This is a genomic window from Pseudomonas sp. WS 5410 (assembly GCF_012985645.1).
In the GTDB taxonomy this organism is placed as follows: Bacteria; Pseudomonadota; Gammaproteobacteria; order Pseudomonadales; family Pseudomonadaceae; genus Aquipseudomonas; species Aquipseudomonas shahriarae.
This window is the reverse complement of sequence record NZ_JAAQWS010000013.1, coordinates 1-57671: the sequence shown is the minus strand read 5'-3', so window position 1 is coordinate 57671 and position 57671 is coordinate 1. Positions and strand designations below refer to the sequence as shown.

52 protein-coding genes (1 of these 52 running past the window's edge) are annotated in these 57671 nt (G+C 61.5%); 24 read left to right on the top strand and 28 right to left on the bottom strand.

What is annotated here, in order from left to right; translation table 11 throughout:
• Both gcvP and gcvH read right to left on the bottom strand, forming a co-directional pair.
• Positions 1–2194 carry the 5' portion of an aminomethyl-transferring glycine dehydrogenase gene (gcvP, locus tag HBO24_RS18920; protein WP_115128821.1) on the bottom strand. Its footprint begins 656 nt before the window's first position, so 2194 of the gene's 2850 nt are visible here — the first part of the coding sequence; the start codon lies at positions 2192–2194; its stop codon lies beyond the left edge, outside the window.
• A 10-nt stretch (positions 2195–2204) separates the two neighbouring features.
• Positions 2205–2588: a glycine cleavage system protein GcvH gene (gene gcvH / locus HBO24_RS18915; RefSeq protein WP_057440003.1), complete on the bottom strand. Its 384-nt coding sequence runs from the start codon at positions 2586–2588 to the stop codon at positions 2205–2207.
• 334 nt (positions 2589–2922) lie between these two features.
• Between gcvH and HBO24_RS18910 the strand changes: the two genes are divergently transcribed.
• Positions 2923–7602, top strand: a complete 4680-nt coding sequence (locus HBO24_RS18910; RefSeq protein ID WP_170060101.1) for a hypothetical protein — start codon at positions 2923–2925, stop codon at positions 7600–7602.
• Here the strand turns inward: HBO24_RS18910 and HBO24_RS18905 are convergent, their stop codons facing one another.
• From HBO24_RS18905 to arcD (HBO24_RS18880), 6 genes are all read right to left on the bottom strand, one after another.
• Positions 7603–9111 (bottom strand): sigma-54-dependent transcriptional regulator, encoded by a 1509-nt coding sequence (locus HBO24_RS18905; protein WP_057440001.1) that lies wholly within the window; start codon positions 9109–9111, stop codon positions 7603–7605.
• A 199-nt stretch (positions 9112–9310) separates the two neighbouring features.
• On the bottom strand, positions 9311–9673 hold the full coding sequence (locus tag HBO24_RS18900; protein ID WP_057440000.1) for a DUF5064 family protein: 363 nt from the start codon (positions 9671–9673) through the stop codon (positions 9311–9313).
• A gap of 61 nt (positions 9674–9734) precedes the next feature.
• Positions 9735–10664, bottom strand: coding sequence for a carbamate kinase (gene arcC, locus HBO24_RS18895; RefSeq protein ID WP_170060100.1), 930 nt, complete (start codon positions 10662–10664; stop codon positions 9735–9737).
• A 194-nt stretch (positions 10665–10858) separates the two neighbouring features.
• Positions 10859–11869: an ornithine carbamoyltransferase gene (locus HBO24_RS18890; protein ID WP_029296316.1), complete on the bottom strand. Its 1011-nt coding sequence runs from the start codon at positions 11867–11869 to the stop codon at positions 10859–10861.
• A 70-nt stretch (positions 11870–11939) separates the two neighbouring features.
• On the bottom strand, positions 11940–13196 hold the full coding sequence (gene arcA, locus HBO24_RS18885) for an arginine deiminase (RefSeq protein WP_115128819.1): 1257 nt from the start codon (positions 13194–13196) through the stop codon (positions 11940–11942).
• 34 nt (positions 13197–13230) lie between these two features.
• Positions 13231–14658, bottom strand: coding sequence for an arginine-ornithine antiporter (gene arcD, locus HBO24_RS18880; RefSeq protein WP_057439997.1), 1428 nt, complete (start codon positions 14656–14658; stop codon positions 13231–13233).
• A gap of 441 nt (positions 14659–15099) precedes the next feature.
• On the opposite strand from arcD (HBO24_RS18880), the gene arcD (HBO24_RS18875) reads away from it, so the two are divergent.
• Positions 15100–16527, top strand: a complete 1428-nt coding sequence (gene arcD / locus HBO24_RS18875) for an arginine-ornithine antiporter (RefSeq protein WP_057439996.1) — start codon at positions 15100–15102, stop codon at positions 16525–16527.
• A gap of 120 nt (positions 16528–16647) precedes the next feature.
• Here the strand turns inward: arcD (HBO24_RS18875) and HBO24_RS18870 are convergent, their stop codons facing one another.
• From HBO24_RS18870 to HBO24_RS18840, 7 genes are all read right to left on the bottom strand, one after another.
• Positions 16648–17997: a CoA transferase gene (locus tag HBO24_RS18870; protein WP_170060099.1), complete on the bottom strand. Its 1350-nt coding sequence runs from the start codon at positions 17995–17997 to the stop codon at positions 16648–16650.
• A 40-nt stretch (positions 17998–18037) separates the two neighbouring features.
• Positions 18038–19381: a HAMP domain-containing sensor histidine kinase gene (locus HBO24_RS18865; RefSeq protein ID WP_115128817.1), complete on the bottom strand. Its 1344-nt coding sequence runs from the start codon at positions 19379–19381 to the stop codon at positions 18038–18040.
• Between the two features lie 64 nt (positions 19382–19445).
• Positions 19446–19907 (bottom strand): LTXXQ domain protein, encoded by a 462-nt coding sequence (locus tag HBO24_RS18860; RefSeq protein ID WP_057439995.1) that lies wholly within the window; start codon positions 19905–19907, stop codon positions 19446–19448.
• A 159-nt stretch (positions 19908–20066) separates the two neighbouring features.
• On the bottom strand, positions 20067–20744 hold the full coding sequence (locus HBO24_RS18855; RefSeq protein WP_057960506.1) for a response regulator transcription factor: 678 nt from the start codon (positions 20742–20744) through the stop codon (positions 20067–20069).
• Between the two features lie 7 nt (positions 20745–20751).
• Positions 20752–21159, bottom strand: coding sequence for a translation initiation factor 2 (locus HBO24_RS18850; protein ID WP_170060098.1), 408 nt, complete (start codon positions 21157–21159; stop codon positions 20752–20754).
• 106 nt (positions 21160–21265) lie between these two features.
• On the bottom strand, positions 21266–21565 hold the full coding sequence (locus tag HBO24_RS18845) for a YciI family protein (RefSeq protein WP_057439992.1): 300 nt from the start codon (positions 21563–21565) through the stop codon (positions 21266–21268).
• A 1-nt stretch (position 21566) separates the two neighbouring features.
• The gene (locus tag HBO24_RS18840) at positions 21567–22163 is read right to left on the bottom strand and encodes a septation protein A (RefSeq protein WP_170060097.1); all 597 of its coding nucleotides are present in this window, start codon (positions 22161–22163) and stop codon (positions 21567–21569) included.
• A gap of 87 nt (positions 22164–22250) precedes the next feature.
• On the opposite strand from HBO24_RS18840, the gene HBO24_RS18835 reads away from it, so the two are divergent.
• The 8 genes from HBO24_RS18835 to arfB all read left to right on the top strand — a co-directional run bounded on the left by HBO24_RS18835 (position 22251) and on the right by arfB (position 29749).
• Positions 22251–23114: a PHP domain-containing protein gene (locus HBO24_RS18835; RefSeq protein ID WP_057960503.1), complete on the top strand. Its 864-nt coding sequence runs from the start codon at positions 22251–22253 to the stop codon at positions 23112–23114.
• Positions 23115–23127: 13 nt separating this feature from the next.
• Positions 23128–23757 (top strand): L-threonylcarbamoyladenylate synthase, encoded by a 630-nt coding sequence (locus HBO24_RS18830; protein WP_057439989.1) that lies wholly within the window; start codon positions 23128–23130, stop codon positions 23755–23757.
• Between the two features lie 120 nt (positions 23758–23877).
• A complete protein-coding gene (locus HBO24_RS18825) occupies positions 23878–24576 on the top strand; it encodes a ScpA family protein (RefSeq protein WP_169851199.1) in 699 nt (232 codons plus the stop codon).
• Between the two features lie 12 nt (positions 24577–24588).
• Complete coding sequence (gene scpB / locus HBO24_RS18820; protein ID WP_115128814.1) at positions 24589–25515, top strand: SMC-Scp complex subunit ScpB; 927 nt, start codon at positions 24589–24591, stop codon at positions 25513–25515.
• Positions 25516–25645: 130 nt separating this feature from the next.
• On the top strand, positions 25646–25837 hold the full coding sequence (locus tag HBO24_RS18815) for a DUF1289 domain-containing protein (RefSeq protein WP_057439987.1): 192 nt from the start codon (positions 25646–25648) through the stop codon (positions 25835–25837).
• A 143-nt stretch (positions 25838–25980) separates the two neighbouring features.
• On the top strand, positions 25981–27219 hold the full coding sequence (gene rluB / locus HBO24_RS18810; protein WP_057960500.1) for a 23S rRNA pseudouridine(2605) synthase RluB: 1239 nt from the start codon (positions 25981–25983) through the stop codon (positions 27217–27219).
• Positions 27220–27856: 637 nt separating this feature from the next.
• Complete coding sequence (locus HBO24_RS18805) at positions 27857–29278, top strand: amino acid permease (protein ID WP_057439985.1); 1422 nt, start codon at positions 27857–27859, stop codon at positions 29276–29278.
• Between the two features lie 57 nt (positions 29279–29335).
• The gene (gene arfB, locus HBO24_RS18800; RefSeq protein ID WP_057439984.1) at positions 29336–29749 is read left to right on the top strand and encodes an alternative ribosome rescue aminoacyl-tRNA hydrolase ArfB; all 414 of its coding nucleotides are present in this window, start codon (positions 29336–29338) and stop codon (positions 29747–29749) included.
• Here the strand turns inward: arfB and HBO24_RS18795 are convergent.
• The 5 genes from HBO24_RS18795 to HBO24_RS18780 form a co-directional block, all read right to left on the bottom strand.
• Positions 29746–30945, bottom strand: a complete 1200-nt coding sequence (locus HBO24_RS18795; RefSeq protein WP_057960499.1) for an MFS transporter — start codon at positions 30943–30945, stop codon at positions 29746–29748. The two genes, arfB and HBO24_RS18795, sit on opposite strands and share 4 nt — an antisense overlap.
• A gap of 267 nt (positions 30946–31212) precedes the next feature.
• A complete protein-coding gene (locus HBO24_RS18790) occupies positions 31213–31395 on the bottom strand; it encodes a hypothetical protein (protein WP_115128812.1) in 183 nt (60 codons plus the stop codon).
• A 74-nt stretch (positions 31396–31469) separates the two neighbouring features.
• Positions 31470–31598: a hypothetical protein gene (locus HBO24_RS29630; protein ID WP_258558642.1), complete on the bottom strand. Its 129-nt coding sequence runs from the start codon at positions 31596–31598 to the stop codon at positions 31470–31472.
• Positions 31599–31749: 151 nt separating this feature from the next.
• Positions 31750–32340 carry a hypothetical protein gene (locus tag HBO24_RS18785; RefSeq protein ID WP_057960497.1) on the bottom strand — a complete coding sequence of 197 codons (591 nt, stop codon included), beginning with the start codon at positions 32338–32340 and terminating at the stop codon, positions 31750–31752.
• A gap of 27 nt (positions 32341–32367) precedes the next feature.
• A complete protein-coding gene (locus tag HBO24_RS18780) occupies positions 32368–32679 on the bottom strand; it encodes a DUF962 domain-containing protein (RefSeq protein WP_057439981.1) in 312 nt (103 codons plus the stop codon).
• Positions 32680–32851: 172 nt separating this feature from the next.
• Between HBO24_RS18780 and HBO24_RS18775 the strand changes: the two genes are divergently transcribed.
• Positions 32852–33913, top strand: a complete 1062-nt coding sequence (locus HBO24_RS18775; protein WP_115128811.1) for an AraC family transcriptional regulator — start codon at positions 32852–32854, stop codon at positions 33911–33913.
• Here the strand turns inward: HBO24_RS18775 and HBO24_RS18770 are convergent.
• The 7 genes from HBO24_RS18770 to HBO24_RS18740 form a co-directional block, all read right to left on the bottom strand.
• Complete coding sequence (locus tag HBO24_RS18770) at positions 33870–35324, bottom strand: TrkH family potassium uptake protein (RefSeq protein ID WP_057439979.1); 1455 nt, start codon at positions 35322–35324, stop codon at positions 33870–33872. The genes HBO24_RS18775 and HBO24_RS18770 overlap by 44 nt on opposite strands.
• A gap of 283 nt (positions 35325–35607) precedes the next feature.
• Positions 35608–36951, bottom strand: coding sequence for an imelysin family protein (locus HBO24_RS18765; protein ID WP_170060096.1), 1344 nt, complete (start codon positions 36949–36951; stop codon positions 35608–35610).
• 160 nt (positions 36952–37111) lie between these two features.
• Positions 37112–39163, bottom strand: coding sequence for a GGDEF domain-containing phosphodiesterase (locus HBO24_RS18760; protein WP_170045578.1), 2052 nt, complete (start codon positions 39161–39163; stop codon positions 37112–37114).
• Between the two features lie 217 nt (positions 39164–39380).
• Positions 39381–39569 (bottom strand): hypothetical protein, encoded by a 189-nt coding sequence (locus tag HBO24_RS18755; protein WP_057439976.1) that lies wholly within the window; start codon positions 39567–39569, stop codon positions 39381–39383.
• A gap of 156 nt (positions 39570–39725) precedes the next feature.
• Entirely contained in the window at positions 39726–40322 is a 597-nt protein-coding gene (locus tag HBO24_RS18750; RefSeq protein WP_003212997.1) for a Fe-Mn family superoxide dismutase, read from the bottom strand.
• 178 nt (positions 40323–40500) lie between these two features.
• Positions 40501–41100 carry a LysE/ArgO family amino acid transporter gene (locus HBO24_RS18745; protein WP_170060095.1) on the bottom strand — a complete coding sequence of 200 codons (600 nt, stop codon included), beginning with the start codon at positions 41098–41100 and terminating at the stop codon, positions 40501–40503.
• Positions 41101–41105: 5 nt separating this feature from the next.
• On the bottom strand, positions 41106–41504 hold the full coding sequence (locus tag HBO24_RS18740) for an ACT domain-containing protein (RefSeq protein WP_120733992.1): 399 nt from the start codon (positions 41502–41504) through the stop codon (positions 41106–41108).
• A gap of 102 nt (positions 41505–41606) precedes the next feature.
• On the opposite strand from HBO24_RS18740, the gene HBO24_RS18735 reads away from it, so the two are divergent.
• The 10 genes from HBO24_RS18735 (at position 41607) to HBO24_RS18690 (ending at position 52907) form a co-directional block, all read left to right on the top strand.
• A complete protein-coding gene (locus HBO24_RS18735) occupies positions 41607–42500 on the top strand; it encodes a LysR family transcriptional regulator ArgP (RefSeq protein WP_057439973.1) in 894 nt (297 codons plus the stop codon).
• Positions 42501–42553: 53 nt separating this feature from the next.
• Complete coding sequence (locus tag HBO24_RS18730) at positions 42554–43552, top strand: NAD-dependent epimerase/dehydratase family protein (RefSeq protein ID WP_057439972.1); 999 nt, start codon at positions 42554–42556, stop codon at positions 43550–43552.
• Positions 43553–43663: 111 nt separating this feature from the next.
• Positions 43664–44506 carry an ATPase gene (locus tag HBO24_RS18725; protein WP_170060094.1) on the top strand — a complete coding sequence of 281 codons (843 nt, stop codon included), beginning with the start codon at positions 43664–43666 and terminating at the stop codon, positions 44504–44506.
• Positions 44507–44647: 141 nt separating this feature from the next.
• Positions 44648–45907, top strand: coding sequence for an AGE family epimerase/isomerase (locus HBO24_RS18720; RefSeq protein ID WP_170060093.1), 1260 nt, complete (start codon positions 44648–44650; stop codon positions 45905–45907).
• 106 nt (positions 45908–46013) lie between these two features.
• Complete coding sequence (locus HBO24_RS18715; protein ID WP_057439967.1) at positions 46014–47300, top strand: ABC transporter substrate-binding protein; 1287 nt, start codon at positions 46014–46016, stop codon at positions 47298–47300.
• 169 nt (positions 47301–47469) lie between these two features.
• Positions 47470–48378, top strand: a complete 909-nt coding sequence (locus HBO24_RS18710) for a sugar ABC transporter permease (protein WP_029296391.1) — start codon at positions 47470–47472, stop codon at positions 48376–48378.
• Positions 48371–49213 (top strand): carbohydrate ABC transporter permease, encoded by an 843-nt coding sequence (locus HBO24_RS18705; protein ID WP_057439965.1) that lies wholly within the window; start codon positions 48371–48373, stop codon positions 49211–49213. Before HBO24_RS18710 ends, HBO24_RS18705 begins: the two co-directional genes overlap by 8 nt.
• Positions 49214–49215: 2 nt before the next feature.
• Complete coding sequence (ugpC, locus tag HBO24_RS18700; RefSeq protein ID WP_170060092.1) at positions 49216–50376, top strand: sn-glycerol-3-phosphate ABC transporter ATP-binding protein UgpC; 1161 nt, start codon at positions 49216–49218, stop codon at positions 50374–50376.
• Between the two features lie 176 nt (positions 50377–50552).
• On the top strand, positions 50553–51899 hold the full coding sequence (locus tag HBO24_RS18695) for a carbohydrate porin (RefSeq protein WP_057439963.1): 1347 nt from the start codon (positions 50553–50555) through the stop codon (positions 51897–51899).
• 162 nt (positions 51900–52061) lie between these two features.
• On the top strand, positions 52062–52907 hold the full coding sequence (locus HBO24_RS18690) for a D-hexose-6-phosphate mutarotase (RefSeq protein ID WP_170060091.1): 846 nt from the start codon (positions 52062–52064) through the stop codon (positions 52905–52907).
• An 85-nt stretch (positions 52908–52992) separates the two neighbouring features.
• On the opposite strand, the gene HBO24_RS18685 is transcribed toward HBO24_RS18690, so the two are convergent.
• Positions 52993–53853 carry a MurR/RpiR family transcriptional regulator gene (locus HBO24_RS18685; protein ID WP_169866643.1) on the bottom strand — a complete coding sequence of 287 codons (861 nt, stop codon included), beginning with the start codon at positions 53851–53853 and terminating at the stop codon, positions 52993–52995.
• A 219-nt stretch (positions 53854–54072) separates the two neighbouring features.
• Between HBO24_RS18685 and zwf the strand changes: the two genes are divergently transcribed.
• The 3 genes from zwf to HBO24_RS18670 are packed head-to-tail and all read left to right on the top strand — an operon-like array spanning position 54073 to position 56922.
• Positions 54073–55539: a glucose-6-phosphate dehydrogenase gene (gene zwf, locus HBO24_RS18680; protein ID WP_057439956.1), complete on the top strand. Its 1467-nt coding sequence runs from the start codon at positions 54073–54075 to the stop codon at positions 55537–55539.
• Positions 55526–56239 carry a 6-phosphogluconolactonase gene (gene pgl, locus HBO24_RS18675; protein ID WP_057439954.1) on the top strand — a complete coding sequence of 238 codons (714 nt, stop codon included), beginning with the start codon at positions 55526–55528 and terminating at the stop codon, positions 56237–56239. Before zwf ends, pgl begins: the two co-directional genes overlap by 14 nt.
• Before the next feature lie 17 nt (positions 56240–56256).
• On the top strand, positions 56257–56922 hold the full coding sequence (locus HBO24_RS18670; RefSeq protein WP_057439953.1) for a bifunctional 4-hydroxy-2-oxoglutarate aldolase/2-dehydro-3-deoxy-phosphogluconate aldolase: 666 nt from the start codon (positions 56257–56259) through the stop codon (positions 56920–56922).
• Positions 56923–57671: the final 749 nt, after the last annotated feature.

Genomic DNA, 57671 nt, shown 5'->3' with positions numbered 1-57671 from the left:
GGCCGGGCAGGAATGGCGTGAGGTGCGACTTGACGCCAATCGGGCCAACGCCCGGGCCGCCACCGCCGTGGGGGATGCAGAAGGTCTTGTGCAGGTTCAGGTGCGACACGTCGCCGCCGAACTTGCCCGGGGCGCACAGGCCGACCATGGCGTTCATGTTGGCGCCATCGATATACACCTGGCCGCCGTTGTCATGGATGATCCCGCAGATTTCGCGGATGCCTTCCTCGAACACGCCGTGGGTCGACGGGTAGGTGATCATCAGCGCGGCGAGGTGCTCGCGGTGCTCGATGGCCTTGGCGCGTAGGTCTTCGATGTCCACGTTGCCACGGGCATCGCACGCGGTGACGACGACGCGCATGCCGGCCATGTTGGCGGTGGCCGGGTTGGTGCCGTGGGCCGACGAAGGAATCAGGCAGATATCGCGGCGTTCTTCACCACGGCTCTGGTGATAGGCACGGATCGCCAAGAGGCCCGCGTACTCGCCCTGGGAACCGGCGTTCGGCTGCAGGGAGATGGCGTCGTAGCCGGTGGCCGCGCAGAGCATGGCTTCCAGTTCAGTGGTCAGTTGCAGGTAGCCGGCGCTTTGCTCGGCCGGGGCGAACGGGTGCAGGGCCCCGAACTCGGCCCAGGTCACCGGGATCATTTCACTGGCAGCGTTGAGCTTCATGGTGCACGAGCCCAGCGGGATCATGGTGCGGTCCAGCGCCAGGTCCTTGTCGGCCAGCTTGCGCAGGTAGCGCATCAGCTCGGTTTCCGAGTGATAGCGGTTGAACACCGGGTGGCTGAGGATCGGCGATTGGCGCAGCAGCGCGGCTGGCAGAGTGCTGTCGACGCTGGCGGCGAGGGCGGCGAAGTCCGGCAGGGCTTTACCGCCTGCGAACACGCTCCACAGGGTTTCGATATCGGCCTGGGTGGTGGTTTCATCCACCGACAGGCCCAGGCGTGCCGCGTCCACGACGCGCAGGTTGATGCGCTGGGCACGGGCCTGGTCGTGCAGGGCCGCAGTGTTGGCGCCGGTGGCCAGGGTCAGGGTGTCGAAGAACGTCTCTTGTTCAACCTTGAAGCCTAGGGCACCCAGGCCTTTGGCGAGGATTGCGGCCAGGTGATGAATGCGCGTGGCGATCTGCACCAGGCCTTTGGGGCCGTGGTACACCGCGTACATGCTGGCAATGTTGGCCAGCAGTACCTGGGCGGTGCAGATGTTGCTGGTGGCCTTTTCGCGGCGGATATGTTGCTCGCGGGTCTGCATGGCCAGGCGCAGGGCCGGCTTGCCGAAACGGTCTACGGACACACCGACCAGACGCCCCGGCATGTCACGCTTGAACGCGTCCTTGGTGGAGAAGTAAGCGGCGTGCGGGCCACCAAAGCCCAGCGGCACGCCGAAGCGCTGCGCACTGCCGATGGCCACGTCGGCACCGAACTCACCCGGTGGGGTCAGCAGGGTCAGGGCCAGCAGGTCGGCGGCCACGGCCACCAGGGCGTTGGCGGCGTGGAAGCGCTCGGTCAATTCACGGTAGTCGAACACATCACCGTTGCTGGCCGGGTATTGCAGCAGGGCGCCGAAGAACGGGCTGACATCCGTCAGTTCACGCTCGTCGCCCACTACCACCTCGATGCCCAGGGGCTCGGCACGGGTGCGCAGCACGTCGAGGGTCTGCGGGTGGCTGTGCACGGAGGCAAAGAACTGGTTGCTGCCCTTGTTCTTGCTCAGACGCTTGCAGAAGGTCATGGCCTCGGCGGCGGCAGTGGCTTCGTCGAGCAGGGATGCGTTGGCGATCGGCAGGCCGGTAAGGTCACTGATCAGGGTCTGGAAGTTCAGCAGCGCTTCCAGGCGGCCTTGGGAGATCTCGGGCTGGTAAGGCGTGTAGGCGGTGTACCAGGCCGGGTTTTCCAGGAGGTTGCGCAGGATCGGCGACGGCGTGTGGCAGTTGTAATAGCCCTGGCCGATGTAGGTCTTGAACAGTTGGTTCTTGGCGGCGATGGCCTTGATCGAGGCCAGTGCATCGGCCTCGCTCAGGCCGTCGCTCAGGCCCAGCACGGCGGTGCCCTTGATGCTTTCCGGGATCACGCTGGCGCTCAAGGCTTCCAGGGAGTCAAAACCCAGGGTCGCGAGCATCTGTTGCTCGTCGTCCTGGCGTGGGCCGATGTGGCGGGCGATAAATTCGTTGGCGGTGCTCAGGTTGATACTCATGGCGCGCTCCTCAAGCTTCAGCGTTGGCTTTGATCAGGCGGTCGTACGCATCCTGATCCAACAGCTTAGCTACTGCATCGGCGTCAGCCGGTTTAAAGCGGAAGAACCAGCCTTCGCCCGTCGGGTCTTCGTTGACCAGTTCCGGGCTTTCGCTGAGCTGGTCGTTGACTTCCAGCACTTCGCCGGTCAGGGGCATGTACACGCCGCTGGCGGCCTTGACCGATTCCACAGTGGAGGCTTCGGCGCCCTGCTCGTAGGCCTGCAGCTCCGGCAGTTGCACGTAAACCACATCACCCAGGGCGTTTTGCGCGAACGCGGTAATACCTACGGTGACGCTGCCGTCAGCTTCGGCACGCAGCCATTCGTGATCTTCAGTAAAACGCAATTCGCTCATGGAAACTCCTCAGGGCCAGAATCGTCTGGTGGACGGGATTGGAATGGGAGAGTCCTTAGCAAAAATGCGGCCAATATAAATTTATTGTTATTAATCAACTGTTTATAGATATGTGGTGGTGAGTGAGGGACGCGCCCTGTAGCGAAATCGCTACGGATCGACAGTGGAAAAAAAGCCTATTTGGATCAAAGCCTTGCATGGCGAAGGCGGACCAGGCGTGTATTGAAAACGTTCCGCTGTAGCGTTTTCGATACGGCTGCGCGAGATGTATGTAGCGCACGGGCCGGCAGGGGGCGGCTTATTTTGCCGTTATCCAATGATTAGGACGCGCGGCATGAGCCATTCAATAGCGGCATTTCAGGGCACTTCCCAGCTAAACGCATCCCGCGATTTTCTCCGGCGCCTGTTTGCCCAGCGCCCGACGTTGACGCAAGTGGCCGAGTCCATGGTCCAGGACTGGATCGCCGACGGGTTCGCGGCCTCCCGTTTACGGGCCAACATCACCTGGATCGGCGTGAGGCAGCCCGCTCAAGCTGGCGCTGATAGCTACACCCAGCTCACAACCCTGGGTGATGCCTTGATCAGGCGCTGCATGAGCAGCGAAGTGCTGAACTACGTGGCCGGTCATCACTACCTGTTGGTCAGTTCCATAAGCCATGGCCTCGTGCTGATAACCGATGTGGTGTCGGTCGATGATATTGAGTTCATGCTCAACGCCCTTGCCCCCCAGTTGCTCGCCGGTTTTAACGCAAGGCTGGTGGCCTACTGGAACGCGCCTGCCCCCGGCGATGCAGGGCTTAGTCGCTGGGGCGCAGTCGGCACGCAGTTGCGTGAGTGTCTGCTCAGCGCCCGGCAGACTCCGCCCCTGACACCGCAGCAAGCAAGCGCGCTGCTGGGGCTGGGGGACGGGCCGCAGGAACTGTGGGGCCATCAGGTGGACCGGCAAGCGCTGGGCGGGGCCGATGTGCTGCGGATCTATCAAGTCTATGCCGGCCAGGAGGGGCGGCCCGGCGAGTGGCTGCCTTTGTTGGTCTTGCAGCGTCAGGTCGCGCAGCAACAGGTCAACCTGGTTTATGTTCCCGCGATAAGCCTGCTCAAACTGACTGCGTTGGACGAGTTGGGCAGCCTGCTGCCGCGCTACATGAGCCACTACACTCCCGGACTGCTCGTCAATTGGGTGCTCAAGGAGCCGCAAGGCGATGTGTTCGATGCACAGGCCCAGACCTTGCTGGAGCGCCAGTTAAGGGCGTTGCAGCAGCTCAATTGGTCGGCCCTGCCCGGCGTCGACAGCTACAAGCGCCTGTTCAGCCAACTCACCGCACCCGAGGTGTGGTTCGAGGGCGACTATCTCCAGCAGCCCCACGAAGAGCAGTTGCCGCTGTGGTTGCAGGTCGCCAGCGGGGCCGACCGGAACACCTATGGCCAATGGCTGGAGCGTCTGGCACACCTGCAAAAACGCACGGGCGGTGCATCGTTTCTCGACGGGCTGGAGCCGATTGACGTGTATGCCCGCCAAGCGCTGCAACGCCAGATGCGCCTGGATTTCCCGCAAGAAACCGCGATCAATCCGGATGATTACCTGCTGACGTTTGAACGCACCCAAGGCGCCACGGTGGGCTGGACGCAGCGCACCACCAAGTCCTTGACCTCATGGTCGTTGGAAAACCCCTTTGCTACCCCCTATGCCAGTGTGCAGATCGCCCATCAGGCGGCGCCGGGGCAGGAGGTTGCCGCGTGGATCAGGCCGGCGTACCTGGAAAAACTGATTGAGACGGTCGATGTGGGGCGGCATTACCCCGCGTTACTCAAACGGGCGCTGGTGTCGGACCCGGCAGAGTCTGCACGGCGCCGACGCTTGTTTGTCGAGCAGATGGCCTTGCAGCTTCCATTGCGCGCCCTTGAGAACAGCCTGCGCCAACGCAACGGGTTTACCCCGCCCGGCGCAGAGGTGGTGCAAGCCTTGCTGCAGAGCGACCCGCTCAAGCGGGCGGTCGGGAACCAAGTGATCATCGCCCGGCCCTTGGCTTTTCTGACGCATGCCGGGGGAACGGTGCATAAAGCCAGCAACCTGTTTGTCATCGGTCCGCGGGATAACAGCCCGTTGCCCCATATTCTGTACCGGCCTGATCAGGCCGGGGCGCTGCTCCAGCAGTTCGCCAGCCGCCAGGCGCTGCTCGACGAGATCACTCGAACGGGCAGTGACCTGCAGGCGGTGGTGCTTGAGCAACTGTCTGAAAACAGCCGCGCATTGTTTGCCAACGGCGGGTTTTCAAGCCCCCATGTCCAGCGCTTTCTACAGGGGGACGAATACAGCGAGCACGCTGCGGCCAGCCCGGCATTGCTCAGCGACGAGCCAGTACCTGGGGTGTTTCTTGAGACGGTATTTGATGAAAACGCCAGGAGCCTTTGGCAGTCCGCCGAAAAACGCGCCACCTCTATCGAGGCGCTGCGTTGGACGCTGTTCAAGAATAATCTCTGGCAGATCTTCAATGCCCTGCTGCCCCTGCTCAGGGGATCGGTGGCAGTGGCGGGGTGGTTGTCCCAGGTGTATGTCAGCTTTCGCACGGTGCTGGCTTTGCCGGCCGCAGCCAGTCAGGAAGACACCGCCGGTGCCCTGGTCGATTTGCTCGGCAGCCTGGCCGGCCTGCTGTTGAGCCCGGTGGTCAGCCTTGATCAGCGTTTGCGGTTGAGTGAGACCCGGCCACTGTCTACTGGCGCGATCGAAACCACGGCGGTCAGGCATGTCCAGCAGACGCCGTCGACGTTTGCCTGGCAGCGTTCACTGGCCGATGTCACGGGCATGGACTTTTCCTGGGCCAACGCGCGGTTGCGCCTTGATCCCGCGCAACAGGCACAGCTTGAGACCTTCCGCTGGTCCCCAGGGCAGGGCGAGCAGTGGCCGGGAACGCCCATGGTCAGCTCGCCAGACAGCCCTATACGCGGCCGGGTCGCGGTGCGGCGCGCCGGCGGCACGGTCAGCCATGAAGATTACCTGTTGATTGACAGCCAGCTGTATGGGGGCAAGCAGGTGGATGGGCGTTGGCGCATCGTGGACCTGAGAAATCCCCTGCGCGCCGGCCCCTGGCTCAGGAAAGATTCACGCGGGGTGTGGAAAGTCGACCTGGGCCTGCAATTGCTCGGTGGCCATCCCAAGCTGTCGGCTGCCAGCCGCCGCGCCAATATCCAGCGTCAGAACCAGATGTTTGAACGTCATTATCAAGAGATGACGGAACGCCTGATGGAGGCTGAAAAAGCCGCGGCGGCCGCCGAAGAGCGCTTTGAACACGCCCACGGCGGCGATCAGCAAAAACTCTTTGATCCATCCCTGCAAGCGCTGCGGGCCAGCTATCTGGCCGCCCTGGAGAAACAAAGCCGGGCGCAGTTCAACCGGCTGGACGCGTTGATCGCAAAAAATGCCAACAAACCCGTGGAGCGGTTCGAGCCGGAAAAGATCCTGCAGTTGGAGGACCTTGTCCAGACCCTGCGTGTGCAGATGGTGATGCTGATCGCAAACCGCTCGAACGAGGTGTTTCCCGGTGAGCGTCGCAGCCAGTTGGGTGAACAGCTGGAGCATGAAGACGTAGCCGTTGTTCAGGCTGCGCACCACACGCTCGTCGAGTCGATGCAGACAATTATTGGCTACAACGAGCAACTGATCGACTTGAGCATCCTGGAGCGAAACAACTATGCCAGGCTGGCCCAGGTACCCGGGTATGACTCGCGGCCTGAAGCCTTGCTTCCCTCCACGCTTGGCACGCCGCTGGACTGGAAGTCGCTGCAGTTGAAGGCATTGGGCGGGGTGATAGTGCGCAGGCCGCCGAAGCCCGAGGAATATGAGGATTTCATCCGGATCGGCTCGTTGGTCGATGAGGCGACCCAATCGGTGCAGTCACAAAAAAACCTGCAGGAGGCAGGCCCCCTGAGTGTGCAACAGCGCATCGACGGCTATGACGCGATTTTGCTCGACTATGACAACACCCAAGCGTCCCTGCGTGAGTACGGCGACATGGATTCCGACCTGCTCTATGAGGGCAGCATCGAGCGCTTGAATCGCATGCTCAACGCCTTGGAGCATGAAGCGCGCGGTTCCCTGGCGGCGCTGCTGCGTGAGCGCGAGCAGACTCCTGCACGCGCGCCCGGGCCCGCGCTTGGCTCTGGCAAGCGCCTGATCCGTGACCGCAAGAGCCGCTATCTGGTGGGCCAGGTTCGGGCGCGTACGCCGCAGATGAACGAGCACATTGTTGATGTCATCAATCCGGTCGATCAGAGTGTGGTGACGAGCTTTCGGCAGGCGCCTGGCAGTGATGAGTTTGAGGCAATCACCCAGGCCCGTACGCCGCCAGTGCGCCCGGTGCGCTCCCTGGAAAGGCTCAGGGACGATGGGCGCAAGCTGCTGGCGCGCCAGTCGACTGTGCTTGAGCAGGCGCGTAACGAAGCGCGCCTCTCCAGCCAGCCCGCCAGCGTCGAGGCCCGATTGTTACGGCATGCCGGGAAAATCAATGGGGTGGCCGATAAGATCCGCAAGGCCCTGGGGCAGGAGCAAAGCCAAACGCAGGAGCCCCTGCTCAAGGAGCTGGGGCAGGCCTCCAGCCGCCTGGCGGAGCACGGCAGGCTGATCCGTATCGAGATGGTCAAGCGCCTGGCACCTGATGAAGAGGGGATTGCCTACCTCAAGAGCCAGAATGAGGTGCAAATCCTACCGATAGAGGGGCGCATAGCGCTTAAACGGGAGAATGATTTCCTGCAGGAATACCTGGTCAAGGACACTGGCGGCAAGGTATTGGCCTACGCCCATTTTCATTACCGCACACGTGAGGCGGCCAACGCGCCATACAGCGCCGGCCATTTGAAACGGCCGGAACAACGCTTTATGAGCTTTCGCAGCCTGGCCGACAAGACCGACAGCGATGTGATTGCGATCTACTATTCGCGGATCAGCCCAGCCATGGCCCAGCAGCTGTTTTTCAGCGCGACGGGGGCGGTGATCCAGCGTGGACGCAGGGTCCTGTGGTGATCAGGGTTTGCCGGGGATGCCGTATTTGCGCAACCGATGGGCGATAGCGGTGTGAGACGTCTGTAGACGGTTGGCCAACTGACGTGTCGAGGGATAGGTGCTGTAGAGCTTTTCGAGCAGGCTGCGCTCAAAGTCCTCAACGGCCTGCTCCAGGCTGTTCACTTCGCCGTCGCTCTGGCGGGCGACCGAGGTGCCGGCGATATCCAGGTCGCCAATGTCCACCAGGTTGCTTTCGCAAATGGCGGCGGCGCGGAAGATCACGTTCTGCAACTGGCGCACATTACCCGGCCAGCGGTTGCCCAGCAGCGCCGGGTAGGTGCCCGGTGCCAGGCGGCAGACCGGGCGCTGGATCTGCGCGCAGGCCTGCTGCATGAAGTAGCGGGCCAGCAGCAGGATGTCCTGGCCACGTTCGCGCAGGGGCGGTACTTCCACATTCAGCACATTGAGGCGGTAGAACAGGTCTTCGCGGAAGGTGCCTTCGCTGACCATCTTTTCCAGGTCGCGGTGGGTGGCGCTGAGGATGCGCACATTGACCTTGACCTCGCGGTCGCCGCCGACCCGGCGAAAGCTGCCGTCATTGAGAAAACGCAGCAGCTTGGCCTGCAAGTACGGCGACATCTCGCCGATCTCATCGAGAAACACCGTGCCCTGGTTGGCCAGTTCCATCAGCCCTGGCTTGCCGCCGCGCTGGGCGCCGGTAAAGGCGCCGGGGGCGTAGCCGAACAGCTCGCTTTCGGCGAGGTTTTCCGGCAGCGCCGCGCAGTTCAGCGCCAGGAACGGTGAGCTGTGGCGTGCGCTGATGGCATGGCAGGCGCGGGCCACCAGCTCTTTGCCGGTGCCGGTCTCGCCCTGGATCAACAGCGGGGCGTCGAGGGCCGCCACCCGTTGCGCACGGGTCTTGAGGGTGCGGATGGCCACGGACTCGCCCAGCAACGCATCGAAGCCTTCGGCATGGTCATGGTGCAGCGCCGAGAGCCGCTCGCCGATGCGATTGGGTTGGTACAAAGTCAGCAGCGCGCCGGCATCGGTAATCGGCGTGGCATCCAGCAGCAAGGTCTGGCCGTTGACGCTGATCTCGCGCAGGGGCAGGCGAAAGCCATGTTCGAGCAAGGCTTCCAGCAGTGCCGGATCGTCAAACAGCTCGGCGATACTTTCGCCAGCCGGCTCGCGGCCATAGAGGGCGATCAGCGCCGGGTTGGCCAGCAGCACCTTGCCGGCGCTGTCCAGGGCCAGGACCGGGTCGGTCATGGCCGCCAGCAGGGCGTCGAGTTGCAGATGGCGGCGCTGGCCGGGAAGGATATCCACCACCGTCACCGCCTGTACGCCATGGACGCTGAACAGCGCGTCGCGCAACTCTTCCAGCACCTCCACGCTCAGGGTCGGCGCGTCGATGTAGACGTTGGGCGGGATCATCTCCACCGCATCCAGGTTGAGATTGCGCCCACCGAGCAGGGCCAGGACTTCCTGGGTAATGCCGACGCGGTCGATGAAGCTGACGTGGATACGCATGGGGCGGACTTTGATTCTGCAATGCGGAGGGTGGCCAGTATGCCTGAGCGACGGTGGAGATCAAAAATGTGGGAGTTGGCTTGCCTGCGATAGCCTCATCGAGGTGTGACTGATACATCGAGGTGCCTTCATCGCAGGCAAGCCAGCTCCCACACAAGCTGGCTCCCACATTTGATCTGTTTTGGCCGTGGAGCAGGGGTTATTCCAGGTGTTCAGGCTTGATCGGATCGCCCGGCTTTACATCCAGCTGGTGGCGCACATCCTCGAACATCAAGTCGTACTGTTTATGCATGCCTCCGTTGAGGACCGCGGTTTTCGGCATGCCGTATTTCTGCGCGATGTTCATGGCATGGCGGGCAAAGTCGAAGGCCTGGTCCTTGGGCAGGAAGAATTCTTCCTTGAGCTCTTTGCCCTGCACCGAACCATGCATCTTGAAGAGCATTCCCTTGCCTTCCTTTGGATCCTGGCTGACTTCATAGTCGATGCACAGGTCGTAGCTGTGGTCCTGGGCATTCAAGGCGTGGCGTTCAACATGCAAGTGACCGGGTTCAAAAATGGCCATAGGCGTCTCTCCCTAACAAGGCATTGGAGAAGGGCGGCTGCAACAGCCGCCCGGGGTGTAGTTATAAGTAGGTGATGCCAGGTTTTGCCGTGCTGATACGGGTACCGGCGGTGCCCTGGACGATCGCTTCGATGTCCGAGAGTGAACCGATCACTGCGGTTTTGCCAGTGTTGCGGGCGAACTCGCAGGCGGCCTGGACCTTAGGCCCCATGGAGCCGGCGGCGAAGCCGAGTGTTTCCATGTCGTCGGGGTGGGCCTGGCCGATAGCCTTTTGCGTCGGCTTGCCGAAGTCGATAAAGGCGGCGTTGACGTCGGTGGCGATCACCAGCAGGTCGGCTTCCAGTTGCTGGGCCAGCAGCGAGGAACACAGGTCTTTGTCGATCACGGCCTCGATGCCCTTGAGCTTGCCGTTCTCGTCATACATGGTCGGGATGCCGCCGCCGCCGGCACAGATCACGATGCTGCTCTTTTCCAGCAGCCACTTGATCGGGCGGATCTCAAAGATGCGTTTGGGCCGTGGGCTGGCCACTACCCGGCGGTATTTATCGCCATCGGGGGCAATCGCCCAGCCTTTTTCGGCGGCCAGTTTTTCCGCTTCGGCTTTGGAGTAGACCGGGCCTATCGGCTTGGTCGGGTTCTGGAAGGCCGGGTCGTTGGCGTCCACTTCAACCTGGGTCAGTAGGGTGGCGAATGGCACCTCAAAGTCCAGCAGGTTGCCCAGTTCCTGTTCGATGATGTAGCCGATCATGCCTTCGGTTTCGGCACCCAGCACGTCCAGCGGGTAGGGCGAGACCTGGGTGTAGGCGGCGGCTTGCAGGGACAGCAGGCCGACTTGCGGCCCATTGCCGTGGGCGATCACCAACTCGTTGCCGGGATGGATCTTGGCAATCTGTTCGGTGGCGACCCGGATATTGGCGCGTTGGTTGTCCGCAGTCATGGGTTCACCACGGCGGAGCAGGGCGTTACCGCCCAGAGCAACGACGATACGCATAGCGGTTGTCCTTTTAGAGTGCGGCTTTGTGAACACCGGACAAAATGTCGGAGCTGGCTTTATGTGGGAGCTGGCTTGCCTGCGATGGCATCACCTCAATATGCCTGGCAGACCGAGGTGACTGCATCGCGGGCAAGGCCGCATAAAGCCCGCTCCCACATTGACCGTGTTACATCAGTGGGAGCGGTGTTGGGTTACAAGTCAGCCAGCGTCGAAACCAGGATCGCCTTGATGGTGTGCATGCGATTTTCCGCTTGCTCGAAGGCGATGCAGGCTGGGGACTCGAACACGTCGTCGGTCACTTCGATGCCGTTGGCCAGGTGCGGATACTGCTCGGCAATCTGTTTGCCGATCTTGGTATCGCTGTTATGGAACGCCGGCAGGCAGTGCATGAACTTGGTGCGTGGGTTGCCGGTGGCTTTCATCAGTTGGGCATTGACCTGGTACGGCAGCAGTTGCTCGATACGCTCGGCCCAGGCTTCCACTGGCTCGCCCATGGAGACCCAGACGTCAGTGTGGATAAAGTCCACGCCCTTGACCGCCGCTTTCGGGTCTTCGGTGAGGGTGATGCGTGCACCGCTTTCTTCCGCGTATTTTTTGCAGCGACCGACCAGGTCATCGTGGGGCCACAGGGCTTTGGGTGCGCAGATGCGTACGTCCATGCCCAGTTTGGCGCCGACCAGCAGCAGCGAGTTGCCCATGTTGTTACGGGCGTCGCCCAGGTAGGCGTAGCTGATGTCGTGGATCGGCTTGTCAGCGTGTTCACGCATGGTCAGCACGTCGGCGATCATCTGGGTTGGGTGGTACTCGTCGGTCAGGCCGTTGAACACCGGTACCCCGGCAAATTTCGCCAGTTCTTCGACGATTTCCTGCTTGAAACCACGGTATTCGATGGCGTCGTACATGCGCCCGAGTACGCGGGCGGTGTCTTTCATGCTTTCTTTGTGGCCGATCTGCGACGAGTTCGGGTCGATATAGGTGACGTTGGCGCCCTGGTCATAGGCTGCGACTTCGAAGGCACATCGGGTGCGGGTCGAGGTTTTCTCGAAGATCAGCGCGATGTTGTTGCCTTTGAGGTGCTGCTGCTCGGTGCCGGTGTACTTGGCGCGCTTGAGATCGCGGGACAGGTCCAGCAGGTAGCGCAGCTCGCGCGGGGTGTGGTGTTCCAGGCTCAGCAGGTTACGGTTGTGGATGTTGAACGCCATGATGATTCTCCTTGGATTCGGTAATCGGCCCGGTCGGCATCGGGTAGGTGCCGACCGGGGAGACGGTCGTTTAGTAGTCGATAGGATCGCGGATGATTGGGCAGGTCATGCAGTGGCCACCGCCACGGCCGCGGCCCAGTTCACCGGCACTGATAGTGATGACTTCCACACCGGCCTTGCGCAGCAGGGTGTTGGTGTAGGTGTTGCGGTCGTAACCGATCACCACGCCAGGCTCTACCGCTACCACGTTGTTGCCGTCATCCCACTGTTCGCGTTCGGCGGCGAAGCTGTTGCCGCCGGTTTCCACTACGCGCAGGGTCTTGAGGCCAAGGGCTGCGGCCACGGTGTCGAGGAAGTTGGTTTTCTCCCGTTGGATATCAATGCCGTGGGGCTTGCTTTCGTCAGGGCGCAGGGTGAAAGGAACGATCTGGCTTACCACTTCGGGGAAGACGGTGACCAGGTCGCGGTCGCAGAAGCTGAACACGGTGTCCAGGTGCATCGCGGCGCGGGATTTCGGCAGGCCGGCAACGATGACTTTTTCCACGGCCTTGTTCTTGAACAGGTTGCGCGCCAGTTGGCCGATGGCCTGGTGGGACGAGCGCTCGCCCATACCGATCAAGACCACGCCGTTGCCAATCGGCATCACGTCGCCGCCTTCCAGGGTGGCTGCACCGTGTTGCAGGTCAGGGTCGCCGTACCAGATCTGGAAGTCGGCGTTGGTGAACTCGGGGTGGAACTTGTAGATGGCGGTGGTCAGCAGGGTTTCCTGACGTCGCGCCGGCCAGTACATCGGGTTGAGCGTTACGCCACCGTAGATCCAGCAGGTGGTGTCGCGGGTGAACTGGGTGTTGGGCAGCGGCGGCAGGATAAAGCTTGAGTGGCCGAGGAAGTCGCGGAACATCTCGATGGTCTTGCCACCAAAGCTGCTCGGCAGGTCATCGGCCGACACGCCACCGATCAGGAACTCGGCGATCTTGCGCGGCTCCAGGCTGCGCAGCCAGGAACCGACTTCATCGGCCAGGCCCAGGCCAACTGTATCGGCAGTGATCTTGCGCTCCAGGATCCAGTCCAGGGCTGCGGGGATGGCAACAATGTCGGTCAGCAGGTTGTGCATTTCCAGCACATCAATATCGCGTTCGCGCATCTTGGTGACGAAGTCGAAATGGTCCCGCTTGGCCTGGGCAACCCAGAGCACGTCATCGAACAACAGTTCGTCGCAATTGTTGGGGGTCAGCCGCTGATGGGCCAGACCTGGGGAACACACCATGACTTTGCGCAGTTTGCCGGCTTCGGAATGTACGCCGTACTTAACTTTTTCCGTGGTCATTACAGATCCTCCAGTGAACATAAAGATTCAGGTGTTACAGGGTCAGGAAGCCGTCGTAGAGCCCATAGGCCGCCACCAGGGCGCCAATGACCACTGCGGCGAAAATCAGCTTCTCGACGTTGGTGAAAATCGGTTTGCCCAGTTCACGCTTGGCTTTGGCGAACAGGATCGCGCCAGGGGCGTAGAGCAGGGCGGACAGCAGCAGGTACTTGGTGCCACCGGCATACAGCAGCCAGACCGCGTAGATCAGGGCGACGGCGCCGATAAACAGGTCTTTCTTGCGCTCGGCCAGGGCCGCCTCGTAGGTCTCGCCGCGCACTGCCAGCAGCAGCGCGTAGGCCGCCGACCACAGGTAGGGCACCAGGATCATCGAGGTGGCGAGGTAGATCAGCGACAGGTAGGTGCTGGCGGAAAACAGGGTGATCACCAGGAAGACCTGGACCATGGCGTTGGTCAGCCACAGGGCGTTGACCGGCACATGGTTGGCGTTTTCCTTACGCAGGAACTCCGGCATGGTGTGGTCTTTGGCAGCGGCGAACATGATCTCTGCGCACAGCAGCACCCACGACAGCAGCGCACCCAGCAGCGAGATGATCAAGCCGACGCTGATCAGCACCGCGCCCCAGTGGCCGACCACATGCTCCAGCACGGCGGCCATCGACGGGTTCTGCAGCTTGGCCAGTTCCGGTTGGGTCATGATGCCCAGGGACAGCACGTTCACCAGCATCAGGAACAGCAGCACGGTGATAAAGCCGATAACGGTGGCCTTGCCCACGTCCGAGCGTTTTTCGGCACGGGACGAGAAGATGCTCGCGCCTTCGATACCGATAAATACCCATACGGTGACCAGCATCATGTTGCGCACCTGGTTCATTACGCTGCCCAGGTCGGGGTTTTTCAGGCCCCAGATATCAGCGGTGAAGATGTCCAGCTTGAACGCGAACAGCGCGATCAATACAAACAGCACCAGCGGTACGATCTTGGCGACGGTGGTCACCAGGTTGATAAACGCCGCCTCCTTGATCCCGCGCAATACCAGAAAATGCACGGCCCACAACAGCACCGAGGCGCCGATCACTGCCGCCGGGGTGTTGCCTTCGCCGAAGATGGGGAAGAAGTAGCCCAGGGTGCTGAACAGCAACACGAAGTAGCCGACGTTGCCCAGCCAGGCACTGATCCAGTAGCCCCAGGCTGACGAGAAACCCATGTAGTCGCCAAAACCGGCCTTGGCGTAGGCGTACACGCCGCCGTCCAGGTCAGGTTTGCGATTGGCCAGAGTCTGGAATACAAAGGCCAGGGTCAACATACCCACGGCAGTGATAACCCAACCAATCAACACCGCACCGACATCGGCGCTGGCGGCCATATTTTGCGGCAACGAGAAGATCCCGCCGCCAATCATTGAGCCCACAACAAGAGCAACAAGGGCGCCTAATCGAAGTTTTCCGGGAGATTCAGACATTGCGTGACTCCAATGCAGGAGAAGAGAGACCACAGAATAAAACTGTGCGCTATTCAAATAGCTGACTTAGATCACTTCATTGGCACATTCCATTGTGAATTAAAGACTTATGAATAAATGCTACAGGCGTATAATTGCCCGGATATGCTCATTTCAGAGCATCTCTCCGTTCGGGTTAATCCTTTTGTGCGCAAGACGTGGACGCTTGAAGCTAGCCCGTTTTCGCAGATGTGCAAACTTTTTCAGAGGCTTTGCCAAATACCTCCCATGGATAAAAGACAAGCCGTATTTAAATTCTAAATTTACCTAAACTCGACTAATTGAAATGTCATTAAGTTATGAGGCGAGCAGTTTTATTCGCTATAGCTAATAAACATTGATTGATTTCGATAAATTAGCTGAGTGCAGCGCTCAATAACTGTTTTATCTGCAGGAGTTTCTATGTCGCAACCGGCACAAAAGCTGCGTCTCAGTGCCCTGGTGGCATTGGTGGTGGGCTCGATGATTGGCGGCGGAATCTTCTCGTTGCCACAGAACATGGCTGCGCGGGCCGAGGTGGGGGCGATCCTGATCGGTTGGGGGATCACTGCCATTGGCATGTTGACCCTCGCGTTCGTGTTCCAGACCCTGGCCAACCGCAAGCCCAACCTCGACTCCGGGGTGTATGCCTACGCCAAGGCCGGTTTTGGCGACTACATGGGCTTCTCGTCTGCCTGGGGCTACTGGATCAGCGCCTGGATGGGTAACGTGGGCTATTTCGTGTTGCTGTTCAGCACCCTGGGCTATTTTTTTCCGGTGTTCGGCCAGGGCAACACGCCGGTGGCGATCGGTTGCGCGTCGTTGCTGCTGTGGGCTGTGCATTTTCTGGTGATGCGCGGGATCAAGGAGGCAGCGTTTATCAACCAGGTCACCACCGTGGCCAAGATCGTACCGCTGCTGATGTTTATCGTGATCGCCGCCGTGGCCTTCAAGGCGGATGTATTCACCCGGGATATCTGGGGCCTGGGCAACCCGCAGTTCGGTGGGGTGATGGACCAGGTGCGCAATATGATGCTGGTCACCGTGTTTGTGTTTATCGGTATCGAAGGGGCCAGCGTGTACTCGGCGCGCGCGGAAAAACGCTCGGACGTGGGCCGCGCCACGGTGATCGGGTTTGTCGGAGTGCTGGCCCTGCTGGTGCTGGTCAACGTGCTGTCCCTGGGGATCATGAGCCAGCCCGAGTTGGCCAACTTGCAGAACCCCTCACTGGCGGGCGTGCTGGAACATATCGTCGGCCCCTGGGGCGCAATGTTGATCAGCATCGGCCTGGCGGTGTCGCTGCTGGGGGCGTTGCTGTCATGGGCCTTGCTGTGTGCCGAGATTCTCTACGCCACTGCCCATGACAAGACCATGCCGGCCTTCCTGAAAAAGGAAAATGCCAACCGCGTGCCGGTCAATGCGTTGTGGCTGACCAATGTGATGATCCAGCTGTTCCTGGTGATCACGCTGTTTTCGGCCAGCACTTACACCACGTTGATCTACCTGGCGTCGTCGATGATCCTCGTGCCGTATTTATGGTCGGCGGCCTATGCCGTGTTGTTGTGCGGGCGCGGAGAAACCTACGAAGAAGCCCATGGCCAGCGGCTCAAGGACCTGCTGGTCGGCGTGATTGCCCTGGGCTATGCGGTGTGGCTGCTGTATGCCGGGGGCTTGAAATACCTGCTGCTGTCGGCGTTGCTGTATGCACCTGGGGTGATTTTGTTTGCCCAGGCCAAGCGCGAGCAGGGCCAGCCGCTGTTTACCTTGCTGGAAAAGGGGATTTTCAGTTGCGTGATTGCCGGGGCGAGCCTGGCGGCGTATGGGTTGTATAGCGGGGTGCTGACCCTGTGAGCATGACGCTTGGTTGATTGTGCTGGGGAGGGCCTTATCGCGGGCAAGCCCGCTCCCGCAGTTGATCGTGTACCCGGTCAACTGTGGGAGCCGGGCTTGCCCGCGATAACCATTTCAAGGTCACCACCGTGCCCGATGCGCGCCCAATTCCCCAGCCGGCAAATCCCATTGCAGCGGTGTCCCGGCAAGAGTGACCGGCGCCAGCAACCGATGCGCCGGCCCCCAGGCCGTCTGCTCCACCAGCAGCCCCTGATCACTCGGTTCTTCTTCACGCAACGCTGGCTGCTTCACGTCTTGTCCCGCCTCGATCAACAATTTCGCCGTACGCGCCAGCGACAGCCGGGCCGAAACCCCATGCCCGCTGCTTAAACGCTCGGCCAAGGCCCGTATCGCACTGGCCGCCATCAGGTAACCGGTGGCATGGTCCAGCGCCTGCACCGGCAGCGGCACGGGTTTATCCGCCTGCTTCCATTGCATGCCGGCGTGGGCGATGCCGCTGCTCATCTGCACCAGGCTGTCGAAGCCCCGGCGATTGCGCCACGGGCCGCTCCAGCCGTAGGCGTTGAGGCTGACGTCGATCAGGCCGGGGGCGAGTTGCTGCACTGCGCTCGCGTTGTAACCCAGTTGCTCCAGTGCATCGGCCCGATAACCGTGAAACAGAATGTCGGCATCCTTGAGCAAACCTTCGAACAATTGCCGGTCGTCGGTGTTTTTAAGGTCCAGGCGCGCGCAGCGTTTGCCCAGGGTCATTTCCGGCACGACCCCTGGTTCGTTCCAGGTGGGGGAGTCGATGCGTAATACGTCGGCGCCAAGCCCTGCGAGAAAACGGCTGGCCACAGGACCGGCCAGAACGCGGGTCAGGTCCAGTACCTTGACCCCCGCCAACGGGCGCGCCACGTTGCCCAGCCAGGTGGTGTTGCCGGCTGCCTCGAAGCGCTCCCATGCCACCAACGGTTCCTGATTGACCGCCGACCCTTGGGGATGAGCCTGCCACTGCTGCCAGGTGCGCATCTGCGCGGCACAGCCGGCCTCATCGACAATCGCCTGCTCAAGCTCGGCGGCGTTCCAGGAGGCGACCTTGAGCGCCATCGCCGCCCGATCCGCGACCTGCCCCAGTACACGCTCGGCAGCTGCGCGGTGGTGGGGGGCGTTGGTGTGCAGACGAATCCAGCCGTCAGCGCAGGCGTAGTCCCCGGCAATCGGATCCCACAGCGGCGGCACGCTCCAGCCCAGTGGGCGCAGGGAGCTGGAGAACCAGAAGGAGGCCAGGCGCGGGTCGACGCTGATCAGGGGCAGGCGCCCGGTTTGTTGTTCCAGCAGCCGGGCTATGGCCTGTCCTGCAGCCCCGATGCTGGCGCAGGCCAGCTCGGTGACAGCGAAGGTTGACGGCAGGGCGCCGGCTTCAGTGGTCGCCAGCGGCGTGGGCGGCAGATCGAGTGCACGCTGGATCGAGGTGAGCAGATCAGTCATCAAAGGCCCTCCATAAGAGAGGGGCCATCATAGAAGATCTTCAGGGGTGTGCTGCAATCCCCGGCTGCAAGGGCAAGTCCAGGGTGGCGATAAATCCGCCCTCCGGGTGATTGGCCAGGCTCAAGCTGCCGCCATGACGTTCGGCGGCCCGGCGGGCGATGGCCAGGCCCAGCCCATGACCTTGGGCGGTTTGCCCGGGGGCGCGGTAAAACGGCTCGCCCAGTTTTTGCAGGTGTTCGGCCTCCACGCCCGGGCCGTGGTCGCGCACGCTGATCACAATGCGTTCGCCTTGGCGCTGGGCCTGGACTTCAATCGGCTGGGTGGGAGGGTTGAAGCGCTGGGCATTACGCAACAGGTTGTCCAGCGCCCGCTCGATCATATGGGGCCAGCCCTTGAGTTGCAGCGCCGGCTCGGCTTGCAGTTGCACCAGCTGCTCCGGGGCGCCGAGCTGGGCGTCCTTTTGCAGGGTCTTGAGCAGGGCGTTGAGGTCGATGTCTTCGGCGCTGGCGTTGTCGGCGTCGACCCGCGCCAGCACCAGGATCTCGCTGATCAAGGCTTCCAGGCGATCACATTCCAGGGTCAGGCGCGGCCAGAGCTTCTCCCGGGCTTCGGGCGTGGCCCGCTCCGCCAGGGCCAGGGCGATCCGCAGGCGCGCCAGGGGCGAGCGCAGTTCGTGGGACACATCGCGCAGCAATTGCCGCTGGCTGCCGATCAGGCTTTGCAGGCGAGCGCCCATGCGGTTGAAGTCGGTGGCCAGCACGCCAAATTCATCACGTCGGTCGGCCAGGCGCGCCAGGCTGTTTTGCTGGTACGTGGTCTGGCCCAGGTCATGCACTGCACCGCGCAGACGGCTGAGGGGGCGAGTGATGGACAGGGTCACCAGCAGGCTGAACAGGGTCAGCACCACCAACGCAATCGCCAGGGCACTCAAGGGCCAGAGCAGGCTGCTGCGGTGCCAGGCATCTAGCTCCGGCAGGGCGATACGATAGATCAGCAGGTAGGTATCGCCGGTTTTTTCACTGGTGTACTCGGCCGTCAGGCGGCGCCACGGTAGCCGGCCCTCATGGCTCTCATGCTGGCGGGCTTCGAAGGCGGCGGCGCGGCGCGGGAAGGTGCCACGCACCACCGGGTCGCCGCTCTCGTTGAGCACCTGCACATCGACGTGGTACTGGCGTTTGCGCTGTTGCAACAAATCCTGGGCGGCGTCCTCGCCCTGGGTTTCATAACGCTGGGTCCATTCTTCGGCCAGGTTGTTGAGGCCGGGATGGCGGCTGAGAATCCAGGCGTCCTGGTTGAGCATATGCCCAAGCAGGATCGACAGTCCGGCAACCAGGGCGATAGCCAGCCAGAAACTGGCAAGGATGCGCCAGAAGAGTGAACGCACAGGAAACCCTCAAACAGGAAAAGCCCAGCGGCACGGGCCACTGGGCTGGGAGGTTGCTAACGCATTATTGCGCTTTTTGCGGTTGTTGCGCTTTCCAGGCCTGGAACTGCTGCCACTCGGCTTGACGCTCGGCGCGCTTCTTCGCCATTTCGTCGAACTTCTTCTGCTGGTCAGGCTTGAGCAGGGCACGGATATCCGCCTGGGTTTTCTGCTTGGCGGCGGCCATTTCGTCCTTCATGGCCTTCTGGTCAGCGGCCGGGAGTTTGTCCAGGTACTTCTTGACCAGTTGTTGGCGGCCTTCCCGTTGTTCGCCCATCAGTTTGCCGATCTGCTGGCGCTGCTCGCGGGTCAGGTCCAGTTGGCTGAACGGGCCGCCTTTGCCGCGCATGCCGTGTTCACCGCCGTGGCCCGGGCCACCCATCATGTGGCCTTCAGGGCCGCCCATCGGGCCATGGCCTTCTGGCATGGCCATGGCGACGGTCGGCAGGGCTGCGGCGAACATCAGAGCGATAAGGGTCTTGCGCATGGTGTTTCTCCTTGTCTCGGTTCCGGTGAGTCCGGATGTGAGTAGATTACGAAGATCAAGGTCAGCGGCGGTCAGGGAAGGGTAAAGCTTGGGTAAAGACGGATTGGGCGGGGGCTTACAAACCTGTAGGTGCCGGCTTGCCGGCTCCTGCAGGGGATGTCAGAGGCTGTAGTAGTAGCCACGGCTGCGCAATGCAACGATCCGCGGGCGGCCGTCGGCATGCGGGCCGATTTTCTTGCGCAGGTTGCTGACGTGCATGTCCAGGCTGCGGTCATACAAGGTCAGCTTGCGCCCCAGGGCGATCTGCGCCAGCTCCTGCTTGTCCAGGGGCTCGCCCGGCTGGCGCAGCAAGGCTTCCAGCAGGCGGCTTTCGGACAGGGTGAGGGTCAGTTCCTGATGGTCGATGATCACCACACCACGCACCGGGCTGAAGCACAGGTCGCCCAGTTCCAGCTGGGTCGACACCGCCGTCGGGTGGCTGCGGCGCAGTACCGCCCGCAGGCGGGCGGTCAGTTCGCGGGGGTCGCAGGGCTTGGCCAGGTAGTCATCGGCACCCAGTTCCAGGCCGAGGATCCGGTCCAGGGGCTCGCCCCGGGCCGAGAGCATCAGTACCGGCAGCTCCGGGTGGTCGGCGCGCAATTGCTTGAGCAACTCCAGGCCGCTGCCGTCGGGCAGCATCACATCCAGCACCACCGCCGCCGGCGCGGCTTCGGCCAGGGCTTTGCGCGCGCTTACGCCGTCATGGCAAGCGCGCACCTGGAAACCTTCCTGGCTCAACCAACTGGTCAGCAGCTCACAAAGCTCCTGGTCATCATCTATCAGTAACAGCTCGCTCATGACTCACTCAATTTAGCCATTGTCGACGGCGCCGATGCCCGCCACTGGCGAAGATACCGCACAGCAGGGCGACCAGCGCAACTCCCGCACCAATCACAAACCACTGCTGCTGGTCAGTGAGCCAGCGTGGCAGGGCGCCACCTTGTGCTTCCTTGAGTTGCTGGGCCAGGCGCTGATTGTCCTGGCGCAGCCGGCTCAGTTGCGCACTCTCGCGGGTAGCATCGGCAGTCTGCAATTGTTTGCTCAGCTCTTCGCGCAGGCGTTCGCTTTCTTTCAAGCGTTGCTGCAACTCGGTGATCTGGCTGCCGGCACTCAAGGACAGGGGCGTGGAACTGCCGGTGTTCGAGGTTTCTTCAGCCTGGGCCGTAGCCCCGATCGTTAACACTGCCAACAGACACAACTGACGTAAGCGCATCGGAACTCCTGATTCCACACGAATATTCAGAACGTTGTCGGCAGGTTACCGAGAATAATGAGCGATTAGGCGTTTGCCGAGCCCAATAGGTTCAGCACCACCTGGATCAGGGCAGGACTTGCTTGAACGGTTTGACCACGACATCGGCATAGGCGCCGGCCGCCACATACGGGTCGGCCTTGGCCCAGGCCTGGGCATCGGCCAGGGAGGCGAACTCGGCGATGATCAGGCTGCCGGTGAAGCCAGCGTCCCCCGGATCATTGCTGTCGACCGCCGGGTGCGGGCCGGCGATCACCAAGCGCCCCTCGGCCTGTAGCGCCTTGAGGCGTTCCACGTGGGCCGGGCGAACGGACAGGCGTTTTTCCAGGGAGTTGGCGACGTCGGTGGCGATGATGGCGTAGAGCATGTCAGTCCTCGGTTTTTGGCGTGGTGGGGTCGGTGTCATGCAGATGGCGCGACAGGTAGATACCCTGGGCAACCAGGAACACCACGGTCATGCCCAGGCTGCCGAACACCTTGAAGTCGACCCAGTAGCTCTGGAAGGTAAAGGCCACGAACAGGTTGGCCGCGCCACAGAACAGGAAAAACCCGATCCAGGCGATGTTCAGGCGGGTCCAGATCGGCTCCGGCAGGCTCAGGGCGTGGCCCATGATCCGCTTGATCAGCAGGCGATCACCAATGAAGTGGCTACCGATAAAGGCCAGGGCAAACAGCCAGTTGACCACCGGGGCTTTCCATTTCAGGAAGGTCTCGCTGTGGAAGGCCAGGGTCAGGCCGCCAAAGACCAGGCAGGCGATCAGGGTCAGCCACTGGCTTTTTTCCAGCTTGCGCTGGGAGATGAAGATCGCGCCGTAGACCACCAGGGAGCTGAGGATCAGCACCGCCGTGGCGCTGTAGATGCCGCCGAACGACAGCTCATGGCCGCCGATATCAAGGACCCGTGGATCGGTTTTGAAAACGATGAAGAACAGCAACAGCGGGATGAAGTCGATGAATTGTTTCACAGTAAGAGCCAGAAGCTGGATGTGGCGGCATAATAACAAACATCCTTGGTAGCGAAAGCGCCAGCTGACTTGAGGTTACACACTTCCGTGAATGTTGATTTGCACTGCCACAGCACGGCCTCCGACGGCGCCCTGGCGCCCGCGGTACTGGTTGCGCGTGCGTTTGAAAAAGGCGTGCGAGTCCTGTCGCTGACTGACCACGACACCCTCGAAGGCCTGGAAGAGGCGCGTAGTGCCGCCACGGCCCTGGGGATGCATCTGGTCAATGGCGTCGAATTGTCCTGCACCTGGGGCGGCGCGACCATTCATGTCCTGGGCTACGGTTTTGACGTCACGGCCCCGCCATTGGTGGCGGCCATTGCCAATTTGCACGATGGCCGCTGGCTGCGGTCCGAAGAAATAAGCCGCAAACTGGCGCTCAAGGGCATGCCCAACGCGCTGGAGGGCGCCCGAGCGATCCAGCAGGAGCTGGGCGACAGCGGCAACGCGCCGGCCCGTCCGCATTTTGCCGACTGGATGGTGCGTGAAGGGTTCGTCAAGGACCGCGCCGAAGCGTTCCGCAAATGGCTGGGCGCCGGCAAGCTGGGGGACGTCAAGCTGCACTGGCCGACTCTGGAGGACACGGTTGCCACGTTGCGTGCTTCCGGGGCCTGGGTCAGCCTGGCGCACCCCTGGCATTACGATTTTACCCGCAGCAAGCGTCGCAAGCTGATAGGCGACTATATTCAAGCGGGTGGCCACGCCATCGAAGTGGTCAATGGGCATCAACCCGCCGAACAGGTTGGCAGCCTGGCGATTCTTGCCCGTGAATTTGGTCTGCTGGTCAGTGCCGGCAGTGATTTCCATGGCCCAGGCGGCTGGTCGGAGATCGGCGAATATCGCCCGGTCCCGGAAGACTTGCCGCTCCTGTGGGGGCGATTCAAGCATGACCCCATTACCGCCACCGTCTGAACAGGTAGAGAACGTGAGTCAATTTTTCCAGATTCACCCGGAAAACCCGCAAGCGCGGCTGATCAAGCAGGCCGTGGAGATCATTCGAGGCGGCGGCGTGGTGATCTACCCCACGGATTCCTCCTACGCCATCGGTTGCCAGATCGGCGACAAGAACGCCGTGGAGCGCGTAAGACGCCTGCGCGAACTGGACAAGAATCACAACTTTGCGCTGATCTGCAGCGACCTGTCGCAATTGGGCCTGTTCGCCAAAGTCGATACCGGCACTTTCCGCCTGCTCAAGGCCCATACGCCGGGGCCGTACACCTTTATTCTGAATGCCACCCGCGAGGTGCCGCGCCTATTGCTGCACCCGAAAAAGCGCACCATTGGCCTGCGGGTGCCGGAGCACCCCATTGCCCTGGCGCTGCTGGCCGAGTTGGGTGAGCCGCTGATGAGCGTGTCGTTGATCATGCCCGGCGACACTGAGCCGCTGGAAGATCCCTATGAAATGCGCCAGCTCCTGGAAAAGCACGTAGACCTGATCATCGACGGCGGGTATGGCGGCAACAAGGCGTCCACCGTGATCAACCTGGCCGACGGCGAGCCGGAGGTGATCCGTGTGGGTTGTGGCGATCCGGCACCGTTCCTGGTCGAGGCCTGAATGTCGGCCGTGGAAACCGTCGACAGTCAGGCCGGCGCCCAGCAGGAGCTGCCATTTGCCATGGTCTACGGCCAGGCGGTCATGGAAATGCCCCTGGACCTGTATATCCCGCCGGATGCCCTGGAAGTGTTCCTTGAGGCCTTCGAGGGTCCGCTGGACTTGCTGCTGTACCTGATCCGCAAGCAGAACATCAATATCCTCGATATCCCTGTGGCGGAAATTACCCGCCAGTACATGGGCTATGTCGAGTTGATGCAGTCGGTGCGCCTGGAACTGGCCGCCGAGTACCTGGTGATGGCGGCGATGCTGGCGGAGATCAAGTCGCGCATGCTGCTGCCGCGTTCCGAGACAATCGAAGCCGAAGAGGACGACCCCCGCGCCGAGCTGATCCGCCGCCTGCAGGAATACGAGCGCTTCAAGGCTGCCGCCGAAGGCATTGATGGCTTGAGCCGCGTGGGCCGTGACGTGGTGGTGCCCAAGCTCGATGCCCCGGAAGCCCGGGCGCGCAAATTATTGCCGGATGTGAGCCTGGAAGAACTGTTGATGTCCATGGCCGAGGTGCTGCGCCGTGGCGATATGTTTGAAAGCCACCAGGTCAGCCGCGAAGCCTTGTCCACCCGCGAGCGTATGAGCGATGTGCTGGAGCGTCTCAAGGGCGGCGGCTTTGTGCCGTTTGTCGAGCTGTTTACCGCCGAAGAAGGGCGCCTGGGCGTGGTGGTGACCTTTATGGCGATCCTCGAGCTGGTCAAGGAATCCTTGGTCGAGCTGGTGCAGAATGAGCCTTTTGCGGCTATCCACGTGCGGGCGCGAGCCGAATAACGAGCTGAATTGATGAATCTGACTGAACCTCGCGAACTGGCACCGCTGTTGGAAGCCTTCCTCTTGGCCTCGGGCAAGCCGCAATCGCTGGAACGCCTGTTTGAACTGTTTGAAGAGGCCGAGCGCCCGGAACCGCCGGTGTTCAAGAAGGCCCTGGAAATCCTGCGTAAATCCTGTGACGGCCGTGCTTTTGAACTGCGCGAAGTGGCCTCGGGCTATCGCTTGCAGATCCGTGAGAAGTTTTCGCCGTGGGTGGGGCGCCTGTGGGAAGAGCGCCCGCAACGGTATTCCCGGGCGATGCTGGAAACCATGGCGCTGATTGCCTATCGCCAGCCCATCACCCGTGGCGAGATCGAAGACGTGCGCGGCGTGGCAGTCAACAGCCATATCGTCAAGACGCTGCTGGAGCGCGAGTGGATCCGTATCGTCGGCTACCGCGACGTACCCGGCAAACCCGCGATGTTCGCCACCACCAAGGTGTTTCTCGATCACTTCAACCTGAAGAACCTCGACGACCTGCCGCCCTTGGCCGAGCTGCGCGAGATCGAGGCCGAACCGGTGCTCGATTTCGACGATGCCCCGGTGCCGCCCGGCTTGCAGGAGCTGGCTGATGCCAGCGCCGAGCCGGAAGAGCCGAAGGACGAGACCAGTTTCCACACCTTGCTGCTGGAGCTGGACGATATGGAGCAGGGGATCAAGACCGACTTTGATGACTTGCTGCGTGATGGGGCGGTGGCGCCTGAGTCTGAGCCTGAGCCTGAACTTGAGGTAAACGTGGAAGCGGCCCCCGAGGAGGATGTCCTCGGCGTGGCTGCGGCCCGCGAAAAACTGCTGGCCGCCGTCGCTGCCCTGGAACAGCCCGAGTTGAGCGAAGAAGAAGCCGAAGCCCGGGCACTGGCCGAAGCCATCGAAAACGAACGCCGCGAATTCGAAGACTGACCCAGAAGCAAATGTGGGAGCGGGCTTGCTCGCGATTGCGGAGTGTCAGCCACTGAATATATGACTGATCTACCGCAATCGCGAGCAAGCCCGCTCCCACATTGGATCTTCTGCACCAGGGAGAATGTATATGAGCTCCACCAAAGACCCCTGTATCAGCCTCTGCAAGTTCAGCGACGATATCTGCGTCGGCTGTGGGCGCAGCAAGCGTGAGATCCGGGCCTGGAAGAAGCTCGACAAGGTCGACAAGCGCGCAGTGCTGGCCGAAGCCGAGCTGCGGCTGATCGCCCTGGGTGCCACCGGTCGGCGGAAAAGCAAATGAGCCGGCCCATATCGACTAGTCTCTGATGCGCAATGCGCGCCATGAGCGTATGATTCGCGACCCTTCGGCGATGCGTTCGCCCAAGACAACAGTTTCAATACCTTCAGGCCACGCCTGAATCGACACACCGGGAGGTGCTTAAGATGAAAGACCAAGACCAGAACGACAGCCAGGAAATCGGCCCAGCCGGCGAGAAACTGCAAAAAGTCCTCGCCCGCATCGGCGTCGGCTCGCGCCGCGACGTAGAAGCCTGGATCACCCAGAAGCGCATCAAGGTCAATGGCGTCGAAGCCACCCTGGGCCAGCGCGTCGATCTGCATGATGCGATCACCATTGATGGCAAGGTCATCAAGCGTGAAGAGGCCGCCGAATCGGTGCGCCGCGTGATCATGTACAACAAGCCCGACGGCGAGATTTGCACCCGTGACGACCCGGAAGGCCGTCCAACCGTGTTCGACAAGATGCCCAAGCCTAAAGAAGGCCGTTGGATCAACATCGGCCGCCTGGACATCAACACCACCGGCTTGCTGATGTTCACCACCGACGGTGAACTGGCCAACCGCCTGATGCACCCGTCCTACGAGATGGACCGTGAGTACGCGGTACGTGTACGGGGTGAAGTCGATGACGAGATGATCGAACGCCTCAAGGCTGGCGTGGTGCTGGAAGACGGCCCGGCCAAGTTCACCGACATCAAGCAGGCCCCCGGTGGCGAAGGTTTCAACCACTGGTACCACTGCGTGGTGATGGAAGGGCGTAACCGTGAAGTACGTCGCTTGTGGGAATCCCAGGGCCTGGTGGTCAGCCGCCTGAAGCGCGTGCGTTTCGGCCCGGTGTTCCTCAACTCGGACCTGCCGATGGGTCGCTGGCGCGAAATGAGCCAGTACGAAGTCGACATCCTCAGTGCTGAAGTGGGCCTGACCCCTGTGGCCATGCCGCAGATGAATGCCAAGAGCAAAGACAAGCTGGAGCGCATGCAGCGTAAATCGTCGCGCCCGGTGGCACGTACCGAACGCGTTGCGCGCACCTTGCGCCCGGCGCTGGATGCTCCGGCCACAGGCGGTCGTATTTCCCGTCAGCCGCAGATCGAGGGCGATCGTCGTCCATCGGCTCCAGCCCGTCAGGATGGCGAGCGTGCACCGCGTACCCCGCGGCCTGCCGGTCGTGGCGAAGCACCAACGGGCGGTCGCAGCAACCGTGGCGATACCGGCCGTGGTGCTCCGCAGACTGATCGCCCAGCCGAAGGTGCCAAGCGTCCAGCCAAGCCCGCGCCGAAAAAGCGCCCAGGGCTCAAACTGGTCGCGGACGAGCCGTCGGGCAAGCGCCGTGGCGCACCGGCAGGTTCCGGCCAGCGTCCGGGGTTTGGGCGTAAGAAGCCTTAAGAGCAGCAGCAAGCTTTAAGCTTCAAGCTGTAAGAAAAAGCGTCAGCCTGCGGGTTGGCGTTTTTTTTTGCACGCTGTGTGGCGAGCGGGCTTGCCCGCGTTGGGCTGCGCAGCTGCCCCACACTCTGCTGTCTCGGTCTGCCTGGTTGACTGGGTTGTTCTTTCAAGAGACTGCTGTGCAGTCCAACGCGGGCAAGCCCGCTCGCCACGGGGGAGTCGGTGGTGTGTCAGGAATGGCTTCCGCTATGTAACGATTATTTTACGATTAGGCCGAGCCTACGCAGGGCGTGCTCTTGATGAACTTTCTGTGTAAAGAAAATCTTCCATTTGACGAACAATCTCTCCCGCAACCCTCCCTCGCGGATCGAGCGGTGTACAATGCGCCGCGTTTTACTGTGACCCCCCCTTGCGTACCCACGCAAAAGGCCTTCAAGGCTAGCTGCCTTGTTAACTCCGCCCGGCCATAAGCCGGACGGGTTCGATTTCGTCACAGATAAAAACAAACAGGTGACGCATGACCGTTAGAAAGACGCTGGACTCCTGGTGTTTGCGCTGGGGTTTGATCGGCGCTGCTTGAGTCGGTTTCAAAGCAGCATCGTGTATTGAACATCATCAAACCTTGCGTGAGACCCTTTTCATGAGTGGACCCAACTCGCATTCAGGCGAACTGAAGCGCGGCCTGAAAAATCGTCATATTCAATTGATCGCCCTCGGTGGCGCGATCGGTACCGGCCTGTTCCTGGGCTCGGCGGGGGTGCTGAAGTCAGCCGGCCCGTCGATGATCCTCGGCTATGCCATCTGCGGTTTCATTGCCTTTATGATCATGCGCCAGTTGGGCGAAATGATCGTCGAAGAGCCAGTGGCCGGTTCCTTCAGCCATTTTGCCCACAAGTACTGGGGCGGTTTCGCAGGCTTCTTGTCGGGCTGGAACTGCTGGATCCTCTATATCCTGGTGGGCATGTCGGAGCTGACGGCGGTCGGCAAGTATGTGCATTACTGGTGGCCGGAGATTCCGACCTGGGTCTCGGCGGCGGCCTTTTTCGTGCTGATCAATGTGATCAACCTGGCCAACGTCAAAGTGTTTGGCGAAGCCGAGTTCTGGTTTGCGATTATCAAGGTGGTGGCGATTATCGGCATGATCGCCCTGGGCAGCTACCTGCTGGTCAGCGGCACCGGCGGGCCCCAGGCGTCGGTGACCAACCTGTGGGAACACGGCGGGTTCTTCCCCCATGGTGTCGGCGGCCTGGTGATGGCCATGGCAATCATCATGTTCTCCTTTGGCGGCCTGGAAATGCTCGGTTTTACCGCCGCTGAAGCGGACCAGCCACGCACCGTGATCCCCAAGGCGATCAATCAGGTGATCTACCGCATCCTGATTTTCTACATTGGCGCCCTGGTAGTGCTGCTGTCGCTGACGCCGTGGGACAGCCTGCTGGTGACCCTGAATGCTTCCGGCGATGCCTATAGCGGCAGCCCGTTCGTGCAGGTGTTCTCGATGCTGGGCAGCAACACCGCCGCGCATATCCTCAACTTCGTGGTGCTGACGGCGGCGCTGTCGGTGTACAACAGCGGCACCTACTGCAACAGCCGCATGCTGCTGGGCATGGCCGAGCAAGGCGACGCCCCGGCGGCGTTGGCGAAGATCGACAAGCGCGGCGTGCCGGTGCGTTCGATCCTGGCCTCGGCGGCCGTCACCCTGGTGGCGGTGTTGATGAACTACTGGATCCCGCAACATGCCCTGGAATTGCTGATGTCCCTGGTGGTGGCCACGTTGGTGATCAACTGGGCGATGATCAGCTTCTCGCACTTCAAGTTCCGCCAGCACATGAACCGCACCGGTCAGGTGCCGCTGTTCAAGGCGCTGTGGTACCCCTATGGCAACTACGTGTGCCTGGCGTTTGTGGTGTTTATCCTGGGGGTCATGTTGTTGATTCCGGGGATTCAGGTCTCGGTGTATGCGATTCCTGTCTGGCTGGCCTTTATGTGGGTGTGCTATGTGCTCAAGAACAAGCGCAAGGCTCAGGCTGACGTGAGTGCTGTATCCTCGCTGAACCCCTAGCCCACCGCGTAGGGGCCGGCAACCCGGCCTCTACCCTCGCTCACGGACCCGCTTTCGATGTTGGTGATCTCCAGTAACGTGCACCTGCCCGATGCCGAAATCGAGTTGACGGCCATCCGCGCCCAGGGCGCTGGCGGGCAGAACGTCAACAAGGTATCCAGCGCCGTGCATTTGCGCTTCGATATCGGCGCTTCGTCGCTGCCGCCGTTCTACAAGGAACGCTTGCTGGCACTGCGTGACAGTCGGATTACCAGCGACGGCGTGTTGATCCTCAAGGCCCAGCAATACCGGACCCAGGAACAGAACCGCGCCGATGCCCTGGAGCGTCTGGTGGAGTTGATCCTCAGCGCGACCAAGGTCGAAAAAAAACGCCGCCCGACCAAGCCCACCCTGGGCTCGAAAAAGCGTCGCCTGGAATCCAAGACCAAGCGCGGCAGCATCAAGGCCGGGCGCGGCAAGGTGGATTTCTAGCCGGCGTTACGTTCGTCGCGGTATTTGGGGGCCTGGCGATACAGGTACAGGCTCAGCAGCAGCCCGGCGAAGGCCGCCAGCGCGGCAAACAAAAAGATCGAGGCAAAGCCGAAACCCGCCGCAATCGCCCCGGCCAGCGGCCCGGTGATACCCAATGACAAGTCGATAAACAACGAATAGGCCCCTACCGCCGCGCCACGGCTGGAGGCGGGTACCAGGTTGACCGCTTCAACCCCCAGCGCGGGGAACACCAGGGAAAACCCGAAACCGCTCAAGGCCGCGCCCGCCAGGGCCAGCTCGGCGCTCGGGGCCAGCCATAACAGCAGCAGGCCGAGGGTTTCCACCGACAGGCAGGCAATCGCCACGCGAAACCCGCCGATACGGTTGATCAGGTTGCCGAACAGCAACCGCGCCCCGATAAAGCTGGCGCCGAACAGGCTCAGGCACAGCACTGCGTTATCCCAGTTGCGGGTCGCGTAATACAGGGTGATAAACGTGGCGATGGTGCCAAAACCGATGGAACCCAGGGCCAGCCCGCAGCCGTGGGGCAGCACGCGGCCGAGCACATGCATAAAGGGCAAGCGCTCGCCGACCACAATGGGCGCCGCGACTTTCGGCCAGGCCAGCAACAGGCCCAGCACCGCCAGGGCAATAATGCTTGCACCCATGCTCCACAGCCCGAACCGACTGACCAGCAGCACCCCCAGCGGGGCGCCAATCGCCAGGGCGCCATAGCTGGCAATGCCGTTCCAGGAGATGACCTTGGCGGTATTCACCGCGCCGACCCGGCCGATGCCCCAGCCAATGGAGCCGGAACCCACCAGGCTTTCGGCACTGCCCAGCACCAGCCGGCCAATCAACAGGCTGGCCAGGCTCAGGGCCGGCAGGTGGGTCAGGGCGGCGGATGCCAGCATGAACACCCCGCTCAAGCCGCAACCGGCCAGGCCGTACATCACCGCGCGCTTGCTGCCGCGGTTGTCGATGATGCGCCCGGCGTAGGGCCGGCTCAGTAGGGTGGCCAGGTACTGCACGCTGATCACCAGGCCCGCGATCACGGCGCCAAAGCCCAGGTCGCTGTGGACATAGCCCGGCAATACGGCCAGGGGGATGCCGATATTCAGGTAGCCGATAAAGGTGAACAGCACGATGGAAACGACTTGCAGCGTGACCGCCATGGGGCGCTGGGTATCTGGCATGGGAAAGATCCACTGTCGCGGCAGGAAAAGATAGGTTGCTTATGATACCGGTGCTTTACGCTGCCAGAAAATCATTCACCACGGCAACTGTGGCAGAGGGGCTTACTGTGACCAGAGGGCTTGTGGTGTTTAGGGGGCTTGCTGTGGCGAGGGGGCTTGCCCCGTCGGGTGGCGCAGCCGCCCCAAAACCTGCCACCTCGGTTTACCTGACAGGGGGGCGGCTGCACAGCCCAACGGGGGCAAGCCCCTCTCGCCACAGGATAAAAATCAGGGGGTTTCGGGGTCGAGCATGCGCGTGGTCACCAGCGCGGCCAGGGCGTTTTCCTGGGTGCCAAAGCGCTTGAGCAGCAGCGCCTGTTTTTCCGGGCTGAGGCGGCTCCAGACGTCGACCATTTGCAGGGCGGCGCCGAGTAACGCTTCATCGGGGGAATTGTGGGGGGTATCGGGCATGTGGCGTGTCTCTTGATTCAGGCGGTGTGGAAAGCGCGCAATGTCACGCTTTCCACACGGTCTGGGTGCTGCGGTCAGTCGTCGCTATCGCTGTCGACCGGTGTTGCCTGTGCCGGCGCTTGTTTGTCACTGCCGGCCTGTTGCGGGGTTGGCTGCTCAGTCTCGTGCAGGCTTGGGAAGGGGAGATTGGGAATCTCGTGCATCGTCGTCGCTCCTCGCAAGGTCTGTTGTGCAATTGCAGATGTGCCACGCTTTTCACAAAGCCTGGGCAGGATACAGCACTGCAAATGACAAAAAGACTTTTATCTCGCCAAATGCGCAAACCTTCATCTACCCGGCGCAAGTGACAAGAGGTCACAGGCTGGCCTGGCGTTCCATGGCAGCTTTGTAGAGCGAGTTTTTTGGCTGGGCAAAGACCCGCGCCAGCATCGGTTCGAAAAAACTCAGGGGTAGGGTGGCATAGGCGGGGTCGAACGCCGCCGCGTCATACAGTGCGCAGAACTCGATGGTTTGCTCGTACTGCGGGTGTTCGCCAAATTGCTCGCGCAGGTGGCGATCCATACCCAGATGATGAAAGAAATAGTAACCCTGGAAAATCCCGTGCTTTTCCACCATCCACAGGTTCTGCGGGCTGACGAACGGCTTGAGGATGGCGGCGGCAATGTCCGGGTGATTGTAGGAACCCAGGGTGTCGCCGATGTCATGGAGCAGCGCGCAGACCACATATTCTTCGTCGCGGCCATCGTGCCAGGCGCGGCTGGCGGTTTGCAGGGAATGGGTCAGGCGGTCCACCGGGAAACCGCCGAAGTCACCTTCCAGCAGGCGCAGGTGCGCGAGGATCCGTCCGGGCAGTTGGCGGGCGTAGGCACTGAAGTCGGCAGCGATGATTGCCCAGTCTTCCTGGGTGCCGTCCTGCATATGGGTAAAGCGGGCCTGTTGGCTCATCGACATGTCTCTTATTGTTTTGCGGGTTTAGAACGGTACCTTGCCCAGAATCATGTCGCGGTACATCACGAAATCACCCAGCAGGCTGTAGAACGGATGCTGGAACGTGGCCGGGCGGTTCTTTTCAAAGAAGAAGTGGCCGATCCAGGCAAAGCTGTAGCCGGCCACCGGCAACACCCACAGCAGCCACCAGGCACCTTTGCCGACGGCGAAGGCGAGAATAAAAATCACCAGGCTGGTGCCGATAAAATGCAGGCGCCGGCAGGTGCTGTTGCCGTGTTCGCTCAGGTAATACGGATAGAACTCGGCGAAGCTATTGAATTGTCTGACATTTTCCACGTTGGCCGGCCCTCTGTTTGTTGTTGTGCCCGACGGATGTTCGGCGGGGAGCTTATTTGAGTCTAGAGTCATCACAGGCAAGGGCCAGTGACAATAGACGCCACTTTAGTATCCTTGGGTTCCGGGCTGCGGTTTCAGCCGTCCCTTCATAGAACGCGCGCAAGAAAACGCCATGAACGAACGAACCACTTCTGCAAGTTGGGCGATGGGGATAGTCAAGGCGCTGGAGCTCGATGGCCTGGATTGCCGTGCCCTGTTCCAACAACTGGGCCTGGATTATCGCGCCCTGGATGACCCCGATGCGCGTTTCCCCCAGGACTCCATGACCCGGCTCTGGCAGCGCGCGGTTGAGCTGTCGGGCAATCCGGCCATTGGCTTGAATATGGGCAAGGTGGTGCGTCCGGCGTCCTTCCATGTGGCGGGTTATGCCTTGATGTCCAGCAGCACCCTGGCTGAGGGCTTTGCCCGGCTGGTGCGTTACCAGCGGATCATTGCCGAAAGTGCCGACCTGAGTTTCCGCCTGTTACCCGAAGGCTATGCGCTGATCCTCACGGTCCACGGCGACCATCTGCCACCCACCCGGCAAAGCGCCGAGGCTTCGCTGGCCTGTGCCCTGGCGTTATGTGGATGGCTGACCGGGCGCACCTTGCAGCCGCGCAAGGTGCTGGTGCAGGGCGATCAGCCGGTGGACCTGGAGCCTTACAAGCAGGCCTTTCATGCACCGCTGGTGTTCAACGCGCCGTATGACGCGCTGATCTTCGAGCGGGCGGACATGGAAGCGCCGTTGCCTACCGCCAATGAGGCGATGGCGCTGCTGCACGATCGGTTTGCCGGGGAGTACCTGGCGCGGTTTTCCGAGAGCCGGGTGACCCACAAGGCCCGCCAGGTGCTGTGCCGGCTGTTGCCCCAGGGCGAGCCCAAGCGTGAGGTGGTGGCGCAGACGTTGCACTTGTCCCAGCGCACCTTGCAGCGGCGCTTGCAGGAGGAGGGCACCAGCTTCCAGGCTTTGCTCGACGACACCCGCCGCGAGCTGGCCGAGCAGTACCTGGCGCAGCCGAGCATGACCCTGCTGGAAATCGCCTACCTGCTGGGGTTTGCCGACCCGAGTAACTTCTTCCGCGCGTTTCGCCGCTGGTTCGATGCCACGCCCGGCGAATACCGGGCGCGGCTGCAGGAAACGTCGGTGAGTGTCAGTGGCGCCAGAACGCCGGAATGCACAGCACAAACACCGTAATGATCTCCAGCCGGCCCAGCAGCATGCCCAGGGACAGGATCCACTTGGCGGCGTCCGGCAGGGTCGCGAAATTGCCAGCCGGGCCAATGGTTTCGCCCAGCCCCGGACCTACACCGGAGACGGTACTGGCGGCGCCGGTCAAGGCGGTCATCCAGTCCACGCCCAGCAGCGACAGGGCCAGGGCAATCATGCAGATGGTGATGGCGAAGAAGAACGAGAACGTCAGGATCGAGCGCACGATTTCTTCGTCGAGGCGATGGCCGTTGTATTTCTGCTTGATCACCGCCCTTGGGTGAATCAACTGGTTCAAGTTGGCCTTGAGCAAGATATAGGCGACCTGGAAGCGGAAGATCTTGATCCCGCCGGCGGTGGAGCCCGAGCAACCGCCGACAAAGCCCAGGTAGAAGAACAGCATCAGGGAGAAATTACCCCACAGGCTGTAGTCGCCCAGGGCAAAGCCGGTGGTGGTCACCACGGACGTGACGTTCAGCGCGACATGGCGCAGTGCATCCAGCCAGTGCAGGTTGGTGGTCCACCAGTACCAGGTGCCGAGCACCACCCAGGTCACCAGCAGCATCGCCAGCAAACCTTGTACTTGCTGGTCCTTGATCAGCGCCTTGCGGTTGCCACGCAATGTCGCGACATACAGGGCAAACGGCAGGCTGCCCATGATCATCACCACGATCGCCACCCAATGCACCGCCGGCTGTTTCCAGTGGGCCAGGGACTCATCGGAGGTGGAGAACCCACCGGTGGAAATGGCCGACATCGCGTGGTTGATCGCGTCGAACAAGCCCATGCCGGCCCACCAGAACCCGAGGCTGCCGAGGATGGTAATCCCCACATAGGCCGCCACAATCAGGCGCGCCACCATATGGGAGCGCGGCATGACCTTTTCGGAGCGGTCCGAGGATTCGGTCTGGAACAGGCGCATGCCCCCGATGCGCAGCAGCGGCAGGATCGCCACCGCCATGCCGATAAAGCCGATGCCGCCGAGCCAGTGCAGCATCGAGCGCCACATCAGGATGCCCGGTGACATGGTATCCAGGCCGCTGAGCACGGTGGCGCCGGTGGCGGTAATGCCGGACATGCTTTCAAAAAATGAGTCGGTATAGCTGATGTGTTGGGTCAGCAAAAACGGCAGCGCGGCAAAGATGCACACCACCACCCAACTGCTGACCGTCAGCAGGTACATGTCCCGGGGGCGCAGTTGCACCTGCTCCGGACGCCCGGGAATCACCAGAGCCAGGCCGGCGATAAAAGTGATCATGCTGGCCCAGAGAAAGGACGGCAGGTCGCTGGTGCGCTCGAAAAACATCAAGGTGGCCATGGGCACGACCATGGCGACCGCGAGGGTAATCAGGAAGATGCCGATGATGAAACCAATGATCCGCAGGGTCGGCATTGCCATGAATAGCGCTCGGGTAACAGTCGGAGGCGCCATTCTACCTACGGTGCAGGGCTTGTAAACCGGGGGCTGCAAAGGGGGGCGCGGATCTGATGTAGGACTTGGCTTAACAGGGGCGCTGGCTTGTGTGGGAGCTGGCTCGCCTGCGATGGCGGTGGGTCAGGCCCGAATGCTTGACTGAGCCACCGCCATCGCAGGCAAGCCAGCTCCTACAGGGGAGAGGGCGCCTGCAAACGATGAATACAAAAAAGGCGACCCGAAGGCCGCCTCATTCAAACCGCGTGGATCAGAACTCGTGATCAGCGGTATCCGGGTTCAGGTCACCGATGCCCAGCTTGCCAGCTGCTTGCTCGATGGAACCGGTCTGCTTGACCAGGGCGGCGATGGCATCGCGCACGATCTGGTTGCCCGCCGTGTTGCCGGCGGCGATCAATTGGTCGTAGTGCTCACCCTTGTTGGCATGGTCGACCATGACCTGGATCTTCGCTTCGGTAGCCGCCAGGTCAGCCTTGAGGGCTGCATCGGCGGCCGGGTCGACCTTGGCCACCAGGGACGACAGGCTGGCGCCGGTCAGCTTGGTGCCATCGGCGCGGGTGTACTCGCCCAGGTAGACGTTGCGGATGCCCTTGGCGTCGTAGAACTGCGAATTGTGGGTGTTGTCGCTGAAGCAGTCGTGCTCGTCTTCCGGCGAGTTGGCTTCCAGGGACACTTTCATGCGCTCGCCCGCCAGTTCACCCAGGGACAGGCTGCCCATGCCGAACAGCATCTTGCGCAGGCCGTCGGTCGCAGGTTCTGCTTCCAGGGTGGCGCGGTAGTTGTCTTCGACGTTGGGTTTCCAGTTGCCGACCATTTCTTCGAGGTCGTTGACCAGCAGTTGGGTCACGGCGCGCAGGTAAGTGCGGCGACGCTCGTTATGCCCACCGGTGGCGCCGTCGCCTTGCAGGTAGTCCGACGCTGGACGGTTGCCGGCGCCAGGGCCGGTGCCGTTCAGGTCCTGGCCCCACAGCAGGAATTCGATGGCGTGGTAGCCGGTGGCGACGTTGGCTTCGGAGCCGCCCAGCTCATTGAGGCTGGCGAGTTTTTCCGGGGTGATTTCCTTGACGTCGACCTTGTCTTCGCCGACCTGGATCTCGGTGTTGGCGATGATGTTGGCCGTGGCGCCCGGGTTGCCGAGGGCGTGTTCGTAGGACTTGTCGACATAGTCGATCAGGCCTTCGTCCAGCGGCCAGGCGTTCACCTGACCTTCCCAATCGTCAATGATGGTGTTGCCGAAGCGGAACACTTCGCTCTGCAGGTACGGTACGCGCGCGGCGATCCAGGCGGTACGGGCGGCCTTCAGGGTCTCGTCGTTGGGGTTGGCGAGGAAGGTGTCGATCGCGGTCTGCAGGGTTTTTGCGGTGGACTCGGAGTCGCTGTACACCGCGAATACCAGGTCTGCGTAGTGCGCGACGACTGCCTTGGCGGCGGCCTCGTCAACCTGGCCGGCGGTAGCGGCAGCCGCTGGAGCGGTAGTGCTGGCAGCTGGCGTCGGCGCCTGAGGCGCGGCAGCCTTGTCTTTGCCCTCGCCGCAGCCGGCGAGAGAAATGGCGATGGCCAGCAGACTGGCGGTGGCCAGGGGCATACGAATCATGGCGAACATCCTGCTTCGGTAGTGGATCGGGGCGCAGTGCAGCGCGCAAAACTGCAACATAATGCGAAAGATTTGCATTTTCTGTAAAGGGTTAACGCAGGAAAAGTTTCACAGTCAGGCGCCAGCCGCCCAAGGCCGTGCCTTGGGGGGCATTAAGGCTTTACAGGATGGCGGCGTTATTGCGCTCGGCTTGCTTGAGATAGGCTGCCAGCTCACGGGCGGGCAGGGGTTTGCTGTAGTGATAGCCCTGACCTTCGTGGCAGCCTTCGCTGATGATGTAGGCTTCCTGCTCGGGTGTTTCCACACCTTCGGCGATGACCTGCATGCCCAGGCTTTTGCCCAGCTGGATGATCGCCCGCACGATGGTCGCATCGTCGTCGTCGTCCAGCAGGTCCTGGACAAAGCTCTTGTCGATCTTGATTTTGTCCAGGGGCAGGCTTTTCAGGTAACTCAGTGACGAGTAGCCGGTACCGAAATCGTCGATGGCAATCAGCGCGCCGGAGCGGCGCAGGCTCAGCAAGTGCTGGGCGGCGGTGCTGATGTCTTCCATCAGGCCGGTCTCGGTCACTTCCAGTTCCAGGCTGCGCGGCGGCAGGCGATAGATCTGCAGCAGGTTGTTGACCACCCGTGGCAGTTCGGCGTGGTGCAGTTGCACCGTGGACAGGTTGACCGCCATGCGCAGCTCGGTAAAGCCCTGGTCATGCCATTCGCGCAATTGCCGGCAGGCCTGGTCCAGCACCCACTCGCCAATGGGGATGATGGTGCCGTTCTGTTCCGCCAGCGGGATAAACAGGTCAGGTGGCACCAGGCCGTGTTCCGGGTGCTGCCAGCGAATCAGCGCCTCGACGCCGACCACGCGATGATCGGCATAGCTGATCTGCGGTTGGTACACCAAGTGAAACTGGTCGCGGCCCAGGGCTTCGCGCAGGTCTTTCTCCAGTTCGCGGCGACGGCGCATCTCGCTGTCGACACTGGCGATATAGAACTGATAGCGATTGCGCGAGCGGCTCTTGGCCAGGGTCATGGTCTGCTCGGCCTTTTGCAGCAGTTTCTCAGTGCTGTCGCCGTCTTCGGGGAACAAGGTGATACCGATGGTGGCGCGCAGGCGGATCTGTTCGTGGTCGAGGGCGAACTCGGCTTCCAGGTCATCGAGGATGCTCTGTGCCAGCTCGGCGGCTTCGTAGGGTTGCTCGATATCGGCCTGGACCAGGGCGAACTGGTCGCCGCCCAGGCGCGCCAGGGCGCCGAGGCGCCCACTGTGGGCACGCAAGCGGTCGGCCAGGGCCAGCAGCAACTGGTCGCCGGCCTGGTAGGTGTACTGCTCGTTGACGCTCTTGAAGTCATCCAGCCCCACGCACAGCACCGCGACCCGGCGTTGTCGGCGCCCGGCGTCGACCAGGATCTTGTCCAACTGTTCCTGCAGTTTCTGGCGGTTTGGCAGGCCGGTAAGAAAGTCGTACTGGGCCATGCGCAACAGGCTGTTTTCTGCTTCGTGGCGCAAATGGGTGTTGCGCTCGATAGACGCCAGCAACTGGTTGGCAGTGTTGATCCACAGCCCCAGTTCATTCTTTTCGTGGCCTTTGAGTTGCGGGATCTTGTGCTCGCTGGGGCGGTCGGGATTGATCGAACTCAGGTGGCTGATGATCCGCGACAGGGGCTTGGTCAGCAGCCAGTGATAGACTAGGTACAACACCAGGCCCATGGCCAGGGCGCGCAGCACCCCGGAGATAAAAATGATCCCCGAATTGACGATAAAGCCCCGGCCATAAGTGGCGGTGTCGAGGGTGATGCTCAGGTCGCCGTAATACTCGCTATAAGGCCCGCGCCCTACCAGCGGGGTGGTAAAGGTGCGTTCCCGGCCCAGAATCACGTCCGTCAGCCAGCGGGTGGGGGACTGCTGCAAGTCCCGGCTTTTTTCGGCGAGCATGGGTTCATTGGGATGGCCAATGGAGGCCATGCGCACCGCATCATCCTGAAACAGGCCTTCGATGACTTGCATACCCATCTCACGGTCCAGGCTGTAGACGGCCTGGGTCGAGGGGTCGCGAAACATGTCGAGGATGCGCTGGGCATCGCCTGCCACCGCCTGGCGCGTCTTGTAGGCATCAAAGACGATCTGCGCCACGCTCAGTGCCACGCCCACTATCAGTGCCGACAACAGCACCACCCGGAGCAACTTCACCGACAAGCTGTTTTTGAGTTCCAGCTTCAAAGGGTTATTCCTTGTTCCATGCGGGTAGCCTCAATATGCCATGAGTATTGGCAATCCCGTGGTGGCAGTCAAAGGAACATTGCGGTGCGTGGCGTCTGGACGCTAGCGGGGCAAGATCTGGAAGGCGATGGGCGGATCAAATCTTCCGCCCTTTTGCACGGCTGGCGGGCGTACAGGCGTAGGCTTTTCTGCCTGTCGCAAGAGCACGTCGATGGCCTCAAGGGTGCGGGTAGGTAATCTGCATATCGACTTTGGCGTGTACATCTTCGGCTATTTTGCCGGGTTCTTTCTCCTCGTCTTCACCTGACTTGCCCTTTATTGCATTCCCCAGCACTCCCGCCAAGGCACCCACAAGCTCTCCGATCCCTGGCATGGCGCCCTTGGCGAGTTCCATTATTCCAAGCATGGTTGATACTCCTAAAATAGATGAGGGAGTTATTTCTCTCACCGGCTCAGTGGTCAATTGCTGTCGGTGAGTTCCACGGGTGTTGGGGTGAGGTGGTTTCAATCTGGCACAAAAAAGCCCGGCAATTGCCGGGCTCTTTTTTACTGCAAGGGTTACTTACGCAGTGAAGGTTTTGCCTTCGAACTGCTCGGCAACGAACTTCCAGTTGACCAGGTTCCAGAACGCTTCCACATACTTTGGACGCACGTTGCGGTAGTCGATGTAATAGGCGTGTTCCCAGACGTCGCAGGTCAGCAGCGGGGTATCGCCGCTGGTCAGCGGGTTGCCGGCGCCGATGGTGCTGGCCAGGGCCAGGGAACCGTCAGCCTTTTTCACCAGCCAGCCCCAACCGGAACCGAAGGTGCCGACCGAAGTCTTGGTGAACTCTTCCTTGAACTTGTCGAACGAACCGAAAGCGGCGTTGATCGCCTCGGCCAGTGCGCCAGTCGGTTGGCCGCCAGCGTTTGGCGCCAGGCAGTTCCAGTAGAAAGTGTGGTTCCAGACCTGGGCGGCGTTGTTGAAGATGCCACCCGAAGAGGATTTGACGATCTCTTCCAGGGTCTTGCCTTCGAACTCGGTGCCAGGCACCAGGTTGTTCAGGTTCACGACATAGGTGTTGTGGTGCTTGTCGTGGTGATACTCCAGGGTTTCCTTGGAGATGTGCGGCTGCAGGGCATCGTGTGCGTAGGGCAGCGGCGGCAATTCGAAAGCCATGATAATTCTCCTAATCAGGTCAGTTGCGGTGAGCGCAAGGCCGATCACGGGCGGCCAAACAAGCGCCGGGGAGTTTGTACTCTTTGCGGCGCAGGGGCTGGATCATAGCACCGGGGGTGCGGCAAAACCACGCAACAACTGTGTGGGATAGAGGTTCCAGAGCGTTTTGGAATATTCCTCAGGTGCTGATCAATTGATAGGCCACGCTGAACATCATCACCGCCACCAAAAGGTCCAGCAGGCGCCAGGTCGCCGGGCGCGCGAGCCACGGGGCCAGCCACGCCGCGCCCAGGGCCAGGGCGGAAAACCAGAGGAACGATGCACTGGCGGCGCCTGCGACATAAGCGCCCGGCTCGGTTTGCTGGGCGCCCAGGGAACCGATCAGTAACACCGTGTCCAGGTACACATGAGGGTTGAGCAGGGTTACGGCCAGGGCGCTGAGCATCACCGCGCGCAATGAGCGCACCTTCTGGCTCTCGCCTTGCCCCAGGCTTTGCCGCGAACAGGCGCGGCGCAAGGCCAGGGCGCCATACCACAGCAGGAAAGCCGCGCCGCCCCAGCGGGCAATCGCCAGCAGTAACGGGTTGTGCGCCAGCACCGTCGCCAGGCCAAACACCCCGGCGGCCACCAGCAGCGCATCACACACCACGCACAAGGCCGCCACTGGCAGGTGATGTTCGCGACGCAGGCTCTGCGCCAGCACAAACGCGTTTTGCGTACCGATAGCCATGATCAGCCCGAGGGCCACCAGCAAGCCGTTCACATAACTTTGCCACATAGGATTTACTCCGCGCCCGCTGCCAGTTGTTTCAATACATCCATTGCCCGCTCGGCATCGTTGCGGCCGACAAACAAATGGTCGTGGTAGTAGCCGGCGACCACGTTGCAACTGATCCCGGCACGTCCCAGGGCAGTGGCGAAGGCGGCGGTCAGGCCGACGGCCTCCAGGGCCGAGTGCACGTTCAAGGTGATCCATGCCGCCACGTACTCGAAGCTCAGGCCGGCCTGTTCGGCCTGTTGGCGCTCGACAATCACCGTCAAGCCTTCCTGTTCGCGAAAGCTGCCGATCACTTCGCAGTCGGGCAGGCGGTTGTCGGCCAGGGTGCAGAACACATAGTCGCCCGCGTTGAGCTGTGGGCTCATGCTGCGCAGCAGGGTTGCCAGGGCGGTTTCGCCAGCCATTGGAAGATCCTTGAAAGAAGATAAACACGGGATGCTGGTCATTCTCCGGTCTGGCGCTGTATAAGAAAAACCAATATTGCTCATCGCTCATTAGGAAAACTGATGTTCGACTACAAATTGCTCTCTGCCCTGGCGGCGGTGGTGGAACAGGCCGGCTTCGAACGTGGCGCCCAGGTGCTGGGCGTGTCGCAATCGGCTATTTCCCAGCGCATCAAATTGCTCGAAGCGCGTATCGGCCAGCCAGTACTGGTGCGCGCAACGCCGCCCACCCCCACGGAAATCGGCCGGCGCCTGCTTAACCATGTGCAGCAGGTGCGCCTGCTGGAGCGCGACCTGCAAAGCCAGGTGCCGGCGTTGGACGAGGAGGGCATGCCGGAGCGCCTGCGAATTGCCATCAACGCCGACAGCCTGGCCACATGGTGGGGGCAGGCGGTGGGGGATTTTTGCGCCGAACAGCATGTGTTGCTGGAGTTGGTGGTGGAAGACCAGACCGTCGGCCTCAAGCGCATGCGCGCCGGCGAAGTGGCGGCCTGCGTCTGCGCCAGCGAGCGCCCGGTAGCCGGTGCCCGCAGCCTGCTGCTGGGGGCCATGCGCTATCGGGCCCTGGCCAGCCCGGCGTTTATCGCCCGGCACTTTCCCGGCGGGGTGCGCGCCGATCAGTTGGCCCGGACCCCGGCGCTGGTATTTGGCCCGGATGATTTCCTGCAGCATCGCTACCTCGCGTCGCTAGGCGTGGACGGCGGTTTCGAACACCATTTATGCCCGTCTTCCGAAGGGTTTATCCGCCTGGCCGAGGCCGGCCTGGGCTGGGGGCTGGTGCCGGAGTTACAGGTGCGTGAGCAACTGCAGCGTGGGGTGTTGGTGGAGTTATTGCCAGATAAACCCATTGATGTGCCGTTGTACTGGCATCATTGGCGCAGCGGTGGGCAATTGCTCGGCTTGTTGACCGAGCATCTGGCGCGGGCGACCGGCCAGTTGTTGGTGCCGTTGGGGTGACTGCTGGCGTCAACGCAACTGCGATGAAAAATGTAAAGAACACGGAGTAATACATGAAAATTCTGGTCACCGGCGCAAGCGGCTTCATTGGCGGGCGCTTTGCGCGCTTCGCCCTGGAGCAGGGCCTGGACGTGCGGGTCAACGGGCGGCGGGCCGAGGGTGTCGAGCACCTGGTACGGCGCGGCGCCGAGTTTATCCAAGGTGATCTGAATGATCCGGATCTGGTGCGCAACCTGTGCCGCGACGTCGAAGCCGTCGTGCATTGTGCCGGTGCCGTAGGGTTGTGGGGGCGTTACCAGGACTTTTACCAGGGCAATGTGCAGGTGACCGAAAACGTGGTCGAAGCCTGCCTGAAACAGCGGGTCGGGCGCCTGGTGCACTTGTCGTCGCCGTCGATCTATTTTGATGGCCGCGATCACCTGGGGCTGACCGAAGAGCAAGTGCCCAAGCGCTTCAAGCATCCCTATGCGGCCACCAAGTACCTGGCCGAGCAAAAAGTCTTCGGTGCCCAGGAGTTCGGTCTAGAAGTGCTGGCCCTGCGCCCGCGCTTTGTCACCGGGGCCGGGGATATGAGCATCTTCCCGCGACTGTTGAAAATGCAGCGCAAAAACCGCCTGGCCATCGTCGGCGACGGCCTGAACAAGGTTGATTTCACCAGTGTGCACAATCTCAACGAGGCCCTGCTCAGCAGCCTGCTGGCCACCGGCTCGGCGTTGGGCAAGGCCTATAACATCAGCAATGGCACGCCGGTGCCGGTGTGGGACGTGATCAACTACGTGATGCGCCAGATGGAAATGCCCCAGGTCACGCGTTACCGTTCCTACGGCTTGTCCTACAGCGTCGCGGCGCTCAATGAAGCCTTCTGCGCGATGTGGCCGGGGCGCCCGGAGCCGTCACTGTCACGCCTGGGCATGCAGGTGATGAACAAGGATTTCACCCTGGACATCAGCCGCGCGCAGCACTACCTCGATTACCAACCAAGGGTCAGCCTGTGGACAGCGCTCGACGAATTTTGCCACTGGTGGAAAGTCCAGGAACCGGGCTCCCAGTAGCCTTCGCAACACCGGGAACCGATTTTTCGGTTGCCGCTCGACCAAGGCGACGGGCCAGGGGTTTATACTCCCGCCGCTTGGTTTTTTATGTGGCTATCTCAAGGTTGATTCATGCGTAACGATACTAAAGACGACTTCGACAATGTGCCGAGCCTGCGGGCCGACGTTGGCGATGACGATGATTTTGTGCCGACAGCTGCCACCTCCATCCGCTCGCGCCCGGCGCCGGTGGTCAAGGTCAAGAGTGCCAGTACCGGGCCGTTGTGGGCCCTGGTCGGCGCGCTGCTGTTCGCCTTCGTGGGCCTGGCCTGGTGGAGTTTCCAGCAGATCTCCCTGATGGGGCAGCAACTGGTGGCCACCCAGGAAAGCTTTGCGCGCATCAGCGAAGAAGCCGCCGGCCGCTTGCAGGACATTTCCGGCAAGGTGGTGGCCAGTGAGGCCATCGTCAATACCGGTAGCGAAGCGCTCAAGCTGCAGATCAAGCAGTTGGAAAGCCAATTGCTGGAGCAGGGCAAGCAGCAGTTGGGCGTGGCGGGCCAGGCCACCGACCTGGACAAGCGCCTGGCGCAGATGAGTGCCAGCACCACGGACCTGGCCACCGCCAATACCCAGTTGCAGGCCCAGGTGCTGGGCCTGGTCAATGAATTGACCGCCCTCAAGGCCGCGCAGGCCGAAGCCGCCAAATTGAATGCCGACGTCAAGGAACTGGGTACGGAGGTGGCCGCCTTGAAGAAGCAGGGCAATCCGGCCACGGCCATTGCACGCCTGGAACAGGACCTGCTGGTGATCAAGAGCGAACTGGACAACCGCGCCGCCACCGAAGGGCCGTCGAATAAAGAGTTCGACGTGTTCCGTATCCAGACCACCCGCAACATCACCACCTTGCAGACCCAGATGCAGAACCTGCAACGGGAAGTGAGTGCGCCGGCCAAGGTCACGCCCCTGGGCCAGTGACGCCATTGTTACTCTTGGGGCCGGCTTGCCGGCTCTTGCCAATGTCACCAGTCGGTGACATTTCCTCGCTCTTTCGTTACATGCCCTCTCCCGACCCTTGTTTAGACTGCGGTCATCCCACAAAAACAAAAAGGGCCACCCATGATCATGCAACCACTGCCTGCCAGCAGTTGGCTGAACGCCCCTGCCCATCACGCCTGGCTCGCCGCCGAAGGCCAGCGCCTGCTGGGTTTTGCCAAGGCCTCGCGGCTGCCTGAAGGCTTCGGCAACCTCGATGTGCAGGGCCGTCTGCCCGTCGATGCCCACGCCGAAACCATGAACACCGCCCGCATGACCCACAGCTTCGCCATGGCTCACGCCCAAGGGCTGCCGGGCTATGCCGAGCTGGTGGAGCACGGTGTGGCCAGCCTCGGCGGCCCGTTGCGGGATGCCGAGCATGGCGGCTGGTTTGCCGTCGCCGGCGCGGGTGATGGCAATACGGGCAAGGCCGCCTACCTGCACGCCTTTGTCGCCCTGGCCGCCAGTTCCGCCGTGGTGGCGGGTGCCCCTGGGGCGCAAGCTCTGTTGACGGATGCCATGCAGATCATCGACCAGCATTTCTGGTGCGAGGAGGAGGGCGCAATGCTTGAATCCTTCGCCCGGGACTGGAGCGGTGAAGAAGCCTATCGCGGCGCCAACAGTAATATGCACGCCACCGAAGCCTTTCTGGCCCTGGCCGATGTTACCGGCGACACGCGCTGGCTGGGGCGGGCGCTGCGTATTGTCGAACGGGTGATCCATCGGCACGCCGCCGCCAATGAATTTATGGTGATCGAGCATTTCGACCGCTATTGGCAACCCCTGCACCGTTACAACGAAGACAACCCGGCCGACGGCTTTCGCCCCTACGGCATCACTCCCGGGCACGGCTTTGAGTGGGCGCGCCTGGTGTTGCATCTTGAAGCCGCACGCCAGCAGGCGGGGCTCATCACACCAGCGTGGTTGCTGGAGGATGCCAAGGCTTTGTTCGCCAGCGCCTGCGAGTATGGCTGGTCGGTGGACGGTGGCCCGGGCCTGGTCTACACCCTGGACTGGCACTACCGCCCGGTGGTGCGCGAGCGTCTGCATTGGACCCACGCCGAAGCCAGCGCGGCCGCCCAGGCCCTGCTCAAGCGCACCGGCGAGTGGCATTACGAGGTCTGGTACCGGCGCTTCTGGGAGTTCTGTGAAACCCACCTGATCGACCGGGTCCAGGGCAGTTGGCACCACGAACTCGACCCGCAAAACCTGCCCGCCAGCAAGATCTGGGGTGGCAAGCCGGACCTGTACCATGCCTGGCAGGCCGTATTGCTGCCGGGCCTGCCGTTATCCCCAAGCATGGCCAGTGCGCTGGGGGCCGGCTGCTATGTCACCAAGTGGTGACATTTGCCCGTCCCTTTGTTACGTGCCTGGCAAAAATCCCTGTTTAGAATCCTATGCAGCGCAAGCTCCAGACTTGCATGCATAACAACAAGAAAAAGGTACTCAGATGAACGCGATTAATCGCCTCGCCGTTGCTATTTCCATTGCCTCGTTGTTTCCCCTCAGTGCATTTGCCGCCGACTCCAAAGGGACGGTTGAAGTTGTGCATTGGTGGACCTCGGGCGGTGAGAAGGCGGCGGTGGATGTCCTGAAGGCCCAAGTTGAGAAAGACGGTTTTACCTGGAAAGACGGGGCCGTCGCAGGCGGCGGCGGTGCCACGGCCATGACCGTGCTGAAAAGCCGCGCGGTCGCCGGCAACCCGCCAGGCGTGGCCCAGATCAAAGGCCCCGACATCCAGGAATGGGCGTCCACCGGGCTGCTCGACACCGACGTCCTGAAGGACGTGGCCAAGGCCGAGAAGTGGGACGAACTGCTCGACAAGAAAGTCTCCGACACGGTGAAGTACGAAGGTGATTACGTGGCCGTGCCGGTGAATATCCACCGCGTCAACTGGCTGTGGATCAACCCTGAAGTCTTCAAGAAAGCCGGCATCAGCAAAAACCCTACGACCCTTGAAGAATTCTATGCCGCCGGTGACAAGCTCAAGGCTGCCGGCTTCATTGCGCTCGCCCACGGTGGCCAGCCTTGGCAGGACAGTACGGTGTTCGAAGCCGTGGTGCTCTCGGTCATGGGCGTGGACGGCTACAAGAAAGCCCTGGTCGACCTCGACAACGCGACCCTGACCGGCCCGGACATGGTCAAGGCGCTGACCGAGCTGAAAAAGGTCGCGACCTATATGGACGCCGACGGCAAGGGCCAGGACTGGAACCTGGAAGCCGCCAAAGTCATCAACGGCAAGGCCGGCATGCAGATCATGGGTGACTGGGCCAAGAGCGAGTGGACAGCCGCCAAGAAAATCGCCGGCAAGGACTACGAGTGCGTAGCCTTCCCGGGCACCGACAAGGCCTTCACCTACAACATCGACTCCCTGGCGGTGTTCAAGCAGAAAGATGCCGGCACCTCGGCCGGTCAGCAAGACATCGCCAAGGTCGTGCTGGGTGAGAACTTCCAGAAGGTCTTCAGCATCAACAAGGGCTCGATCCCGGTGCGCAACGACATGCTCGGCGACATGGCCAAGTACGGCTTCGACAGCTGCGCCCAGACGGCGGCCAAGGACTTCCTGGTGGATGCCAAGTCCGGCGGCCTGCAACCGAGCATGGCGCACAACATGGCGACCACGCTGGCGGTACAGGGCGCGTTCTTTGATGTGGTGACCAACTTCATCAACGACCCGAAAGCCGACCCGGCCGACACCGCCAAGAAACTTGGCGCGGCGATCAAGTCTGCCAAGTAACCCCTAGGGGCAATCGGTTTCAGTGTGGGAGCGGGCTTGCCCGCGATGCAGGCGCCTCGGTGTAGCAGTGACACCCAGGTGATGCCATCGCAGGCAAACCAGCCCCCACCTAAAGCCGGCCCCCACAAGGTTATCCATTAGTCCCTTACTCCCTGCCCTGGATTTCCCCATGAGTTCTGTTGCTGTGTTCAGCAAGGCCTCGCCGTTCGATGCATTGCAGCGCTGGCTCCCCAAACTGGTGCTGGCCCCGAGCATGTTCATCGTCCTGGTGGGCTTCTATGGCTACATCCTGTGGACGTTCGTGCTGTCGTTCACCAACTCCACCTTCCTGCCCACCTACAAATGGGTGGGCCTGGCGCAATACGCACGGTTGTTCGACAACGACCGCTGGTGGGTGGCGAGCAAAAACCTGGCGCTGTTCGGCGGCATGTTTATCGGCATCACCCTGGTGATCGGCGTGCTGCTGGCGGTCTTTCTCGACCAGCGCATCCGCCGCGAAGGCTTTATCCGCACCATCTACCTGTACCCGATGGCGCTCTCGATGATCGTCACCGGTACTGCCTGGAAATGGCTGCTCAACCCTGGCATGGGCCTGGACAAACTGCTGCGCGACTGGGGCTGGGAAGGCTTCCGGCTGGACTGGCTGATCGACCCGGACCGCGTGGTGTATTGCCTGGTGATTGCGGCGGTATGGCAAGCCTCGGGCTTTATCATGGCGATGTTCCTCGCCGGCCTGCGTGGGGTTGATCAGTCGATCATCCGTGCCGCACAGATCGACGGCGCGAGCCTGCCGCGTATCTACTGGAGCGTGGTGCTGCCCAGCCTGCGCCCGGTGTTCTTCAGCGCGGTGATGATCCTTGCACACATCGCCATCAAGAGCTTTGACCTGGTGGCGGCAATGACGGCCGGTGGCCCTGGCTACTCGTCCGACCTGCCGGCGATGTTCATGTATTCCTTCACCTTCAGTCGCGGCCAGATGGGCATGGGCTCGGCCAGTGCGATCCTGATGCTCGGCGCGATCCTCGCGATCATCGTGCCTTACCTGTACTCCGAGCTGAGGACCAAGCGCCATGACTAGTCTCGCCAAACCTTCCATCAGCTTCAGCCGCCTGGCGATCCATGCGGTGCTGATCCTGGCCGTGGTGCTGTACCTGGTGCCGCTGGTGGTGATGCTGCTGACCAGCTTCAAGACCCCGGAAGACATCAGCACCGGCAACCTGCTGAGCTGGCCGACGGTGATTACCGGGATCGGCTGGGTCAAGGCCTGGGCCACGGTAAACGGGTACTTCTGGAACTCGTTCATGATCACCATCCCGGCGGTGCTGATCTCCACCACCATCGGCGCGTTGAACGGCTACGTGCTGTCGATGTGGCGTTTTCGCGGTTCGCAGTTGTTCTTCGGCCTGTTGTTGTTCGGCTGCTTCCTGCCGTTCCAGACCGTCTTGCTGCCGGCCTCGTTCACCCTCGGCAAAATGGGCCTGGCCAGCACCACCACCGGCCTGGTGTTCGTGCACGTGGTCTACGGCCTGGCATTCACCACGCTGTTCTTCCGTAACTACTACGTGAGCATTCCGGATGCGCTGGTCAAGGCTGCGCGCCTGGATGGCGCAGGATTCTTCACCATCTTCCGTCGGATCATTCTGCCGATGTCGACCCCGATCATCATGGTCTGCCTGATCTGGCAGTTCACCCAGATCTGGAACGACTTCCTGTTTGGTGTGGTGTTCTCCAGCGGTGATTCGCAGCCCATCACGGTGGCGCTGAACAACCTGGTCAACACCAGCACCGGGGCCAAGGAATATAACGTTGATATGGCGGCGGCGATGATCGCCGGGCTGCCGACCCTGCTGGTCTATGTGGTCGCAGGCAAGTATTTCGTGCGCGGCCTCACGGCTGGCGCGGTCAAGGGGTAATCATGGCTACGCTCGAACTTCGCAACGTAAACAAGACCTATGGTGCCGGCCTGCCGGACACCCTGAAGAACATCGAACTGTCGATCAAGGACGGTGAGTTCCTGATTCTTGTCGGGCCCTCGGGCTGCGGCAAGTCGACCTTGATGAACTGCATCGCCGGCCTGGAGAACATCAGCGGCGGCGCGATCATGATCGGTGACCAGGACGTCAGCGGCATGAGCCCCAAGGATCGGGACATCGCCATGGTGTTCCAGTCCTACGCCCTGTACCCGACCATGAGCGTGCGCGAGAACATCGAGTTCGGCCTGAAAATCCGCAAGATGAGCCAGGCCGACATCGACGAGGAAGTGGCGCGGGTGGCCAAGCTGCTGCAGATCGAGCACTTGCTCAATCGCAAGCCGGGCCAGCTCTCGGGCGGCCAGCAACAACGTGTGGCCATGGGCCGGGCGCTGGCGCGGCGGCCGAAGATCTACCTGTTCGACGAGCCACTGTCCAACCTCGACGCCAAGCTGCGGGTCGAGATGCGCACCGAAATGAAACTGATGCACCAGCGCCTGAAAACCACCACGGTCTACGTGACCCACGACCAGATCGAAGCGATGACCCTGGGCGACAAAGTGGCGGTGATGAAGGACGGGATCATCCAGCAGTTCGGCACGCCGAAAGACATCTACAACGATCCGGCCAACCTGTTTGTGGCGAGCTTTATCGGCTCGCCGCCGATGAACTTCATCCCCCTGCGCCTGCAACGCAAGGAGGGCCGCCTGCTGGCCCTGCTCGACAGCGGCCAGGCGCGTTGCGAATTGCCACTGGGCATGAACGATGCGGGCCTTGAAGACCGCGATGTGATCCTCGGCCTGCGCCCGGAGCAAATTGTCCTGGCCAGCGGCGAGGGCAATGGCTTGCCGAGCATTCGTGCCGAAGTCCAGGTGACCGAGCCCACAGGCCCGGACACCCTGGTGTTCGTGCAGCTCAATGACACCAAGGTCTGCTGCCGCCTGGCGCCGGATGTGGCGCCGCAAGTGGGCGAGAGCCTGACCTTGCAGTTCGATCCGGCCAAGGTGCTGCTGTTCGACGCCAAGACCGGCGAACGCCTGGGCACCGCTGCAGTGCAGGCGGCACAGCAGCATGCCGATAACGTCACCCAATTCAAGGGGCGCTGAAGATCGAAATGTGGGAGCGGGCTTGCCCGCGATACAGGCCGCTCGGTTTCCCAGACACACCGCAGTGAGGCCATCGCGAGCAAGCCCGCTCCCACATTCGATGTTGGTGTTCTGCAAATAGCTGTAAACCGCGTTAGATAAAAACAGTTAATAACAATAAAGACGAGGATGTAGGGATGAAAAAGCAACACAACAACACTCGCTTGATCTGCCAGCTGTCAGCAGCGGCAGCGCTGGTTTTGTCCGCCAATGCGATGGCAGACGAGGCCTTCAGTGCCGATTCCAAGTGGATGACCGGCGATTGGGGCGGCGAGCGGACCAAGCTGATCGAGCGGGGTATCGACATCAAGGCCGACTACGTTGGGGAAGCGGGCTACAACGCCCACGGCGGCTACAACGATGACAAGACCGGTCGTTATGCTGACCAGTTCGGCCTCGGCGTAGCGCTGGATCTGCAAAAACTCTGGGGCTGGGACAACACCCAGGCCAAGATCCAGATGACCAGCCGTAATGGCCGCAACATCTCCAATGACCGCATTGGCGACCCGCGTGCCGGCACCCTGAGTTCGTCTCAAGAAGTGTACGGCCGTGGCCATATGGTGCGCCTGACCCAGTTCTGGATTCAGCACCAGATGTTCGACAACAAGCTGGATGTGAAACTCGGTTACTTCGGTGAAGGCGAAGACTTCAACACCTTCCCGTGCGACTTCCAGAACCTCTCGTTCTGCGGTTCCCAAGTGGGTAACTACGTCAACACCTGGTACAACTGGCCGGTCAGCCAGGCCGCGATCCGCGTGAAGTACCACATCACGCCTGAGCTGTATGCGCAGATCGGCGCGTACAACCAGAACCCCTCGCAGCTGGAGCACGGCAACGGCTTCAAGCTCAGCGGCAGTGGCACCAAGGGCACCGTGATTCCGGTGGAGCTGGTCTGGTCGCCGAAGGTCAATAACCTGCCGGGCGAATACCGTGTGGGTTACTACAAGAGCGCCGCCGATGCTCCCGACGTACGTGAAGACGTCAACGGCGACAATGCGGCCACCACTGGCGCAGACTACCGTACCCGCAGCAGCAAAAAAGGCTATTGGTTCGTTGCCCAGCAGCAGCTCACCACCCATAACGGCGACGCTTCCCGTGGTCTGAACATCGCGGCCAACGCCACCTTCCACGACAAGGAAACCAACACGGTCGACAACTATCAGTCGATCATGCTGGTGTACAAAGGCCCATTCGATGCGCGTCCAAAAGATGACGTCGGCATTGGCGCCGCTCGCCTGCATGTCAACGATGACGTGCGCAAGAACGCCGAGTTGTTGAACGAAGCGGGCGGTTTCACCGATTACAGCCAGGCAGGTTATGCGCCACTGCGCGGCACCGAGTACAACTACGAAATCAACTACGGCTTCCACGTCACCAACTGGTTGACCGTGCGTCCCAACCTGCAATACGTCACCCACCCAGGTGGCGTGGATAAAGTCGACAACGCCCTGGTCGCCGGTCTGAAAATTCAGTCGGTGTTCTAACGCGGTTGCGATAAGCTCCTTCTCTCTGTGCGCATTTTGCGGGTAGCCATGGCTATCCGCTTTTTTTTGAGCGGGTGCGCATAACGCGTGTGGGAGCTGGCAAGCCAGCTTCCACAGGTTCACCAAAGAGGTGAGCGATAGTGATCTACAGGACCGTGGCACATGCATGAGCATCCGCTGCAACGCTTTTTCAAATCCCTGCGCGAGCAACCGGTATTCGCCTGGGAGCGCTTCCAGATGCGCGACGTATTGGTGATTGACCACCCCCTGTGCCAGGCGGTATTCAGCCGCCAGGGCGCGCAGTTGCTGCATTTCCAACCCACGGGCCAGAAGCCATGGCTGTGGTGCGCGGCCAAGTGGCCGCAGGTCGGGGCGATCCGTGGCGGCGTGCCAGTGTGCTGGCCGTGGTATGGCCGCCATCCCAGCGAAAACGCCTGGCCCTCCCATGGTTGGGCACGCTTGATTGACTGGAAGCTATTGGACAGCAGCACCGATGACGACGGTGTGCGCCTGCATTGGCAATTGCAGCTGTGCGATTGGCAGGTGGACCTGCATGCGCACCTGGGCGAAACCCTCGAACTGCGCCTGAGCACCGAGCATCAGGATGAGCTGCCGTGCCAGTTGAGCCACGCTTTGCACGCCTATTGGCGGATTGGCAACGTGGGCGAGATAGCGCTGTCTGGGCTCGACGGGGCGCAGGGTTACGACCAGTTGAGTCGTCAGGTTTGCCAGCAGCAAGGTGAGTTGCGCGTCGATGGCGGCTGCCAGCGCGTGTTCCAGCATGAGGGGGAGTTGCAGCTCAAAGACCACGCCTGGCAGCGCGAACTGTGCATCGACACTGGCGACAGTGCCGACACGGTGGTCTGGCATCCGGGCAGCCGGCCATTGCTGGGGGTGAGCTTTAACGAGGCATCGGGCTTTGTGTGTGTGGAGTCGGCCATGGCTGGGGCCAGCCTGGCGCCGGGGGAGAGGGCGCATTTGAGTTTGCAGGCCCGGGCGGGGGGTTAGTGGTGTTGCCCTGGGCCTCATCGCGGGCAAGCCCGCTCCCACAAGGTAGCGGGCTGGGCTGGCCCTGCTGGAGGCGATTCCAGCTTTAGTTGAACTCATCCCCCACCGGATACCGGCTGTCATTCAAGCTCTCTTTGATCTTGCGCAGATGGGGCTGGAAATCCACACCACGGCGCAAGGTCATGCCGGTCGCCAGCACATCCAGCACTGTCAACTGAATGATCCGCGAGGTCATTGGCATATAGATGTCGGTGTCTTCCGGCAGCGGGATGTTCAAGCTCACCGTACTGACCTTGGCCAATGGCGAGTTCTCGGCCGTCACGCCCAGCACCGAGGCGCCGTTCTCCCGGGCAATGCGCGCCACTTCCACCAGCTCGCGGGTGCGGCCGGTGTAGGAAATGATCACGAACAGCTCGCCGGTATGCGCCACCGAGGCAATCATGCGTTGCATCAATACGTCGGCGTGGGCCGTCACCGACAGGTTGAAACGGAAGAACTTGTGCAGGGCATCCATGGCCACTGGCGCCGAAGCACCGAGGCCGAAGAAGTGGATCTGCCGTGCCTGGATCAGCAAGTCCACGGCCTTGCTGATAAGCGCGGGGTCCAGGGCCTGGCAGGCGCTGTCCAATGAAGCGATGGCGCTGCCAAAAATCTTCTGCGTGTAGGCCTCGGGGTTATCATCGGCCTCCACGGCGCGGCTGACATAGGCCGCGCCACTGGCCAGGCTTTGCGCCAGTTGCAATTTCAGTTCAGGGTAACCGCTGACGCCGAACGAGCGGCAGAAACGGTTGACCGTCGGTTCACTGACCGAGGCGGCTTGGGCGAGGGCGGCGATCGAGAAGCGGGTCGCCTGCTGTGGGTTGAGCAGGATGACCTCGGCGACTTTTTTCTCGGCCTTGTTCAATTCTTCGAGGCGGTTCCGGATCTGTTCCAGAAGATTGCGCACGCGGTCCATTCAGTCTTTCCTTCGGGCGACGATGCAAGTAAGGGCCAGTAAAAGGTCGACGAGCGGCCCTTGGCGGTGGCCTATCCTACTGAGGGTAGTTGAACACCACCACTCGCAATGCGTATTTTGGGAAAATGTTGTGGTTATTACTACATTTTTCCTTGAGTGATGCCTTGAAAAAAGGTATTTGTAGCTTAACTTGATAAAAGAACAAACATCATGCCTTCGATAACCGTGGAACCCTGCACCTTTGCCCTGTTTGGCGCCTTGGGTGATCTGGCGCTGCGCAAGTTATTTCCTGCCCTTTATCAACTCGATGGCGCCGGGCTCTTGCATGCCGACACCCGCATCCTGGCCCTGGCCCGTGAAGCTGGCTCCGAGCAGCAGCACCTGGACCACATCGAGCGCGAACTGCGCAAATACGTCGGTCAGGAACTGGATGAAGCGGTAGCTGCGCGCTTCCTCGCGCGCCTGGCCTATGTGCACGTCGATTTCATGAATGCCGATGACTACGTGGCCCTGGCCGCCAAGGCCGGCACCGAACAACGCCTGATCGCCTACTTCGCCACCCCGGCGGCGGTGTATGGCGCGATCTGCGAGAACCTGTCCAAGGTCGGCCTGGCGGAAAATACCCGGGTGGTCCTGGAGAAACCCATCGGTTCGGACCTGGAGTCCTCGCGCAAGGTCAACGACGCCGTGGCGCAGTTTTTCCCGGAAAACCGCACTTACCGCATCGACCACTACCTGGGCAAAGAGACGGTGCAGAACCTGATTGCCCTGCGTTTTGCCAACAGCCTGTTTGAAACCCAGTGGAACCAGCATTACATCTCCCACGTGGAAATCACCGTGGCCGAGCAGGTGGGTATCGAAGGTCGCTGGGGTTACTTCGACAAGGCCGGGCAACTGCGGGACATGATCCAGAATCACCTGCTGCAATTGCTCTGCCTGATCGCCATGGACCCGCCGGCCGACTTGTCCGCCGACAGCATCCGCGACGAGAAGGTCAAGGTGCTCAAGGCCCTGGCGCCGATCAGCCCGGAAGGCCTGACCACCCAGGTCGTGCGCGGCCAGTACATTGCTGGCTACAGCGCCGGCAAGCCGGTGCCGGGTTACCTGGAAGAAGATAACTCCAACACCCAGAGCGATACCGAAACCTTCGTCGCCCTGCGGGCCGATATTCGCAACTGGCGTTGGGCCGGGGTGCCGTTTTACCTGCGCACCGGCAAGCGCATGCCGCAAAAGTTGTCGCAGATCGTTATCCACTTCAAGGAACCGTCCCACTATATCTTTGCCCCCGAACAGCGCCTGCAGATCAGCAACAAGCTGATCATCCGCCTGCAACCGGACGAAGGTATTTCCTTGCGCGTGATGACCAAGGAGCAGGGCCTGGACAAGGGCATGCAACTGCGCAGCGGTCCACTGCAACTGAATTTTTCCGACACCTACCGCAGCGCACGGATTCCCGATGCCTACGAGCGGTTGTTGCTGGAAGTGATGCGCGGCAATCAGAACCTGTTTGTCCGTAAAGATGAAATCGAAGCCGCGTGGAAGTGGTGTGACCAGTTGATCGCCGGGTGGAAGAAGTCCGGTGATGCGCCCAAGCCGTACGCGGCGGGTTCCTGGGGGCCGATGAGCTCCATTGCACTGATTACGCGGGATGGGAGGTCGTGGTATGGCGATATCTGATTTGAAACTGCCTCAGGGCGTAACACCCCATGAGTACCGCACGCCGGTACTGTTGGCCGAAGGCTTGGCCAACGACGTGGCCGAACAACTGCGCGCGGCCATCAGTGCCCGTGGCGAGGCGACCCTGGTGGTGTCCGGTGGCCGCAGCCCGGTGGCGTTTTTCCAGAACCTGGCCAGCCAGGGCCTGGACTGGTCCAAGGTCACCATTACCCTGGCCGATGAGCGCTGGGTGCCGGTGGAACATGCCGACAGCAACGCCGGCCTGTTGAAGAAATATCTGCTGCAAGGCCCGGCGGCCAAGGCCAAGTTCTTGAGCCTTTACAGCGCCGCCGCGAACCTGGACGGCGCTGCCGAGCAGGCGGATCGCCTGCTGGCCGAACTGCCGGCGATTGATGTGCTGGTGCTGGGCATGGGCGATGACGGGCATACCGCGTCGCTGTTCCCCAACAGCCCGAACCTGGCCGAAGCGCTGCAGCCCGATGGCACCCGCCGGTGCTGGCCGATGCTGGCGCCGAGCGTGCCCCATCAGCGCCTGACCATGAGTCGTGCATTGCTGGCCAGCGCCCGTTACACCGTGTTGTCGATTGCCGGCGATTCGAAACTCCATACCCTGAGCGAAGCGCTGGCCAGCGACGATGTTGCCGGCATGCCGATTCGCGCGTTTTTGCAACCCACTCTAGAGATTTACTGGTGCCCATGAGCCAAGGATCAGCCGCTATGAAAAGCCCTCACCCGACCGTGTCCATGGCGGATAAAGTTGCCCTGATCGACAGCCTCTGCGCCAAGGCGCGGATCCTGCCAGTGATCACCATTGCCCGCGAACAGGACATTCTGCCCCTGGCCGATGCCCTGGCGGCGGGTGGCTTGACCGCGCTGGAAGTGACCCTGCGTTCGCAGTTCGGCCTCAAGGCCATCCAGGTCCTGCGTGAGCAGCGTCCGGAGTTAGTGACGGGCGCGGGCACGGTGCTTGATCGCACCATGCTGGCGGCTGCCGAGGCGGCGGGTTCGCAGTTTATCGTCACCCCCGGTATTACCCGTGACCTGCTTGAAGCCAGTGTCGACAGCCCGATCCCGTTGCTGCCCGGCATCAGCAATGCCTCCGGCATCATGGAAGGCTATGGCCTGGGCTATCGTCGTTTCAAACTGTTCCCGGCGGAAGTCAGCGGCGGTGTGGCGGCAATCAAGGCCCTGGGCGGACCGTTTGGCGAAGTGAAATTCTGCCCCACTGGCGGCGTTGGCCCGGCCAACATCAAACACTACATGGCGTTGAAAAACGTGATGTGCGTGGGCGGTAGCTGGATGCTTGATCCGGAGTGGATCAAGAACGGCGACTGGGCGCGCATCCAGGAAGTCACCGCCGAGGCGCTGGCGCTGCTGGACTGATTGGCTTTACCGAATCGTTGTTGCTGTGCTTCACGGCATGTTTGCGGTGCACTTGGTCGGTGCGCCGCTTTTTTTTGCCTATAGAAAAGCGAAATATCACCGTAATTCAAATGGGGGGGGCTTGTGTGGGAACTGGCTTGCCTGTGATGGCCATAGGTATCTACACAACTCGCTTTTTTTGGTTATTGGGTGTGAGTACATATCCGTTGCTGCGGTCATGGCGGCTATTGGTTCCGCCCTTACGGCGGGTCACTTTTGGAAAAGAGCCCCAAAAGTAACCAAAAGGGCTCTTGCCCCACCACTCGGTGCCTCGCCTAGGCTCGGCATGCCCGCAGTCAGGCATTGCTCCGTGGGCCCGCCGCGATCGGCCATCCATGGCCGTGTCGCGGCTACCCCGGCATCCATGCCGGGGTGCCCACTGCGCAATACCTGCCTGCGGCCATCGTGGTTTAACGGGGCGCCTCAGATCAAGATCAAAAGCCAGATCAAAAGCAGAGCAACAGCAACAGCAAAGCAGGGGCGCGAAGCTGCATTCCCCCCCTGTGGGAGCTGGCTTGCCTGCGATGGCGGTGTATCAGCCAATACATTTATCGACTGAGACACCGTCATCGCAGGCAAGCCAGCTTGTATGGTTAGACTTGTAGGGGTGGTGGGACTAAAAGCCAGCATCTGACTCTAGCCAGTACAGACCGTGGGAGACTTCGCCCCACCCCTTCACCAAAGCGCCGATAAGGAATGCATCGGCCATG

Bases quoted from the DNA above. Each gene is read 5' to 3' on its own strand.
- gcvH (WP_057440003.1), bottom strand. From the start codon at position 2,588: ATGAGCGAATTGCGTTTTACTGAAGATCACGAATGGCTGCGTGCCGAA.
- HBO24_RS18910 (WP_170060101.1), top strand. From the start codon at position 2,923: ATGAGCCATTCAATAGCGGCATTTCAGGGCACTTCCCAGCTAAACGCA.
- HBO24_RS18905 (WP_057440001.1), bottom strand. From the start codon at position 9,111: ATGCGTATCCACGTCAGCTTCATCGACCGCGTCGGCATTACCCAGGAA.
- HBO24_RS18900 (WP_057440000.1), bottom strand. From the start codon at position 9,673: ATGGCCATTTTTGAACCCGGTCACTTGCATGTTGAACGCCACGCCTTG.
- arcC (WP_170060100.1), bottom strand. From the start codon at position 10,664: ATGCGTATCGTCGTTGCTCTGGGCGGTAACGCCCTGCTCCGCCGTGGT.
- HBO24_RS18890 (WP_029296316.1), bottom strand. From the start codon at position 11,869: ATGGCGTTCAACATCCACAACCGTAACCTGCTGAGCCTGGAACACCAC.
- arcA (WP_115128819.1), bottom strand. From the start codon at position 13,196: ATGACCACGGAAAAAGTTAAGTACGGCGTACATTCCGAAGCCGGCAAA.
- arcD (WP_057439997.1), bottom strand. From the start codon at position 14,658: ATGTCTGAATCTCCCGGAAAACTTCGATTAGGCGCCCTTGTTGCTCTT.
- arcD (WP_057439996.1), top strand. From the start codon at position 15,100: ATGTCGCAACCGGCACAAAAGCTGCGTCTCAGTGCCCTGGTGGCATTG.
- HBO24_RS18870 (WP_170060099.1), bottom strand. From the start codon at position 17,997: ATGACTGATCTGCTCACCTCGATCCAGCGTGCACTCGATCTGCCGCCC.
- HBO24_RS18860 (WP_057439995.1), bottom strand. From the start codon at position 19,907: ATGCGCAAGACCCTTATCGCTCTGATGTTCGCCGCAGCCCTGCCGACC.
- HBO24_RS18855 (WP_057960506.1), bottom strand. From the start codon at position 20,744: ATGAGCGAGCTGTTACTGATAGATGATGACCAGGAGCTTTGTGAGCTG.
- HBO24_RS18850 (WP_170060098.1), bottom strand. From the start codon at position 21,159: ATGCGCTTACGTCAGTTGTGTCTGTTGGCAGTGTTAACGATCGGGGCT.
- HBO24_RS18845 (WP_057439992.1), bottom strand. From the start codon at position 21,565: ATGCTCTACGCCATCATCGCCACCGACGTCGCCAACTCCCTGGAAAAA.
- scpB (WP_115128814.1), top strand. From the start codon at position 24,589: ATGAATCTGACTGAACCTCGCGAACTGGCACCGCTGTTGGAAGCCTTC.
- HBO24_RS18815 (WP_057439987.1), top strand. From the start codon at position 25,646: ATGAGCTCCACCAAAGACCCCTGTATCAGCCTCTGCAAGTTCAGCGAC.
- rluB (WP_057960500.1), top strand. From the start codon at position 25,981: ATGAAAGACCAAGACCAGAACGACAGCCAGGAAATCGGCCCAGCCGGC.
- HBO24_RS18805 (WP_057439985.1), top strand. From the start codon at position 27,857: ATGAGTGGACCCAACTCGCATTCAGGCGAACTGAAGCGCGGCCTGAAA.
- arfB (WP_057439984.1), top strand. From the start codon at position 29,336: ATGTTGGTGATCTCCAGTAACGTGCACCTGCCCGATGCCGAAATCGAG.
- HBO24_RS18795 (WP_057960499.1), bottom strand. From the start codon at position 30,945: ATGCCAGATACCCAGCGCCCCATGGCGGTCACGCTGCAAGTCGTTTCC.
- HBO24_RS18790 (WP_115128812.1), bottom strand. From the start codon at position 31,395: ATGCCCGATACCCCCCACAATTCCCCCGATGAAGCGTTACTCGGCGCC.
- HBO24_RS29630 (WP_258558642.1), bottom strand. From the start codon at position 31,598: ATGCACGAGATTCCCAATCTCCCCTTCCCAAGCCTGCACGAGACTGAG.
- HBO24_RS18785 (WP_057960497.1), bottom strand. From the start codon at position 32,340: ATGAGCCAACAGGCCCGCTTTACCCATATGCAGGACGGCACCCAGGAA.
- HBO24_RS18775 (WP_115128811.1), top strand. From the start codon at position 32,852: ATGAACGAACGAACCACTTCTGCAAGTTGGGCGATGGGGATAGTCAAG.
- HBO24_RS18770 (WP_057439979.1), bottom strand. From the start codon at position 35,324: ATGGCAATGCCGACCCTGCGGATCATTGGTTTCATCATCGGCATCTTC.
- HBO24_RS18765 (WP_170060096.1), bottom strand. From the start codon at position 36,951: ATGATTCGTATGCCCCTGGCCACCGCCAGTCTGCTGGCCATCGCCATT.
- HBO24_RS18755 (WP_057439976.1), bottom strand. From the start codon at position 39,569: ATGCTTGGAATAATGGAACTCGCCAAGGGCGCCATGCCAGGGATCGGA.
- HBO24_RS18750 (WP_003212997.1), bottom strand. From the start codon at position 40,322: ATGGCTTTCGAATTGCCGCCGCTGCCCTACGCACACGATGCCCTGCAG.
- HBO24_RS18745 (WP_170060095.1), bottom strand. From the start codon at position 41,100: ATGTGGCAAAGTTATGTGAACGGCTTGCTGGTGGCCCTCGGGCTGATC.
- HBO24_RS18740 (WP_120733992.1), bottom strand. From the start codon at position 41,504: ATGGCTGGCGAAACCGCCCTGGCAACCCTGCTGCGCAGCATGAGCCCA.
- HBO24_RS18735 (WP_057439973.1), top strand. From the start codon at position 41,607: ATGTTCGACTACAAATTGCTCTCTGCCCTGGCGGCGGTGGTGGAACAG.
- HBO24_RS18730 (WP_057439972.1), top strand. From the start codon at position 42,554: ATGAAAATTCTGGTCACCGGCGCAAGCGGCTTCATTGGCGGGCGCTTT.
- HBO24_RS18725 (WP_170060094.1), top strand. From the start codon at position 43,664: ATGCGTAACGATACTAAAGACGACTTCGACAATGTGCCGAGCCTGCGG.
- HBO24_RS18720 (WP_170060093.1), top strand. From the start codon at position 44,648: ATGATCATGCAACCACTGCCTGCCAGCAGTTGGCTGAACGCCCCTGCC.
- HBO24_RS18715 (WP_057439967.1), top strand. From the start codon at position 46,014: ATGAACGCGATTAATCGCCTCGCCGTTGCTATTTCCATTGCCTCGTTG.
- HBO24_RS18710 (WP_029296391.1), top strand. From the start codon at position 47,470: ATGAGTTCTGTTGCTGTGTTCAGCAAGGCCTCGCCGTTCGATGCATTG.
- HBO24_RS18705 (WP_057439965.1), top strand. From the start codon at position 48,371: ATGACTAGTCTCGCCAAACCTTCCATCAGCTTCAGCCGCCTGGCGATC.
- ugpC (WP_170060092.1), top strand. From the start codon at position 49,216: ATGGCTACGCTCGAACTTCGCAACGTAAACAAGACCTATGGTGCCGGC.
- HBO24_RS18695 (WP_057439963.1), top strand. From the start codon at position 50,553: ATGAAAAAGCAACACAACAACACTCGCTTGATCTGCCAGCTGTCAGCA.
- HBO24_RS18690 (WP_170060091.1), top strand. From the start codon at position 52,062: ATGCATGAGCATCCGCTGCAACGCTTTTTCAAATCCCTGCGCGAGCAA.
- zwf (WP_057439956.1), top strand. From the start codon at position 54,073: ATGCCTTCGATAACCGTGGAACCCTGCACCTTTGCCCTGTTTGGCGCC.
- pgl (WP_057439954.1), top strand. From the start codon at position 55,526: ATGGCGATATCTGATTTGAAACTGCCTCAGGGCGTAACACCCCATGAG.
- HBO24_RS18670 (WP_057439953.1), top strand. From the start codon at position 56,257: ATGAAAAGCCCTCACCCGACCGTGTCCATGGCGGATAAAGTTGCCCTG.